This is a genomic window from Ruegeria sp. YTSC230 (assembly GCF_059609665.1).
This window is the reverse complement of sequence record NZ_JBXWMC010000005.1, coordinates 1-57436: the sequence shown is the minus strand read 5'-3', so window position 1 is coordinate 57436 and position 57436 is coordinate 1. Positions and strand designations below refer to the sequence as shown.

At 56.0% G+C, this 57436-nt stretch carries 52 protein-coding genes and 1 pseudogene (1 of these 53 cut by a window edge); 26 read left to right on the top strand and 27 right to left on the bottom strand.

The features are described 5' to 3' along the window. The 6 genes in view from AC2FD9_RS11340 to AC2FD9_RS11315 are tightly spaced (at most 33 nt apart) and all read right to left on the bottom strand, a layout consistent with a single transcriptional unit that may run on beyond the window. Nucleotides 1-1485, bottom strand: partial view of a DHA2 family efflux MFS transporter permease subunit gene (locus AC2FD9_RS11340; protein ID WP_496836921.1) — the 5' portion only. It extends 39 nt beyond the left edge of the window; only the first 1485 of its 1524 coding nucleotides appear in the window; it begins with the start codon at nucleotides 1483-1485; its stop codon lies off the left edge, out of view. Further along, nucleotides 1482-2462: an HlyD family secretion protein gene (locus tag AC2FD9_RS11335; RefSeq protein ID WP_282169456.1), complete on the bottom strand. Its 981-nt coding sequence runs from the start codon at nucleotides 2460-2462 to the stop codon at nucleotides 1482-1484. The genes AC2FD9_RS11340 and AC2FD9_RS11335 overlap by 4 nt, the downstream gene beginning before the upstream one ends. Nucleotides 2463-2495: 33 nt before the next feature. Continuing rightward, nucleotides 2496-2822, bottom strand: coding sequence for a cytochrome o ubiquinol oxidase subunit IV (locus tag AC2FD9_RS11330; protein WP_058277205.1), 327 nt, complete (start codon nucleotides 2820-2822; stop codon nucleotides 2496-2498). Further along, nucleotides 2815-3447, bottom strand: a complete 633-nt coding sequence (locus AC2FD9_RS11325) for a cytochrome c oxidase subunit 3 (RefSeq protein ID WP_282119480.1) — start codon at nucleotides 3445-3447, stop codon at nucleotides 2815-2817. Before AC2FD9_RS11325 ends, AC2FD9_RS11330 begins: the two co-directional genes overlap by 8 nt. Then, nucleotides 3444-5534, bottom strand: coding sequence for a cbb3-type cytochrome c oxidase subunit I (locus AC2FD9_RS11320; protein WP_496836920.1), 2091 nt, complete (start codon nucleotides 5532-5534; stop codon nucleotides 3444-3446). Before AC2FD9_RS11320 ends, AC2FD9_RS11325 begins: the two co-directional genes overlap by 4 nt. Next, complete coding sequence (locus tag AC2FD9_RS11315; RefSeq protein ID WP_496736051.1) at nucleotides 5531-6493, bottom strand: ubiquinol oxidase subunit II; 963 nt, start codon at nucleotides 6491-6493, stop codon at nucleotides 5531-5533. Before AC2FD9_RS11315 ends, AC2FD9_RS11320 begins: the two co-directional genes overlap by 4 nt. A 199-nt stretch (nucleotides 6494-6692) precedes the next feature. Here AC2FD9_RS11315 and AC2FD9_RS11310 point away from each other — a divergent pair, with 199 nt between their 5' ends. The 7 genes from AC2FD9_RS11310 (at nucleotide 6693) to AC2FD9_RS11280 (ending at nucleotide 16214) form a co-directional block, all read left to right on the top strand. Then, on the top strand, nucleotides 6693-7916 hold the full coding sequence (locus AC2FD9_RS11310; RefSeq protein WP_496836919.1) for a lytic murein transglycosylase: 1224 nt from the start codon (nucleotides 6693-6695) through the stop codon (nucleotides 7914-7916). A gap of 404 nt (nucleotides 7917-8320) precedes the next feature. Continuing rightward, entirely contained in the window at nucleotides 8321-9949 is a 1629-nt protein-coding gene (locus AC2FD9_RS11305; RefSeq protein ID WP_496836917.1) for a peptide ABC transporter substrate-binding protein, read from the top strand. A 65-nt stretch (nucleotides 9950-10014) separates the two neighbouring features. Further along, a complete protein-coding gene (gene oppB / locus AC2FD9_RS11300; protein WP_058277210.1) occupies nucleotides 10015-10938 on the top strand; it encodes an oligopeptide ABC transporter permease OppB in 924 nt (307 codons plus the stop codon). Nucleotides 10939-10948: 10 nt separating this feature from the next. Beyond that, the gene (locus tag AC2FD9_RS11295) at nucleotides 10949-11878 is read left to right on the top strand and encodes an ABC transporter permease subunit (protein ID WP_058274595.1); all 930 of its coding nucleotides are present in this window, start codon (nucleotides 10949-10951) and stop codon (nucleotides 11876-11878) included. 1 nt (nucleotide 11879) lies between these two features. After that, nucleotides 11880-13685: an ABC transporter ATP-binding protein gene (locus tag AC2FD9_RS11290; RefSeq protein ID WP_282119485.1), complete on the top strand. Its 1806-nt coding sequence runs from the start codon at nucleotides 11880-11882 to the stop codon at nucleotides 13683-13685. Nucleotides 13686-13996: 311 nt separating this feature from the next. Beyond that, nucleotides 13997-14890, top strand: a complete 894-nt coding sequence (galU, locus tag AC2FD9_RS11285; protein ID WP_282169450.1) for a UTP--glucose-1-phosphate uridylyltransferase GalU — start codon at nucleotides 13997-13999, stop codon at nucleotides 14888-14890. Nucleotides 14891-15137: 247 nt separating this feature from the next. After that, a complete protein-coding gene (locus AC2FD9_RS11280; protein ID WP_496836913.1) occupies nucleotides 15138-16214 on the top strand; it encodes a DUF2793 domain-containing protein in 1077 nt (358 codons plus the stop codon). A 33-nt stretch (nucleotides 16215-16247) separates the two neighbouring features. Here the strand turns inward: AC2FD9_RS11280 and fcl are convergent, their stop codons facing one another. The 5 genes from fcl to AC2FD9_RS11255 all read right to left on the bottom strand — a co-directional run bounded on the left by fcl (nucleotide 16248) and on the right by AC2FD9_RS11255 (nucleotide 21332). After that, entirely contained in the window at nucleotides 16248-17225 is a 978-nt protein-coding gene (gene fcl, locus AC2FD9_RS11275) for a GDP-L-fucose synthase (protein ID WP_496836911.1), read from the bottom strand. Between the two features lie 10 nt (nucleotides 17226-17235). Further along, nucleotides 17236-18360 carry a GDP-mannose 4,6-dehydratase gene (gmd, locus tag AC2FD9_RS11270; RefSeq protein ID WP_496836909.1) on the bottom strand — a complete coding sequence of 375 codons (1125 nt, stop codon included), beginning with the start codon at nucleotides 18358-18360 and terminating at the stop codon, nucleotides 17236-17238. A gap of 128 nt (nucleotides 18361-18488) precedes the next feature. Beyond that, complete coding sequence (locus tag AC2FD9_RS11265) at nucleotides 18489-19373, bottom strand: phytanoyl-CoA dioxygenase family protein (protein ID WP_496836908.1); 885 nt, start codon at nucleotides 19371-19373, stop codon at nucleotides 18489-18491. A gap of 256 nt (nucleotides 19374-19629) precedes the next feature. Next, nucleotides 19630-20499, bottom strand: coding sequence for a DUF5666 domain-containing protein (locus AC2FD9_RS11260; protein WP_496836906.1), 870 nt, complete (start codon nucleotides 20497-20499; stop codon nucleotides 19630-19632). A gap of 2 nt (nucleotides 20500-20501) precedes the next feature. Further along, a complete protein-coding gene (locus tag AC2FD9_RS11255) occupies nucleotides 20502-21332 on the bottom strand; it encodes a DUF6502 family protein (RefSeq protein ID WP_496836904.1) in 831 nt (276 codons plus the stop codon). A gap of 153 nt (nucleotides 21333-21485) precedes the next feature. Here AC2FD9_RS11255 and AC2FD9_RS11250 point away from each other — a divergent pair, with 153 nt between their 5' ends. The 3 genes from AC2FD9_RS11250 to AC2FD9_RS11240 are packed head-to-tail and all read left to right on the top strand — an operon-like array spanning nucleotide 21486 to nucleotide 25203. Next, nucleotides 21486-23111, top strand: coding sequence for an amino acid adenylation domain-containing protein (locus tag AC2FD9_RS11250; RefSeq protein WP_496836902.1), 1626 nt, complete (start codon nucleotides 21486-21488; stop codon nucleotides 23109-23111). Next, complete coding sequence (locus AC2FD9_RS11245) at nucleotides 23111-24424, top strand: ferredoxin reductase domain-containing protein (protein WP_496836900.1); 1314 nt, start codon at nucleotides 23111-23113, stop codon at nucleotides 24422-24424. The genes AC2FD9_RS11250 and AC2FD9_RS11245 overlap by 1 nt, the downstream gene beginning before the upstream one ends. A 2-nt stretch (nucleotides 24425-24426) precedes the next feature. After that, the gene (locus AC2FD9_RS11240) at nucleotides 24427-25203 is read left to right on the top strand and encodes an enoyl-CoA hydratase-related protein (RefSeq protein WP_496836898.1); all 777 of its coding nucleotides are present in this window, start codon (nucleotides 24427-24429) and stop codon (nucleotides 25201-25203) included. Nucleotides 25204-25266: 63 nt separating this feature from the next. Here AC2FD9_RS11240 and AC2FD9_RS11235 read toward each other — a convergent pair whose 3' ends face one another. The 4 genes from AC2FD9_RS11235 to AC2FD9_RS11220 all read right to left on the bottom strand — a co-directional run bounded on the left by AC2FD9_RS11235 (nucleotide 25267) and on the right by AC2FD9_RS11220 (nucleotide 29383). Further along, nucleotides 25267-26373 (bottom strand): lyase family protein, encoded by a 1107-nt coding sequence (locus tag AC2FD9_RS11235; protein ID WP_496836896.1) that lies wholly within the window; start codon nucleotides 26371-26373, stop codon nucleotides 25267-25269. After that, nucleotides 26366-27880 (bottom strand): tripartite tricarboxylate transporter permease, encoded by a 1515-nt coding sequence (locus tag AC2FD9_RS11230; protein WP_496836894.1) that lies wholly within the window; start codon nucleotides 27878-27880, stop codon nucleotides 26366-26368. The genes AC2FD9_RS11235 and AC2FD9_RS11230 overlap by 8 nt, the downstream gene beginning before the upstream one ends. A 6-nt stretch (nucleotides 27881-27886) precedes the next feature. Continuing rightward, entirely contained in the window at nucleotides 27887-28354 is a 468-nt protein-coding gene (locus tag AC2FD9_RS11225) for a tripartite tricarboxylate transporter TctB family protein (RefSeq protein ID WP_496756127.1), read from the bottom strand. Between the two features lie 69 nt (nucleotides 28355-28423). Beyond that, entirely contained in the window at nucleotides 28424-29383 is a 960-nt protein-coding gene (locus AC2FD9_RS11220) for a tripartite tricarboxylate transporter substrate binding protein (protein WP_472725086.1), read from the bottom strand. Nucleotides 29384-29483: 100 nt separating this feature from the next. Here AC2FD9_RS11220 and AC2FD9_RS11215 point away from each other — a divergent pair, with 100 nt between their 5' ends. The 3 genes from AC2FD9_RS11215 to AC2FD9_RS11205 all read left to right on the top strand — a co-directional run bounded on the left by AC2FD9_RS11215 (nucleotide 29484) and on the right by AC2FD9_RS11205 (nucleotide 32579). Continuing rightward, a complete protein-coding gene (locus AC2FD9_RS11215) occupies nucleotides 29484-30398 on the top strand; it encodes a LysR family transcriptional regulator (RefSeq protein ID WP_282169438.1) in 915 nt (304 codons plus the stop codon). Between the two features lie 74 nt (nucleotides 30399-30472). Beyond that, entirely contained in the window at nucleotides 30473-31312 is an 840-nt protein-coding gene (locus AC2FD9_RS11210; protein ID WP_282119496.1) for a hypothetical protein, read from the top strand. A gap of 268 nt (nucleotides 31313-31580) precedes the next feature. Then, a complete protein-coding gene (locus AC2FD9_RS11205) occupies nucleotides 31581-32579 on the top strand; it encodes a LacI family DNA-binding transcriptional regulator (protein ID WP_496836891.1) in 999 nt (332 codons plus the stop codon). On the opposite strand, the gene AC2FD9_RS11200 is transcribed toward AC2FD9_RS11205, so the two are convergent. Continuing rightward, a complete protein-coding gene (locus AC2FD9_RS11200) occupies nucleotides 32580-33713 on the bottom strand; it encodes a Gfo/Idh/MocA family protein (RefSeq protein ID WP_496836889.1) in 1134 nt (377 codons plus the stop codon). It abuts the gene before it with no gap. Between the two features lie 39 nt (nucleotides 33714-33752). Further along, nucleotides 33753-34856 carry a Gfo/Idh/MocA family protein gene (locus AC2FD9_RS11195; protein ID WP_496836887.1) on the bottom strand — a complete coding sequence of 368 codons (1104 nt, stop codon included), beginning with the start codon at nucleotides 34854-34856 and terminating at the stop codon, nucleotides 33753-33755. Nucleotides 34857-34971: 115 nt separating this feature from the next. Between AC2FD9_RS11195 and iolC the strand changes: the two genes are divergently transcribed. Genes iolC through AC2FD9_RS11180 form a run of 3 tightly spaced genes read left to right on the top strand, consistent with a single transcriptional unit; the run spans nucleotide 34972 to nucleotide 37634 of the window. After that, nucleotides 34972-35952, top strand: a complete 981-nt coding sequence (iolC, locus tag AC2FD9_RS11190; protein WP_496836886.1) for a 5-dehydro-2-deoxygluconokinase — start codon at nucleotides 34972-34974, stop codon at nucleotides 35950-35952. Between the two features lie 9 nt (nucleotides 35953-35961). Further along, nucleotides 35962-36798, top strand: coding sequence for a 5-deoxy-glucuronate isomerase (locus AC2FD9_RS11185; RefSeq protein WP_472725090.1), 837 nt, complete (start codon nucleotides 35962-35964; stop codon nucleotides 36796-36798). Continuing rightward, nucleotides 36795-37634 carry a class II fructose-bisphosphate aldolase gene (locus AC2FD9_RS11180; RefSeq protein ID WP_496836884.1) on the top strand — a complete coding sequence of 280 codons (840 nt, stop codon included), beginning with the start codon at nucleotides 36795-36797 and terminating at the stop codon, nucleotides 37632-37634. Before AC2FD9_RS11185 ends, AC2FD9_RS11180 begins: the two co-directional genes overlap by 4 nt. Nucleotides 37635-37643: 9 nt before the next feature. Here AC2FD9_RS11180 and iolB read toward each other — a convergent pair whose 3' ends face one another. The 9 genes from iolB to AC2FD9_RS11135 form a co-directional block, all read right to left on the bottom strand. Beyond that, complete coding sequence (gene iolB, locus AC2FD9_RS11175) at nucleotides 37644-38450, bottom strand: 5-deoxy-glucuronate isomerase (RefSeq protein ID WP_496836882.1); 807 nt, start codon at nucleotides 38448-38450, stop codon at nucleotides 37644-37646. Between the two features lie 48 nt (nucleotides 38451-38498). Next, nucleotides 38499-39680 (bottom strand): phytanoyl-CoA dioxygenase family protein, encoded by a 1182-nt coding sequence (locus tag AC2FD9_RS11170; protein ID WP_496836880.1) that lies wholly within the window; start codon nucleotides 39678-39680, stop codon nucleotides 38499-38501. Between the two features lie 48 nt (nucleotides 39681-39728). Continuing rightward, nucleotides 39729-40628, bottom strand: coding sequence for a myo-inosose-2 dehydratase (gene iolE / locus AC2FD9_RS11165; protein WP_496836879.1), 900 nt, complete (start codon nucleotides 40626-40628; stop codon nucleotides 39729-39731). Further along, the gene (gene iolD / locus AC2FD9_RS11160) at nucleotides 40625-42457 is read right to left on the bottom strand and encodes a 3D-(3,5/4)-trihydroxycyclohexane-1,2-dione acylhydrolase (decyclizing) (protein WP_496836878.1); all 1833 of its coding nucleotides are present in this window, start codon (nucleotides 42455-42457) and stop codon (nucleotides 40625-40627) included. Before iolD ends, iolE begins: the two co-directional genes overlap by 4 nt. A gap of 81 nt (nucleotides 42458-42538) precedes the next feature. Next, complete coding sequence (locus AC2FD9_RS11155) at nucleotides 42539-43357, bottom strand: ATP-binding cassette domain-containing protein (RefSeq protein ID WP_058274555.1); 819 nt, start codon at nucleotides 43355-43357, stop codon at nucleotides 42539-42541. 1 nt (nucleotide 43358) lies between these two features. Then, the gene (locus AC2FD9_RS11150) at nucleotides 43359-44483 is read right to left on the bottom strand and encodes an ABC transporter permease (RefSeq protein ID WP_058274556.1); all 1125 of its coding nucleotides are present in this window, start codon (nucleotides 44481-44483) and stop codon (nucleotides 43359-43361) included. An 81-nt stretch (nucleotides 44484-44564) separates the two neighbouring features. Continuing rightward, on the bottom strand, nucleotides 44565-45506 hold the full coding sequence (locus tag AC2FD9_RS11145) for a sugar ABC transporter substrate-binding protein (protein WP_058274571.1): 942 nt from the start codon (nucleotides 45504-45506) through the stop codon (nucleotides 44565-44567). Between the two features lie 136 nt (nucleotides 45507-45642). Continuing rightward, nucleotides 45643-46641, bottom strand: a complete 999-nt coding sequence (gene iolG / locus AC2FD9_RS11140) for an inositol 2-dehydrogenase (RefSeq protein ID WP_496836877.1) — start codon at nucleotides 46639-46641, stop codon at nucleotides 45643-45645. A 76-nt stretch (nucleotides 46642-46717) separates the two neighbouring features. After that, on the bottom strand, nucleotides 46718-47620 hold the full coding sequence (locus AC2FD9_RS11135) for a LysR substrate-binding domain-containing protein (RefSeq protein WP_496836876.1): 903 nt from the start codon (nucleotides 47618-47620) through the stop codon (nucleotides 46718-46720). A gap of 173 nt (nucleotides 47621-47793) precedes the next feature. On the opposite strand from AC2FD9_RS11135, the gene ugpB reads away from it, so the two are divergent. From ugpB to AC2FD9_RS11095, 8 genes are all read left to right on the top strand, one after another. Then, nucleotides 47794-49104, top strand: a complete 1311-nt coding sequence (gene ugpB, locus AC2FD9_RS11130) for a sn-glycerol-3-phosphate ABC transporter substrate-binding protein UgpB (RefSeq protein WP_058277255.1) — start codon at nucleotides 47794-47796, stop codon at nucleotides 49102-49104. Nucleotides 49105-49165: 61 nt separating this feature from the next. Further along, nucleotides 49166-50047 (top strand): sn-glycerol-3-phosphate ABC transporter permease UgpA, encoded by an 882-nt coding sequence (gene ugpA, locus AC2FD9_RS11125; RefSeq protein WP_058274560.1) that lies wholly within the window; start codon nucleotides 49166-49168, stop codon nucleotides 50045-50047. A gap of 20 nt (nucleotides 50048-50067) precedes the next feature. Continuing rightward, on the top strand, nucleotides 50068-50904 hold the full coding sequence (ugpE, locus tag AC2FD9_RS11120) for a sn-glycerol-3-phosphate ABC transporter permease UgpE (RefSeq protein ID WP_058274572.1): 837 nt from the start codon (nucleotides 50068-50070) through the stop codon (nucleotides 50902-50904). 3 nt (nucleotides 50905-50907) lie between these two features. Continuing rightward, entirely contained in the window at nucleotides 50908-51963 is a 1056-nt protein-coding gene (gene ugpC / locus AC2FD9_RS11115) for a sn-glycerol-3-phosphate ABC transporter ATP-binding protein UgpC (RefSeq protein WP_282169425.1), read from the top strand. Next, the gene (locus AC2FD9_RS11110) at nucleotides 51963-52907 is read left to right on the top strand and encodes a glycerophosphodiester phosphodiesterase family protein (protein WP_282169424.1); all 945 of its coding nucleotides are present in this window, start codon (nucleotides 51963-51965) and stop codon (nucleotides 52905-52907) included. Before ugpC ends, AC2FD9_RS11110 begins: the two co-directional genes overlap by 1 nt. A 190-nt stretch (nucleotides 52908-53097) precedes the next feature. Further along, on the top strand, nucleotides 53098-53517 hold the full coding sequence (locus AC2FD9_RS11105) for a hypothetical protein (RefSeq protein ID WP_496836874.1): 420 nt from the start codon (nucleotides 53098-53100) through the stop codon (nucleotides 53515-53517). Beyond that, nucleotides 53514-54044, top strand: a complete 531-nt coding sequence (locus AC2FD9_RS11100) for a cupredoxin domain-containing protein (RefSeq protein WP_496836872.1) — start codon at nucleotides 53514-53516, stop codon at nucleotides 54042-54044. Before AC2FD9_RS11105 ends, AC2FD9_RS11100 begins: the two co-directional genes overlap by 4 nt. Beyond that, on the top strand, nucleotides 54041-54742 hold the full coding sequence (locus AC2FD9_RS11095; protein WP_496836869.1) for an RNA polymerase sigma factor: 702 nt from the start codon (nucleotides 54041-54043) through the stop codon (nucleotides 54740-54742). Before AC2FD9_RS11100 ends, AC2FD9_RS11095 begins: the two co-directional genes overlap by 4 nt. Nucleotides 54743-54976: 234 nt before the next feature. Here the strand turns inward: AC2FD9_RS11095 and AC2FD9_RS11090 are convergent. After that, nucleotides 54977-56143, bottom strand: a pseudogene (locus tag AC2FD9_RS11090) (nucleotide sugar dehydrogenase). Between the two features lie 791 nt (nucleotides 56144-56934). Between AC2FD9_RS11090 and AC2FD9_RS11085 the strand changes: the two are divergent. Together AC2FD9_RS11085 and AC2FD9_RS11080 are read left to right on the top strand one after the other, a co-directional pair. After that, complete coding sequence (locus AC2FD9_RS11085; RefSeq protein ID WP_496836867.1) at nucleotides 56935-57258, top strand: sugar transferase; 324 nt, start codon at nucleotides 56935-56937, stop codon at nucleotides 57256-57258. Next, a partial coding sequence (locus AC2FD9_RS11080; RefSeq protein WP_496836865.1) for a sugar transferase occupies nucleotides 57212-57436 on the top strand: 225 nt, incomplete at its 3' end. The genes AC2FD9_RS11085 and AC2FD9_RS11080, both read left to right, overlap by 47 nt.

Genomic DNA, 57436 nt, shown 5'->3' with positions numbered 1-57436 from the left:
TGCTTTGCAAAAGAACAGCAGCGGAATGGTCGCCAAGGCCAAAAGCCCTAGATTGTTGAAGACGGTCAGATATGAAATCAGTTCAGCCTGCTGAACAATTTCCTGTCCCAGAATAGCTGCCCCCTGCGCACTGTCTGGCGTCAGGTTCAGTGGCGCAAGATAGGCTTGGGCGGCGGGGTTATAGGGCGTCACGTTTTGGCTGAGAACTGCCGTGTTTGTTTGAAGACCCCGAACAACCCAAGTTCCGACCAAGGAAATTCCGACTGATGATCCAAGCTGACGGGTCACATTGAACAGGCCGGATGCCTCGTCCTGCCGCGACTTGGAGATGCTTTCAAACGCCAATATCGACATTGGTACAAACACGAGGCCCATCCCCAAACCGCTTACCGCCCCTGGCCAGGCAAGCTCCCAAAATCCAGCATCCATGTTGAGCGCCCCCATCATGAAATTGCTGACAGCCGTCAAAAGCATACCCAGCCCGGCCAGAACACGCGGATCGAAACGCGTAACCAGAACAGCGCCGGTCAGGACCATCGACAGCCCGGCGGCGACCCCTCGCGGGATAAAAAGATGGCCCGATGTGATGACTGGATAGTCCAGCAAGTTCTGAACGAAAGTCGGCAGGATCGCGATACCTCCGAACAGGGAAATGGCAAATCCGGCGATAACCAGATTGCACAGCGCGAAATTGCGATCCGCGAAAAACCGCAAATCGACAACCGGCTTTTCCGTGGTCAGCACATGGATGATAAACCCAACCGCGCCCAAAACCGAAGCGATGAGGGCAACCTGAATGACCCGTGATGACAACCAGTCCTTGGTCTCTCCCTGATCCAGAACAAATTGCAGGCAGCCTATGCCAATGGCCAGAAGAGCAAGGCCTTTCCAATCGATGCGAACCTCTTCGGTTTCGTCATCCGGCAACTCTCCGGCCAACAAAAGCAACGCCATCGCGGCTACCGGCAGGTTCACGAAAAACACCATTCGCCAAGAGAAATACTCGGTCAGGATCGCCCCAACTGTGGGCCCCAACACCGGTGCTACGACGACTCCCAAACCGAAGACCGCCATCGCCTGCCCACGTTTTTCACGGGGATAGGCGTCGAAGAGAATGGATTGGGACAACGGGATCAGAAACGCCCCGAACATGCCTTGGGCCAGGCGAAAGGCTACAATGGTTTCAAGGCTCCAGGACAGGCCACACATGACCGACATCGTCGCGAACCCGGTCACAGCGGTCAGGATCAGACGTCGACGGCCGACACGGCGGGCGACAAAGCCCGTCAGTGGCATGACCACAACGGCCGACACAATATAACTGGTCAGTATCCACGTGGCCTGATCGGTTGTTGCCCCGAATGCCGCCTGAATATGGGGCAGCGCGACATTGACGATTGTACTGTCGAGCACCTCAAGAATAGCGCTGAGGACAACAGCAACCACAATCACCGGATTGATGTGGCCTGCTGCCGGGGATGTCATTTTTGGGCCTGCGGTGTGGTATCCACGGTCACCTTGCTACTGCCACCCACCCGCAATGGGGCATCCGTAGGATCAAGTTCAACCCGTACCGGAAAGCGCCGCGTAACCTTGACCCAATTCCCGCTGGCGTTCTCGGATGGCAACAGCGAGAACGTATCCCCCGACCCCCGTCCGATTGACGCAACTTTGCCCGTCAGAGTGACGCCCGGCATCATGTCGATCTTTACCGTGACCTGCTGACCCGGACGAATGCGCGGCAGTGATGTCTCTTTGAAATTGGCGTCCACCCACCAATCAGACGACTCAACGATCGAAAACTGCGGCGCGTTAGCTGAAACCGACGATCCAGGCCTGAGGGTCAGGTTGGCGATCCACCCATCTGCCGACGCAAAGATCTTGGTCCAATTTTGATTGGCCTGCGCAATTTCCACTTGGGCGCGCGATGACAGTATATCGTCCTGTTTGGCCGCCAAACCACTTTGCAAGGCCAACAGGGCGGATTGGCTTGTGGTAAGTTGCGCCGCGGCGCGCGCAAATTCCGAACTGGTCTGATCCAGGGACGCCTGCGCCAGATCACCGTCTGAAAACAGCGCCTTAGCACGTTCCAGATTACTCTGAGCCGTATTGTAGGCCGACTGCGTGCTGTCGACCACCGCTTGTGCGGCCGCGATCTGTGTACTGTAAGACTGCGCCTGCTGCACCGCGCTGTCGAGGTTGGCCTTGGCCTGATCGACCGAAGCTTTGAATTGCGTATCGTCGATCGTGAACAGCAAGTCCCCGGTTTTGACCGGCTGGTTCTCAATCACAAGCACTTCGGCAACCTGACCGGTGACCTGTGGCGCCACGTAGATGATGTTCGCCCCCACATAGGCGTCATCGGTCGAAGGGTATCGTTCCTGATGGCGCCAGTACAACAGCAGCCCGATGGCAATTGCGCCCAAGATGACCACCGCGCCAACGACCTTAAGAGATTTCATGAACCAGCCCCCTTCATTTGGCTTGGCCGAACGTCACATTGGAAACGTGTGCATCCGAACCGCCAGATTACCCATGATCCAAACAGTTCCAAGAATGATGATCAGCAGCACCATCGTGGAAAACAGGATAAGGTCCAGATCTTCGCGGCTGCTGCGACGTCGATCGATGTGCAGGAAATAAACCAGCTGTACGATCAGCTGAGCCAATCCGAGCAGGCTGATTGCAAGGTAAACGCCCTTTGTCTCAATGCCGAAACGGTAAGCGATTCCAAATACTGCAAAGGTCAACAATAACGACCCACCATAACCGATTACATAGCGACGACGCTCGCGGCGATGCATTTCGCTGCGCTTATCCATAGGTCAGCCCTCCGAAATAAACGATAGTGATGATGCCAATCCAGATCAGGTCCAGAAAGTGCCAGAACAGCGCCAGCCGTACCACGCGAGACATCAGCAAATCGGTAAGGCCAAAAATTCGTAGCTGAATACCCAGCACGATCAACCAAATGCACCCGGCCGTGACGTGCAAACCGTGCAAAGGCACCAACCCATAGTATGCTGACAAAAACCCACTGCGCTGTGGGATACCCCCCTTTTCGGCCATCGACATGAAGTCGCGCATTTCCAGAACCAAGAAACTGAGACCAAGAACCAGTGTCACGAAGAACCAGAATACGATCCGCCACCGCGGAAGGTTGTATTTGAGCGCAAGCATCGCCAGACCCACAGTAAGACTGCTGGTCAAAAGGATCAGCGTCTGGGCAAAGATGCTTTTCAGGTCGAACAATTCGTGCGGCCCGGGTCCGCCTGCCTGTGCGTCGATCATTGTGATGTAGATCGCGAACATCAGCCCGAAATAGACTAGGTCGCTCATCAAAAAGACCCAGAACCCGAAGGTAACGACTTCGCTTGCCTTGTCGGCACTTGCGTGCCGCCGTCCAAGGTTCAGGCCGGGATAGCTGTGGGTGGGCGCGCGTTTCATGTCACGGCCTCCAGATCAGGGCGGGCCAATCCGCGATTTTCCGGGGCAGTTTCGTGATCACGGTCAACGGGCGTAGAATTGTGAACCAGATCCAACCAGGCTTCGTGCTGCTTACGCACGTCGTCTGCCGGAATGACCCGCTCTGTTTCGGCCTTGAACGTCCATGCGATAAAGGTCGCGAGCATAAAGATTGTCATCAGCGCCGCCAGCCACCAGATCCACCAGACCAGCGCAAACATCCAAACCCCGCTGAGTACGCAGAGACTGAACCCAATTCCAGTGTTCAGCGGAACCGAGATATCCTCATAGGCATCAGGCAACGGATACGCGCTGCCGCGCTCTTTCGCGGCAGCGAAATCGTCGCGATCGGTCACATGGGGGATGATGGCAAAATTGTAGGAAGGCGGTGGGGCCGGGATCGACCATTCCAACGTATGCGCATCCCACGGATCACCGACCGGAACGCGTGCCTTTTCCCGATCACGGATACTAACCCACAGTTGCACGATCACCGTCAGCAAAGCCGCCAATATGATCAGCGCACCGACGACGGCGACGATCATGTACGGGTGGAAGCTCGGGTCCTCCCAACTGAATGACCTGCGTGGCATTCCCATCAGGCCGACGAAATACAGCGGCAGGAATGTCAGCATGAACCCGACGGTCCACAACGCAACCGAGACGCGGCCCCAGAATTCGTTCAGGCGGAACCCGAAAGCTTTGGGGAACCAATAGTTGTATCCGGCAAGCAGTCCGAACAGCACACCCGGCAACAGGACATTGTGGAAGTGGGCGACAAGAAATAGCGTGTTGTGGACCTGATAGTCCACTGTTGGGTTTGCGAGGATCACACCGGAAAGCCCGCCGATGACAAACAACATCAAGAAAGATAACCCGTAGAGCATCGGCACCGAAAACCGGATGCGCCCGCGGAACAGGGTAGCCATCCAGTCATAGACCTTCACGCCGGTCGGGATAGCGATCAGCATTGTCGCGATGCCAAAAACGGCATTGATCAGCGCGCTTTGACCCATGGTGAAGAAGTGGTGCAGCCAGACAGTGAATGACAACACCGCTATCGACATGGTGGCGATAACCAGCGAGTTGTAGCCATACAGGCGCTTGGCCGAGAATGTTGCGAAGACCTCAGAGTAGATACCGTAGGCCGGCAGAACCAGCAAATAGACTTCGGGATGACCAAACAGCCAGAACATATTGGCATAGTTCATCATGTTGCCGCCAAGGTCGTTGGTGAAAAAATGAAAGTCCAGATACCGGTCCGCTGCCAGCATCAGGGCGGCAACGCCCAGAGGCGGCATGGCAAAGACAATCAGGATCGAGCTACAGATAATTGTCCAGCAATACATCGGCAGCCGCATAAATTTCATGCCAGGCGCGCGCAACTTATAGATCGTGACAGCAAAATTGATGCCCGTCAGTGTTGTTCCGACACCAGAGACGACGATCGCCCAGATCCAGTAGTCCGGACCGACACCGGGGTTGAACGCCGCACCGGTGTATGGCGGATAGGCTGTCCATCCGCCGGTCGAAAACTCGCCCACCACAAGCGACACCATCAGCATCATCCCGGCTGAGACGGTCAGACCAAGGCTGATCTGGTTCATCACAGGAAAGGCCACATCGCGCGCACCGATCATCAGCGGTATCAAGAAATTCGCTAACCCAAACACAAACGGAACGGCGACAAAGAAGATCATGATCGTGCCATGGGTACTAAATAGCTCGGCGAAATGCTCGGCCTCAAGAAATCCATCGCCCGGACCGGCCGCCTGCTGCGCCCGCATTACCACGCCTTCCAAAACGCCGCGCGCAAGCATGACGATTGCAAAGACGATGTACATGATGCCGATCTTCTTGTGATCCGCACTGGTTAGCCAATCGCGCCACAATGGTCCCCAAAGGCGAAACCACGTTAATGATCCAACGACGACGATGACACCGACAATCACTATCGCAGCGGCAGTGTTGGCGACAATCTCGTTCGTGTTAGGATTCTGAATAAGCCCTGTAATCGGAAACGCGTCCCAATTCAGGCGGCCGAAGAAGCCAGAACCATTGGTGGTCATTGCTGCGCCTCCTGCCCGAATTCTACAGTCCCCGGCTGCTGGTCGGCGGTCAGAGCATTGTTGCCGTGATACCGATGCACAATTGAATGAAACAGGTTGCTGTCCTCCAGCGTGAAATACAACGCGTTATCTGGCATTTGCGCGGTTCCCAACGCGGCTTGCACCTCGTCCCGGTCCGTCCGCATGGCCAAAATGCGATAGGTCTCGTCATTCAGCGCAATGCCGTTACTGCGCACCTTGTCGACCCATTCGTTGAATTCCTCGACGGACATGGCAACGGTTTGGAACTTCTGTTTGGTGAACCCGCGCCCGTTATACTGGGTGTTTTCGCCCTGCATTGTTGCAGCCACATCCGACACAACATGCAATTCCGTAGTCATACCGGGCATTGCATAAATCTGGCCTGCCAAAGCAGGGATCATGAAGGACTGCATCACAGTATCGGTCGTCAGTGTCATTGCGACCTGCTGTTTGACGGGGATGCCAAGCTCTCCGACGCTGGCGATGCCAAGATCGGGGTAGATGAACAGCCATTTCCAATCCAATCCGACGACCTGAACGTTCAGCGCGGGCATTTCGCCAAAGCGATCCGAATATGGGTCCAATCGGTGGGTCGCCTTCCACAGATAGAAAGATAGCAGCACGACAATCAGAACCGGCACGCCCCACATAACGAACTCCAACGGACCGGAGAAATCCCACTTGGGCCGGTATATGGCTCCGCCTTCTTTGCGCCGCCGATACCGAAAGGCAATCAGCGGCACCAGAACAAGAACCGGAACAACCGCCAACAGGATCAGGACAGTTGCGCGGAAAAGATGCACTTTTTGGACAGCGGCAATCGGACCTTGTGGGTCCATGAAACTGTCACTTGCACCGGCAGCTTGCGCCGTAGCAGAGAGAGCCGCAGCGACAATCACAACCTGCATCGCCTTTGGTGACATTCGGAATAGGGCCACGCCTGATTGTCCTCCTAAAGCAATCTCTCGCGCCAACTATCGGCAGACAAATGAAATTTCTCAAGGCTTTTTCCCAAATAGGTCGGTGCTCGGCCGCCGACCCTGATCAACGGTGGGAATAGGCGCAGACAAAACCACGGGAAAACCGCTGTTGACTTGCGGCTTTGACCAAGCCAGACCTTAAGCGATGCGATGGATCATGTTCGTCCTGGGTCTTTGGTGCCTGTCCACAAGTGCAACCGCGCAAGATCGTGCTGCGGTTGAAAGACAATTCCAGTCTTGGCTGCAAGACACCATCTGGCCAAAGGCCAGAGCCAAGGGTGTTTCCAGGCGCACGATGCAACAGGCCTTTGACGGTGTGACGCTGAACTGGAAATTGCCGGATCTGGTGCCTCCGGGGCAACCGATCAAAACCCCGAAACGGCAAAAACAGGCTGAATTTGGCTCCCCGGGTCGATACTTCAACGCGGGCTCCGTTCAGGGCGCGACATCCGTCGGGCGGCAGATGGCCCGGCGACACGCCGCAACCTTGGCGCGCGTCGAGGCCGAAACAGGCGTGCCCGCCCGCATCATTCTGGCCATCTGGGGTCGTGAGAGCGGCTATGGGCAAGTTCCCATTCGACACAACACCTTCCAGGTGCTGGGCACCAAAGGGTTCATGAGTACCCGCGCTGACTATTTTACCAAAGAGCTGATCGCAGCGCTGCAAATCGCCGAAGCGGGCGATGCACCGCCGGGCACAATGAAAAGCAGCTGGGCGGGCGCTTTGGGCCAACCGCAATTCATGCCCTCCAATTTCCTGACCTATGCGGCCGACGGGAACGCGGACGGGAAAGCTGACATTTGGACCTCAGCCGAAGATACAATTGCCTCTATCGGGAACTATCTGGCGCAGCATAGCTGGAGGGCCGGGCGCGATTGGGGGTTCGAAGTCGTTGTTCCTGACACCATATCCTGCGCGCTGGAAGGTCCTGACCAAGGCAGACCCATTCGGGACTGGGCCGCAATGGGAATTGCGCGCGTGTCAGGCAAGCCGTTTCCAAAACATGAACTGGCCGGAGATGGGTATTTGATGATGCCCGCCGGGCGGAACGGCCCTGCCTTTGTCGTCACGCCGAACTTCTATGTCCTCAAGGAATACAACAAAAGCGATCTGTATGCCTTGTTCGTTGGACACGTCGGAGACCGCATTCAATATGGCGTTGGCAATTTTTCTGGTCGCTGGGGCAAGATCGACGCCATGTACCGATCCGATATCGCTGCCATGCAGCGCACACTGGAACAACAAGGGCACGACGTCGGAGGGGCGGATGGCCTACCCGGGTTCAAAACCCGTCGTTCGATCGGACGCTGGCAAGAATCGATCGGCCAAGCTCCTACCTGCTTTCCTGATGCGAGAATGAAGGCCAGCCTGAAACAGTAGCGATTCGCCCTGATCCAGATACCCCTCAGCTGTTTGACCCGACGGAAACAACCAAACGAAAATCGGCACCCTTCACAAAAATGTCACGAAGCCTCCGAGTTTCAACATAAAATTTCCACTGCACCCCCGTTTCCATTCACATTCCACCTCTGGTTGCCCAATTTTAAGGCAAAGGCTTTAACCTTTTTTGAAATAATGCCACGTTCGACATCAGTGAAAGGCGACTTTTGCAAACACGTTCCCGACTGCAAACCGAAAGACTGCGACGCGGTGTTCATTGCGATCTGAAAAAGCAAAATTCGAACCAGTCCCGGTCTCTTTCTGGGTCGGACAAACATGGTGGCCCTCAGCCATCCTGAAGGGATGCGCGTGGGTTGCTGAATAAAAAACGGGAGTTGAAAAACATGAACAAGTATATTTGTACATCTCTTGCGGGGCTGTTGACCTCGACCATGATCACCGGTGCTGCATTTGCCGCCGGAACCCATCCGACTACCGGCGAAGCGTTGGCGGATGACCAGACCTTTACCTATCGTATTCTGGACGAACACAGCTCGGTTGATCCTCAAGTTGTTGAAGATGTTTCCGGCGCCGAGATCGTGCGTGACCTGTTCGAAGGCCTGATGAACCAGGACGAAGACGGCAATCTGGTCCCCGGTGTAGCCACCGGTTACACCACCAACGACTCTAAAGACGTTTACACCTTTACCCTGCGCGACGATGCGAAGTGGTCGAATGGTGATCCGGTAACCGCCAGCGATTTTGTTTTCGCCTGGAAACGTGCCGTCGATCCCGCCCTTTCCTCGCCCTATGCATGGTTCATGGAACTGATGTCGATCGAGAACGCATCTGAAATCATCGCAGGTGACAAATCGGTTGACGACTTGGGCGTTAAAGCCATCGACGACCACACGCTTGAAGTGACGCTCAGCGCACCGCTGCCGTACTTCCCGCAAATGACCACACACTCGACCACTTTCCCTGCCCCGCAGAAAGTCATCGAAGAGTTTGGCGACGCCTGGACCAAGCCTGAAAACATCGTATCGAACGGTGCATACGTCCTGACCGAACATCTGCCACAGGAACGTTCGGTTCGTGAACGGAACGAAAACTACTGGGACAACGACAACACGATCATCGAAAAAGTCGTGGCACTGGTCATCAACGACGAAAACGTCGCGCTGACCCGTTACCTGGCAGGTGAGCTGGACCGCACAGAAGTTCCCGCAGGTCAGTTCCCACGCTTGCAAAAAGAGCACCCGGAAGAAGCAATCAGCTTCCCGCGCCTGTGTAACTATTATTACACGTTCAACTTGTCCGATGGTGGCCCCGAAGCCTTCAAGGACCCGAACGTCCGTCAGGCGCTGTCCCTGGCAGTTGATCGTAAGATCATCACCGAGAACATCATGGCAGGTGGGCAGCCGCAGGCTTATACCTTTGCCCCGGCAGCAACCGCTGGCTTTGACGTTCCAGACGTAGAAATGGCGTCCATGTCGCAGGCCGAGCGCGACGAACTGGCCAAGGAACTGCTAGCCGCAGCTGGTTATGGTCCCGACAACCCACTGAGCTTTGAGATGGTTTACAACACCTCGGAAGCGCACAAAAAAGTTGCCGTGGCCCTGAGCCAGATGTGGAAGCAAAAGCTGGGCGTAAGTGCCGAGCTGGCCAACATGGAATGGAAAATCTTCCTGGAAGAGCGTGGCAATCAGAACTTCGATATGGCACGCGGCGCATGGTGTGGCGACTATAACGAAGCCTCGACCTTCCTCGATCTGCTACAGTCGGATTCCGGCTATAACGACGGCAAGTACAACAACGCCCGCGTTGATGAACTGCTGTCCGAAGCCAAAACCTCTGACGATGCCGCTCCTCTCTACACTGAGGTCGAGCGTATCATCGCGCAAGAGACGCCTGTTATCCCTATCTATCACTATGCTGGCGTCTACATGATGGACAGCGATGTCGGTAACTGGCCGGTCAAAAACGTAGAGCAGAACTGGTATTCCAAGAACCTCTACAAAACCGCCGAATAATCTTCCTTAGACCAAGCTTTGCCCCGGAGTTCTTTCCGGGGCAAAGCCAATAATGGGGGCATGAAATGCTTGCCTATATCGTCCGGCGATTGCTGATCGCCGTCCCAACGATCCTTTTGCTGATCGTTGCAAGTTTCTTTCTGATGCACTTCGCACCAGGTGGACCATTCACCTCCGAACGGCCACTGCCACCCGCTGTGCTGGCCAATATCGAGGCGCGGTACGGTTTGGACCAACCGCTGTGGAAACAGCTGTGGGACTATCTGTACAACATCGTCGTGCATTTTGATTTCGGCCCGTCCTTTAAGTTCAAGGACCGGGACGTGAATGACATCATCGCGCAGGGTTTCCCGATCTCGCTGACCTACGGTTCGCTTTCCTTCCTGGTGGCAACAACCGTCGGAGTCGCGCTGGGGATTGCCGCGGCGATCAAGCACAACAGCTGGATCGACTATTTCGCTGTTGGCTTGGGTATCGCAGCGCAGGCGCTGCCGAACTTCATCATGGGTCCGATCCTGATCCTGACCTTCACCTTGTGGCTGGGATGGCTGCCGGGCGGTGGCTGGAATGGCGGCCAGTGGCCGTACCTGATCATGCCCGTTATCGCGCTTGCGACCTCATACATGGGGTCCATTGCGCGAATCACGCGGTCATCGATGCTTGAAGTTCTGAACTCGAACTTCATCCGCACGGCTCGCGCCAAGGGTCTGCCGACAAGAACCGTGATCTGGCGCCATGCCCTGAAACCAACCTTGCTGCCCGTCGTGTCTTATCTGGGTCCGGTTTTCGTCTACGTACTGACGGGTTCGGTCTTTGTGGACATCTATTTTTCGACCGGTGGGCTGGGGCAGGCCTATGTGGGGTCCGCGCTATCGCGTGATTACGCGGTGCTGTTGGGTGTCACGATCCTATATGGCGTCCTGACCGTACTCGTAAACCTGCTGACCGACCTGGCCTATGCCTGGTTCGATCCGAAAATCCGTTACTGAGGGGCTGGCAATGCTTGGTAAATCACAAAAAGCCGCCCACCTGGCCGAAGACATCACCGATTACACGGTCATTCAGGGGCGTTCACTGTGGCAGGACGCACGGATGCGTTTTGTTCGCAACAAGGCCGCCATGGCGAGTCTGTTCATTCTGGCGATGATCGTTTTGTTCACGATCATTGGCCCCTACTTTGCCGTTTGGAGCAACGAGGAAATCGACTGGAACGTCATGGGCGACGTACGCGGCATGGGAATGCCGTCCGCAGAGACTGGACATTTCTTCGGCGTCGACGATCTGGGGCGCGATCTATACAGCCGCATCATTCAGGCGACGACGACATCGCTGCTGGTGGGTCTGATCGGTGCCGCGACCGCCCTGATCGTCGGTACATGCTACGGTATTGCCGCAGGGTATATCGGTGGCCGTACCGACGGTGTGATGATGCGCTTCGTCGATATCCTGCTGGCCATTCCGGCAACTCTGGTCATCATCCTGCTGCTGGTTGTCGCGGGTCGATCATTCGTCATGCTGTTCATCGCACTTGGTGCGGTTGGTTGGCTGACGATGGCACGAATTGTACGGGGGCAAACCCTGACCCTGAAGAACCGAGAGTTTATCGAGGCCGCACGTGCAGCTGGGGTCAGCGAATTCACCATCATGTATCGCCATATCCTGCCCAACCTTCTTGGCGTGGTGATTGTGTATGCTTCGCTTCTGGTGCCTGAGATGATCCTGACCGAAAGTTTCATTTCGTTTCTCGGCCTTGGGATTTCCGAACCCTATACCTCTCTGGGTCGATTGATCGCCGAAGGGGCCGGGACGATGGGCTATGGCACACTGTGGCAGTTGTTGTTCCCACTGACATTCTACGTCGCAATCATCATCACCATGTTCTTCATAGGTGATGGCTTGCGCGACGCTCTGGACCCGAAGGATCGCTGATATGAGCCTGTTTTCCGTAAAAGACCTGAGCGTCCAGTTCAACACCGCCGACGGTGTTGTAGAGGCCGTCAAAGGCATCAGTTTTGACATCAATCCAGGCGAATGCCTGGGCATCGTGGGCGAAAGTGGGTCCGGCAAAAGCCAGACATTCATGGCCGCGATGGGCCTGCTGCCACCTGCCGGGCAGGCAACCGGTTCCGCCATGCTGAACGGTCAGGAAATTCTGAACCTGCCGGTCAACAAGCTGAACCAGATCCGTGGCGACGATGTCGGCATGATCTTTCAGGATCCCCTGACGGCCCTGACCCCGCACCTGCGGATCGGTCAGCAGATGCGCGAAGTTCTGCAGGTTCACGAGGGGCTGCAAGGATCGGCTGCTCGGGCGCGCTGTCTTGAATGGCTCGAACGTGTGCGCATCCCTGAGGCTAAACGGCGTCTGGATCAGTATCCACATGAGCTGTCGGGCGGCATGCGCCAGCGGGTCATGATTGCAATGTCCATGTTGTGTAATCCAAAGCTGTTGATCGCGGATGAACCGACAACGGCGCTGGATGTGACCGTTCAGGCAGACATTCTGGACCTGATGGTACGCCTGCAAAAGGACGAAGGCACCGCGATTGCGCTGATTACCCATGACATGGGTGTCGTGGCCCGAATGTGCGATCGCGTTCAGGTCATGCGGCTGGGTCAATTCGTTGAGGCCGGCGAGACGCGTGAAATCTTCCGGGCGCCCAAACACGACTACACCAAGACTTTGCTGGCCGCGATGCCCCGCATCGACGCCGGTGACGCACCCAAGGCGCTGGAAAAAGTCGATGAGCCGCTGCTGAAAGTCGACGACGTCAAAGTGCACTTCCCAATCCACGTCTCGGGCGGTTTGTTCGGGCACAAAGTACCTTTGAAAGCCGTCGATGGTGTCAGTTTTGACATCCGCAAGGGCGAAACATTGGGAGTCGTGGGCGAGTCTGGTTGCGGAAAGTCCACTCTGGCACGGGCCGTCCTGCAGTTGATCGAACCCAGTGCGGGAAATGTCAGTTGGCTGGGTCATCCCATTGTTGGACTTAGGAGGTCCGAGTTGAACAAGTACCGCAAGGACTTGCAAATCGTGTTCCAGGACCCGCTGGCCAGCCTCGATCCGCGGATGACCATCTCTGCCTCAATTGCGGAACCGCTGAAGACCTATCGCCCTGACCTGACTGAGCGGGAGCGCAAGAAGCTGGTCGCCGAAATGATGGAACGGGTCGGCCTGAAGGCCAACATGATCAACCGCTATCCGCACGAGCTTTCGGGCGGTCAGAACCAGCGCGTCGGCATTGCACGGGCGATGATCAACAAACCCAAGCTGATCATCTGCGACGAAGCAGTGTCCGCGCTGGACGTGTCAATTCAGGCGCAGATCGTGGAATTGCTGCGCGAGTTGCAGCAGGAGTTCGGTCTGTCGATGATCTTCATCAGTCACGACCTGTCGGTTGTACGAGCGGTATCTAACCGGATCATGGTGCTGTATCTGGGCCGGATCGTGGAACTGGGCGACGGAGAAGTGATCTGTTCTGATCCGATCCACCCCTACACCAAATCGCTGATCTCGGCCGTGCCAATTCCGGACCCGGACGTGGAGCGCAGCCGCACGCGCCTGAAACTGCCGGGCGAACTGCCCTCACCGATGGATCCGAAAGCCGCGTTGCGTTTCCTCCCAAGTCGTTTGGCGGCCGGTGAGAATGACTATGTTCCTCTGTTGAGTGAAGTGAAGCCTAATCATTTTGTGGCCGAGCACGACCCGCTCGAGGCGATCATGGCAAAGGCATAAACCCGCCTGCTCCGAAGCAATTCACAGCCTTCGGGGCAGGTTCGTTTTTTGGGTGTTTCAGCGACTCCGTTTGTCTCCACATTGCATCCAATATGCACATTTTTATCCATTTTAACCCTAAACTGGCAACCTCTAAGGCTATGTCATAGCCAGCATGTGCAGAGCATTTTGACTTCCGATTTCAACGGTGGCACGATCTCTCCAAGTTGACCGACTTTGCCTAATTGCGTTGATTGTTCTAATCGCGCGCAATATGAGGTGGCGTCGACAAAACACTTTCATACGGACAAGACTTTTTGCTGAGAGGTAGCATGGCACGTAAGGTCACAAAGGCGGTTTTTCCGGTTGCGGGTCTTGGTACTCGCTTTCTGCCCGCGACAAAATCGGTACCTAAGGAAATTATGACCCTGGTCGATCGCCCGCTGGTTCAATACGCAATCGACGAAGCTCGGGCGGCCGGGATTACCGAATTCATTTTTGTAACGTCCCGCGGAAAGTCAGCGCTTGAGGACTATTTTGACCACAACCAAATCCTTGAACAAACGCTTAAGGAAAAAGGCAAAGACGACCTGTTGGAAACGCTAAATGCGACCAACATGGAAAGCGGGGCTATCGCCTATATCCGGCAACACAAAGCTTTGGGTTTGGGTCACGCCGTGTGGTGCGCACGCCGCCTGATTGGAGACGAACCATTTGCGGTCATGCTGCCCGACGACGTCATCGCAGGGGAAAAGCCCTGCTTGCAGCAGATGATAGAAGCCTATGAGGAAACTGGCGGCAATATGGTTGCCACCATGGAAGTTCCCCCGGAAAAGACAAGCTCTTACGGCGTTTTGGATGTGGGCGATAACATCGGAACAGCGGTGCGCGCGCGCGGCATGGTCGAGAAACCGAAACCCGAGGAAGCACCGTCCAATCTGGCAGTAATCGGTCGTTACATTCTGCGCCCATCGGTTCTGTACAACCTTAATCAGAACAAGCTGGGCAGTGGCGGCGAGATTCAACTGACGGACGCAATCGCCGAAGACATCAGAAACGGTGTCCCGGTTTTCGGATACAAATTCGACGGCCAGCGGTTTGACTGCGGGTCCAAAGCGGGCTTCCTGCAGGCAACAGTCGCGTTTGCGCTGGCGCGCGATGACCTTCGAGAGGATTTGCAAAAATACCTGCACGACGTTGTCGCCACGGGTCAGGCAGCCCAGTAACCAGGGATTGTGGCCTCGAAAACGAGGTAAACGGTATCGAATTAAGGGCAAACTGCAGGCATTGCAGTTTGTTTTTTTCTTTCGGTGTGGATCAAAAGCCCTGGGGTGATTGGACAGCCCTTCGCTCAGGCAAAATATTGGCACGGCATTAACCGAGCGTTCGTATCGGTCAGGCGGGATTCATGTGAGGCGCGGCAGTCTGGCGCGCAACGCAATTGTCGATCCGACAACCAACGGAGAATCCCCTTTGTCCCAAAATTCGCCCAGATTGAACTTGCCATTCCTGCAACCGTCGCAAGCGCAAAAGCACGTCACGCATAACGAAGCCCTGAGACGCCTTGATCTGGTAGTCCAGCTTTGCATTGAGTCTACTAATGCCTCAACCCCGCCCGCAGTTCCGGCTCAGGGCGAGCTTTATGCCCTTGGGTCGACGCCCTCCGGCGATTGGTCGGATCATGCGGGAGAACTTGCAGCTTGGTTAGACAATGGCTGGCATTTCATAACGCCCAAATCGGGCTGGCGCGCGTGGGACCAAGAGAATAGTCGTCTGACAATTTGGGACGGGTCGGCATGGGTCGGACCCCCGACCACGACGCAGAACCTGCCAGGCGTCGGAATTGCCACCGGGCACGACACGACCAATCGTCTGTCAGTGCGCGCGCCGGCAACCTTGCTAAGCCACGAAGGTGCCGGGCATCAACTGAAGATCAACAAGGCAAATGCCGGTGAAACCGCTTCCCTGTTGTTTCAATCCAATTGGACCGGTCATGCCGAAATGGGCCTGTCCGGTAGCACGGGCTTTTCCATCAAGGTCTCGCCGGATGGGAACAATTGGTTTGAGGCGCTGAGCTTTGATCCAGCGTCCGGGATTGCCTCGGGCTTGGCCGTGCAAAGCAGCGCTGAAGACACAACGGCGGGTCGTCTGATGCGGGCTGACTATGGGTATGGGCCCGGCAACTTAGTGGGGACAGTCACGCAAAGTGGCGGAACCCCGACCGGCGCTGTGATTGAACGAGGAGCCACACCGAGTGGTGATTTCGTCCGGTTTGCTGATGGTACCCAGATTTGCACCGCTTCACTGGATACAACGACCTGCACAAACACCGAAGGTGCACTGTATGCGAGCTCGTCTGCAACATGGGTTTTCCCGGCTGCCTTTGCTACTGGCACCAACACGGCAATCAGCGGCAGTGGGGGCGCGATCACCAGGTTCATGGGCTTTGATGAACCGTCCGAAACTCAGGTCGTGTACAAAGTTCTTTCGTCTGTTTCTGACGCGACGGCTTTACCTCCAATGGCCATAGCAATTGGCCGCTGGTTCTGATCCGCCAGACTGCCCGGATCTGTGTCCGGGCGGTCACTTCGCGCGAAGTTCTGCCTCGGGTTGCTCTAGAAACCAGGCATAGGTTTCGCGAATACCGTCTTCGATCCTGATAGTCGCGCGCCATCCCATGTCGGCCAGCCGGGAAACGTCCATCAGCTTTCGCATGGTACCGTCCGGCTTGCTGACGTCTTGCGTAATCCGCCCGGTGAACCCGGTGATCTTTGCAATCATCGCTGCCAGTTCCGCGATAGAGATATCTTCACCACATCCCACATTGATATGGCTCAGCATGGGTTGGGTATTTGCCTCATATGCAGCACTCGGTAGGTCCATTACGAACAAAGACGCCTCAGCCATGTCGTCAACATGCAGAAACTCGCGCCGGGGCTTACCTGTGCCCCAGATGATAACTTCTTCCAGCCCATTCCGCTGTGCCTCGTGAAATCGGCGGATCAGGGCGGGTAGGACGTGACTGTTTTCAGGGTGAAAATTATCGCCAGGTCCGTACAGGTTTGTCGGCATCACGGAACGATAGTCCACGCCGTGCTGCCGATTGTAGCTTTCACACAGCTTGATTCCGGCAATCTTTGCCACGGCATAGGGTTCGTTTGTCGGCTCTAGCACACCTGTCAGCAGGGCATCTTCGCGCATTGGTTGCGGCACAGCGCGCGGATAGATGCAGGAACTACCCAATTGCAGCAGGTTTTTGACCCCCGCGGCAAACGCCTGATGGATCACGTTGCACTCGATCATCAGGTTTTTGTAAATGAAATCCGCCGGGTAGGTGTTGTTGGCATGGATTCCGCCGACTTTAGCCGCCGCCAGAATGACAACGTCTGGGCACTCGGCCTGCATGAAATCGGCGACAGCGGCCTGATTGGTCAGATCAAGTTCCGCATGGGTCCGTGTTACAAGTTCCAGCGCCTCACCTGATGCCTGACGGTCTTGCAAGCGACGCAGGATTGCGCCGCCGACCATGCCGCGATGCCCGGCGACGTAGATCTTGCGCATGCCCCCCGCCTCAGCCATTTTCCAGAGTGACCGGCAATTCATAACCATGCTGTTTCAGCAAGGCATGCCGTTTGGCTGTCTTCAGGTCCTCGGTGATCATTTCAACGCACATTTGCTGAACGGTCAGTTCCGGCTCCCATCCCAGTTTGTTTTTGGCGTTCGAAGGATCCCCAAGCAATGTTTCCACTTCGGCCGGTCGGAAATATTGCGGATCGATGCGCATGATGACATCGCCGGGCTTCAACGCAGGTGCACTATCGCCCTCGACGGATTTGACCGTAGCGATTTCATCGACGCCTGTACCTGAGAATTCAAGCGTCACGCCCAGTTCAGCGGCAGACCATTCGATGAATTGCCGCACTGAATACTGCACACCCGTTGCGATAACAAAATCCTCGGGGGCGTCCTGTTGCAGCATCAACCATTGCATCCGGACGTAATCCTTGGCGTGCCCCCAGTCGCGCAGGCTGTCGATGTTGCCCATGTAAAGGCAGCTTTCCAGACCTTGTGCAATGTTGGAGAGACCACGGGTGATCTTGCGCGTCACAAAGGTTTCGCCCCGGCGTGGGCTTTCATGATTGAACAGGATGCCGTTGCAGGCATACATGCCATACGCTTCGCGGTAGTTCACTGTAATCCAATAGGAATACAGCTTGGCCACCGCATAAGGGGAACGCGGATAAAACGGTGTTGTTTCGCGTTGCGGTGTTTCTTGGACCATTCCGTACAGTTCGGACGTGGACGCCTGATAAAAGCGTGTCTTTTTCTCAAGACCCAGAAAGCGGATCGCCTCGAGAAGGCGCAACGTACCGATCGCGTCGACATCAGCGGTATACTCCGGCGATTCAAAACTGACCGCCACGTGGGACTGAGCGCCAAGGTTATACACCTCGTCCGGCTGAACCTCTTGAATGATGCGCGTCAGGTTCGATGTATCGCTTAGGTCACCGTAATGCAGGTGCAGGCGCGGATTGGGCACATGCGGGTCCTGATAAATGTGGTCAATGCGCTGTGTGTTGAACGAAGATGCACGGCGCTTGATCCCATGGACTTCATACCCTTTTTCCAGCAATAGCTCAGCAAGATAAGATCCGTCCTGCCCTGTAATACCAGTCACCAATGCTGTTTTTGTCATAGCCGCGATCCGAGAATATCTGATTTGCTTTTCGCCGCCTCAGAAACAGCAATATACCCCTGAATGCAACCCTGCGCCACGATCGGGCTTTGAATCAACTGCAGTTGACCATCGTTTGCGCAAGCGCTTCAGAAAGACGCATATAACGGTACTGAGCCTTTTGCACCTTCTGCCAGCGCTGCGCTTTGATCGCTGCGAACCCTGTCGTACAGCGCAAGCGCATCAGCAGAAAACAACTCGGTTGGTGGCTCGACATGAACAAAATTGCTTTGGCCGTCCTGACCGCGCGCCAGCATGGCATAGTCTCGCTCGGCAACCAGTTGCTTGGCATTCGGGTTAAGATAGCGGATCGCAAGACCAATACGCCGGTCACCCGATTGATTGGGCCCCGAACCGTGGATTGTCAGCCCATGATGCAGAGACATCTGCCCTGGTGCCAATTCGATGTGGGTCTTGTCTTTCTCGGCGACATCCACAGCAACCTCTTGTCCGCGCGACAGAAGATTGGTGCCTGAATACGTGTCCTTATGGGGAAGGATCGGGTTCTTGTGGCTGCCGCGCACAAAATCCATACACCCACTTTCAACCGTTGCCGGCGACAACGCAATCCAGGCGGTGACCTGATCCGGGGTTTCACCCATACCCCAGTAGGTCAAATCCTGGTGCATCCCGACGGTATGGGCTGTGTGCGGCTCTTTAATGAAGAATTCAGCTGACCAGACCATGATATCCGGCCCCAATACACCCTCAACCACATCCAATACGCGGGGATCCGTCGCGACACGCGCCGCAAGCGGCATCACCAGATGTGCGTTGACCCGTTTATAGGTGTTCAACGGCAAGGGCAGATCCGCGTCAAGCCACTCCCGCTCAATCCGCTCAAGCTCAGCGCGGGTTTCGGCAGCCTCCTTTTCGGAAAAGATGGTCAGCGGAAAAAGAAACCCATCCCCCCAATATTTGTCGGATTGCGCCTGGCTAAGTACGACGTCACGCGTTGGGGTGCTTTCAGACATCTGGCATACCTTCTTGAAAACTTGCTTTCCCAGAGTTTTACCCTGCGCTGCCCGCAGGGTGCTTATCCTACGTGCGACGATAAGTTCAGCTTTGCCTTTGGGGCAAGTCACCTCGCGTTTCATTTCTGAAACGCTTTCGTGCTTTCAAAACTCCGGCCGGATCCACACGGATCAGACCTTATGATTAGATTGAGGGCACGACTAAACCCTCCCGGATCAAACGTGTCGCCGGAAAGCCAAAACCAGAGTTCACGTTTCAGCATCCCAGCTGAGCGAAAGCACCTATGCTGCCTGCATTCACCAACCCGCTGCCGTCGCCGCAGCGGATAACAAGGGTGTTCGGGTCTATCATCTCGGGCTGATCGCTATAGGCGATCAAGCCACTTCCCAGCACCGTATACAACCCACTGGGCTGGGGTTCCGAGTAATAGCCCTGAACCTGAACAACGCCGACCGCACCGGCGAACAGCCCGGCTTCTAGACGCTCGGCCATAATCCCGTCGCGTGTTGGCTGCCCGACAACTCGAACAAGATCACCCGGCGACAGATGTTGCGGCTCAAGCCCACTGACGACGCTTGCCCCGATCACTGTTTGGGCCTGAGGGTCAGACCCAAGATATGTGCCGGACAACCGCGCCCGATGCCCAACGCTTGTCAGTTTTTCGATGTGTGAAGCGCGCACTGACTGACCTTGCCACAATCCGCTTATAGCGACCCAATCGCCGACTTGAATGTCTGCCTGCCGTTCAAACGCAACTTCGGTTCCAAGAACCGATATCTGGCCGTCCTGCACGCTGGACACTGGTCCGACCAGAGGCAGGACCTGACGGATTTGTTTTGCGTGCCACCCGCCATTTTCCTGCGCTACAATAACCGCAACAGTATGACCCGGTTTCAAATCACCCGCAGAGATCAGTGGAACCGAGTCGGCCACCGGCATCTGGTCATCGAACAGAATATGCTGCCCATTTACATGGATGCTGCCCAGATCGGTGATTGTGCCCACGATACCGGTGCCGATAATGCCACCTTCACGATCAGTTTCACCTTTGTCTTCGGCCTGAATCGGAGCAGGCAGCCAAGACACCATGAAAAACGCGGCGAGCACACGAAGAAACACACCCATACTTACTCATCCTCTATCGGGTTTTTACTGCGCGCATTTTGCGGCGAGGGCAGGACAAAAGCGCCCGCTGCAAATCGACCACTGTGATCGCCATTACTGTCTTTATCCTGCAGCTCGCGGGCCAAGGAATTGATCTCTTGCAGCAGCCTTTGCGCTCTGTCTGACGAGAATAGACGCAACTCTTCAATCGATTCTGACGACAGATGAGAATACCGCACCGCACGGTCAAAATTGCGTAGGGCATCCGGTTCTGCCAGCAGGTTCTGTGTTGCCACTGCCAAATGCGCAGACAGCGTCGCCTCGTAGGCCGCCACTTGTTCAGTGCTTCCAGCAGAAGGAAGAAAGGCTTGGGACAACAGGCGAAGCTCGCCTTTTCCGACCTGTTCCACATTCTTTTGAACGACCAAGGTTTCCAGAACGGTACCTGGGGCCATGTCCACACGCGCGCGCCGCACCAGATCATCAAATCCCGGCCCAGTTTCGTCGCCTTTACGGCTTAGAATCCGAGGCGCGCCCAAGTCGTCCAGAAATTCGGGCGTCGTCGACCAATAGCTGATGACCAGTGCCGCCGCATTACAACTGCGCTTCAACGGGGCATCATCGTCGATGTGGCGTAGCCTTTTAACATCCTTGCGATGCAGACCCGTCAACAGACTGGCGCGACTGTCGCTTAGCTTTCCGTCTGTGCTTTGCTCAGCTGCCGTCAGCAAGGCCAGTTTTAGAGCTTCGGTCGCGGAGCCAAGCGTGACCCCATGCGCAACCATTGCCTGTGCCAGTGGGACCAGCAACGCAGACAGCGCGGTTTCAAGAGGAGGTTTGGGATCATTCGACATTTGGGAACTCGTCACGGATTGGTAGTTGATAACATTTTCCTAGAATTAACGAATTCAACGCTTTCGTGTTCAAAATGTGATCGAATGTGACCTTTAATGGGAATTTTTCCCATTATCACTAAGGTGTGACCCCTTCTTGAACTGGAGAATGCCATGCACCTCATCGCACCCGATCCCCAGACAAACTACCCCCCCCTATCTCAGACAGATCTAACCCGCACAAAAAAACCAGGTGCGCTGGACGCGCTCAGCCCCGAAGATCAAGAACTGTTTCTATCCTTTGGCTGGGGGCCGCAGGTTCCGCCACACCATGCCACTATCGCCGACGCGCTGCGCCAGTCGTTGCGAGACCAACCCGATGCCAACGCGGTGGAATGCGCGGACCATAACCTTAGCTACCGGGCGCTGGACGTAGCCTCGAACCGATTGGCAAATGTCATGCGCGCCCATGGCGTGAAACGCGGCGACGCGGTGTGCCTGTTCCTTCATCGTTCGGTCGAGATGGTCGTAGGTATCGTCGCCGCCATAAAGCTTGGGGCCGCCTATATTCCGCACCATGTTGGTGTCGCGCCAACGGAAACCTTGCGCCACGTTGCGAATGTAACTGGTGCAAAAATCATACTCGGCCTGAGCGAACTGGCAGACCAAATCCCCGTTGGATTGGATCAGACCCTGATCACCATTGATACGACGATGTTTGACCCGATGCTGGACGCACCGGCCCCCGGCCCTGCCTATCGGGCCAGCCCCGACGATTTGGCGATGATATTGTTCACGTCCGGCACAACCGGCGTTCCAAACGGCGTACAAGTTAGCCATCGGAACCTGGCCAATATCTTGCTGACCGCCCCCGGGGATCTGGGGATGCGACCGGGCTTGCGGGTCGGACAGATCCTGTCGATCTCATTTGACATGGCAGCATGGGAGATCCTTGGCGCTTTGTCGAATGGCGCAACTTTGGTGATCCGTGGCAAGTCGATTCAGGAAACGGCCGAGAAGGTGGATGTTCTGATCGCCACGCCGTCGATCCTGAACGCACTGGACGACACCCGTTGCGCGCAGGTCAAAACAGCTGCCGTGGCAGGTGAGCCCTGTCCGCGCCCGCTGGCCGATCGCTGGTCTTCCTTTTGCACCTTCTACAATTCCTGTGGTCCGACCGAGACCACCATCATCAATACGGCCGAACCGCATCACCCCGACAAACCGGTTCTGTCGATCGGGCGCCCGACACCGAACAACACGGTCTATGTTCTGGACGACAACCTGCGCCCTTTGCCCATCGGCGAAAAGGGCGAGATGTGGGCTGGCGGCGATTGCGTCACAGCCGGTTACCTCGCCAACCCCAAACTGACGGCCGAGCGTTACCGACCCGACCCATTTCGACCGGGACATATGATGTTCCGCACCCGTGATCTGGGACGCTGGACGAAGACCGGTGAGTTAGAACATTTCGGGCGCGTTGACGACCTAGTCAAAGTACGGGGCTTTCGGGTTGAGCTGGACGGCGTTACATCTGCGCTTGAGGCCTCGCCCTGCTGTCAGCAGGCGGTGACGTTGCAATATGACAGCCGCAATCTGGTCAGCTTTATCTCACCGTCGTCGGCCTGCCCTAAGCAGGCGGCCCAATCCGTCTCAGATCGCTTGCCATATTACTGCAGCCCCGCCGTTGTGGTCCCGGTGGACACGTTGCCCCGCACTCCGCGCGGCAAGCTGGACAAGCGTCTTTTGCTGGATCTGGCGCGCAACCATATCGCGACAACTGGTGCGGAGTTGAACTGATGACGACGCAGACGACAAATCTAGACACAGGCGGCCTGAATTGGCGGCGGGTGACCCGCCACCCGGCCCTGATGGAATACCGCCGCCTGGTGATGCTGGTTGCATTGGTGAATCTGGCCGTCTTTGTGGTTGGATTGCGCGATGGGACTTGGTTCGCTGAGAATGCATTCACGCTCGGCCCGATTGCGGATATGGCGCTGATCAATCTCAGCCTTGGCATCCTGATCCGACAACAGCGGGTGGTCAACGCCCTGTTCTGGCTGGCCACCCGCATTCCCACATCATGGCCACTTTGGATCCGTTGGGGGGCCGGCAAGGTTTTCCACTTTGGCGGGTTGCATTCCGGCGGCACCGTCACTGGGACCATCTGGTTCGGCTTTCTTCTGTTTGCGATGATTTGGAACCGCTCCAGCGGCGCCGCCGTGCCCACAGACCTGACACTGGGCCTGAGCGCCACAATGGTCGTCTTGATGACATTGATGGTGATATCGGCCCTCGGCCCGATCCGCGCGCGGTTCCACAATGCGTTCGAGAAAACGCACCGCTTTGTCGGCTGGACGGTTTTAGGATTGTTTTGGGCGCAGACGATCTCGATCACAAATGACATGGGGGGCATGTTGTTGCACAGCCCGGCCTTCTGGATGCTCTGCCTGATCACCTTGTCGATCCTGTCGCCATGGCTGACACTGAAACGGGTCAATATCAGGATTGAAAAGCCGTCAAACCATGCGGTAATTGCGCATTTCGACTATGGGGATACGCCATTCCCCGGCAGCTCGAACGCGATCAGCCACACCCCGTTTGGTGAGTATCACTCATTCGCCAATATCCCGTCCCCGAACCAGCCGGGTTACCGTTTGGCCATCAGCCGTGCGGGCGACTGGACCGGGCGTTTTATCGACAATCCGCCCAAGAAGGTTTGGGTCAAGGGCATCACCACATCCGGTGTCGCGCGGATCGAAGTGTTGTTCAAAAAGGTGGTGTATGTGGGCACCGGTTCGGGCATTGGGCCGATCCTGCCGCATTTGTTGGCCAAAGAGGTGCCGAACCGCCTGATCTGGTCCACCCGAAGCCCGCGCAAAACCTATGGTGACGCGCTGGTGGATGAGATTGAGGCCAACACCGAGCAGCCCTTGATCTGGGACACGGACAAAGACGGCAAACCCAATCTGTCGGCCCTAGCCATGCAAGCCGTTCGCGACAGTGGGGCTGAGGCGGTCATTGTGATCTCGAACCAAAAGCTGACCCGCAAGGTTGTGCATGACTTGGAAAGCCTGGGCATTCCTGCCTATGGCGCAATTTGGGATAGCTGAGCATGTTTGAGACAATCGAAACCGAAACACGGGGGCGGGTCGCAACGATCCGCTTCAACCGTCCCAATCAGCTAAACGCGCTGAACACGCGGCTCATGCACGAAGTCCTGACCGCCGCCACCGAATTCGATAAGGACTCCGGCATCGGCTGCCTGATCCTAACAGGTAGTGACCGGGCCTTTGCTGCCGGAGCAGATATTGGCGAGCTTGCGGTGCAAAACTACGCGACAATGCAGGCAAGTGACTACTTTGCCGAATGGGATAGGTTTGCGGCGCTTCGCCTGCCCAAGGTGGCAGCGGTCAGTGGCTATGCCCTGGGCGGCGGGTGTGAAGTTGCGCTGATGTGTGACGTCATTCTGGCCTCGGACACTGCCAAATTCGGCCAGCCCGAAATCAAAATCGGGTGCATTCCCGGCATTGGCGGCACGCAGCGGCTTACGCGGCTGATCGGCCGTGCCAGAGCTATGGATATGATCCTGACCGGACGCATGATCAATGCGTCAGAGGCCCTGCAGATGGGCCTGGTCAGTCGGGTTGTCACGCAGAATACCCTTTTGGAAACCGCGCAAGAGGTGGCCGAAACCATTGCAGATTACGCTGATGATATCGTCAGTATGGCGCGTACTTGCGTAAACATGGCCGACCAGAGCACACTTGAATCGGGTGTGCGGTTCGAGCGGCAGATGTATCACGCGCTTTATGGATTGCCGGCCCAACAAGAAGGCATGAATGCCTTTCTGGAAAAGCGAAAGCCCCAATTCAGGCGCAGGACCCAGTGATCATATCCCGCATCGTCAATCACCGCTCGAGAAACGAGCGGTGATATGACCAGTCTTATCGCTTCAGTGCGATTTCCCAGCCGTGCTATACTCAAAGTCGTTAACCTTGCGGGCCATGGATTCAGAATCCACAACCAGGTTCGCAAAGATCGTTTCGACCCATGACAATGCGCCCGAAGTCAGCAAGAACGTCTCGGGAATAACGATCCATTCGCCAATCCACATACCACCCGAACGTTCGTGTTGATGGGTGGTGAATTCGCCGATCTGTTCAGCCCGCTGTCGTCCAAGCCGGGCGACGGCCTCTCCGAATTCTGACGCGCGCTGGTTCTGTTTGTGCGCCATGGCCGAAGACGCACCTTTACCGGCTTCATGCACCTCGGACCATTCGGAAATATCCGATGAGGACAACAGATTGACGTTGTGCGAGATCTTGCACAGCGTCGCACACAACCCACCCAGCGCAGTTACAACATCGGCAAGCCCGTCACGGGCGTTTTGCCAATGGGGTTCCACCATGTTCAGACCCAAGGTGGCTGCAACGCCTTCCTTGATGCGATGTCCGGTCCCGTTTTCGTAACCGCGCAGATCGCCAACAGGGCCACCAATCTGGACATTCAGTCCGCGAACGCCTGCTTCTTCCAACGCTTGTGCACGCCGCTGTAGTTCTACTTTCCAGACGGTCAGTTTAGTTTCGGCCCGAATGGGCAAGGCATGCTGTCCATTCGTGCGACCGATCATGATAGTGTCGCCAAGCTGATCGATGTGTTGCTCAATAGCGCTGGTCAGTCTTTGCAGTCCGGTCTGGATATGCTCCAGACCGATCTTCATTTGCAGGGCCAGAGCAGTGTCCATAATGTCCTGCGTTGTCGCCCTGTAGTGGACTTTTGTCGCGTGCTTACCGACCTGCCTTCGCAATTGTTCGACCAGACCAACGATTGGGCGCCCGACAAGCATCATGTCTTCGTGCAACCGCTCGGTATCCAGATTGCAGACTGACACCGCATCCAACGCATCTGCAGCCTCTTGCGGGATCAGGTTTTCCAGCGCCTGGTGACGGGCCAGCGTCTGTTCAACCTTCAACCAGCCCGAGATCGTGGCGTGTTCCGACCAGACGGACCGCATATCGGCGCTGGAAAAGCAGTCGCGATAGAGGGAGTGCTCAAGCATCTTCCAACGCTCCCTTCGCGATCTTGCGCTCTTTCATGATCCCGCGGACGCGGAAGGCAATTGCCCCTGCGCCGATGACCAGAAAGGCCAGAGCGATCGGACGTTCAACGAAGATCAAGGCGCCACCTTCCGACATTAGCAACGACTGACGGAATGTCTCTTCCGCACCTTTGGCCAGCACGAACGAAATGACAAATGCCGCTACGTTGAAGTCGTATTTCCGCATCAGCCAGCCAGCAAAGCCCGCACAGGTCATGACCGTGACGTCAAACATTGATCCACGTGCAGAATAAGCTGCTACAAACGCGGTCAGGAAGATCAGCGGGTACAGGACATTGGTCGGGATCTTCAGGATAATTCGTGCAACCTGAGTGGCACCGAAGTAACCGATCAGACCATAGGCCACGATACCCAGCATCCCGCAGGCGAACAGTTTGTAGACCAGCTCTTTGTCAGTCAGGAACAGGGTTGGTCCTACCTGGATGCCGTGGATCAGGAAAACACCCAAAAGGATTGCACCAATCGTCGAACCCGGAATGCCCAGCGTCAGCAGCGGGGCCATCGACGGACCCGACACCGCGTTGTTTGCGGCTTCGGGTGCTGCGACACCTTCCAGCGCGCCCTTGCCCCACTTCTCGGGGTTTTTGGCGCGGCGTTTGCCTTCACCGTACGAAATGAAGGCCGCAATAGCCGAACCCAAACCTGGGAGCACACCGATACCTGCACCGATGAAGCCTCCACGGAACGCATGAGGCAAGCAAGGTTTATACTCTTCCCATGTCAGGCTGTTGCCGTCTTCCGTGCTTTCATTTTCTTTGGTTTCACCGGTTGCCTTGCGGCGCGTTTCCAACTGGGCAAAGACCTCGCCCAAAACGAATACACCGATCATCAGGGGCACAAGACCAATCCCGTTGGACAAGTCAAACGAGCCAAAGGTATAGCGTTCTTCGCTTGAGATAGGGTCCAATCCGACCATAGCGATTAAGATGCCCATCAACGCCGAGGCCAACCCTTTGACGATTGAGTTGCCGATGACCGAGCCGATGACCACGAAGGCCGCGAAATAGATCGCAAAGGTTTCTGGCGGGCCAAGCTTTAGGGCAATAGCCGCAATGAAACCAACGCCGACGACCAGCAGGATATCCCCCATGAGGTCACCGATGACTGATGATATGGTCGCGACCTTCATGGCCTTTCCGGCCTGCCCGGCGCGTGCAAGGGGATAACCGTCAATCTGTGTCGCGGCACTGGCTGCAGTGCCCGGCGTGTTGAACAGAATTGCCGCGATCGATCCGCCATAGCGACCGGACTTACCGATCACATACAGGAAGGCGAGCGCGAATAGTGGCGACATGTAAAAGGTGATGGGCAGCAGCATGGCAATCGCTGCCGATGCGGTCAGACCGGGCGTGGCCCCAACGACCATGCCCACAGCTGCGGCCAGCACGATGGCAAACAGCAAACTGGGGTCGGTTATGACCGAAAGAAGTGCGGGAAAAATTTCCATGACGATTTACCCCTGTATCCAGCTGAGCAGGTCAAAGACCTCGCCATAAGGCGGGTACACACCAAGCAGCACAAAAAAGATGAGGTGGAAGATCAACGGGCACAGAACGACGGAAACCGCCAGACCGATCCAGCTGCGAACTCCGAAGAAGTACAAAACGACCGGCGCAGCGATCGCTGTTGGCAAAAGATAGCCAAACCAGCGGAATGACTGCTGATAGATCAGGGCGATGATGAACAGACCAATGATCTGCAGGGTTGCGCCGTTTTCCTGTTCCTGACCGGCATCGCCAGCCGGTTGACGGACGGCGCTTAACAGTAACAGGCCGGAAAGAAACAGCAGTGCGATGGATGCTGAAAATGGTACGATGCCAGCCCAGGTATCCCCCGGCGAAGCTGCTGGCACTTGCCAGGCGCCCCAAATGGCAACGATGGAAATAAGGGCAAGCACAAGGCCTTCTGCATAGGCGCGCATATCGTTCCTCCCTGATTGCGTTAGATACAAAAAGGCCGGGGGAAGAATATCCACCCGGCCCCGAGGACTTTAGTTGGTCAGACTTTCGACCAGGGGAGCGGCGTCCTCTTTCATGGCGGACAGCGTTGCTTTGGCGTCCGCACCATTCTGATAGACCGGGCCTGTTCCGCGCGAGGCCAGCAATTCGGCAAATTCGGGTTTCGCGGCGATCTGCTCCAGCGCGGTTTCCATCGCGGCAACGACCTCGGCCGGTGTGCCCTTCGGAGCGAAAACGATTACCGGCGAAGATACAGCGGCAAACGGGATGCCCAGCTCGCCAAATGCAGGCACGTCTTTCATGATGCCATCGCGTTCCTGGCTGTTGACGGCCAAGGCGCGAAGCTGCTCTTCAAACCCTGCCAGCTGCTGAACACCCAGGAAACCAAAGTCGGCCTGTTCACCGATCAGTGCAGCACGGGTTGGTCCGCCACCTTTGAACGGTACGTCCTGTGCTTCGATGTCATTGCTGGCCAGGAAGCCCATGCCACCAACGTGGTGGAAGCCTCCGCGACCCGAATGGGCCCAACGCAATTGACCGGGGTTGGCTTTGGCCGCGTCGATCACGTCCTGAACGGACTCGAACGGGCTGTTCAGCGGCACCATCAGCGACGTTTGCAGCTGACCGACCTGAGCAACAAACTCAAAGCTGTCCAGTGCATCGATATCGGTGTCACGTGTCATGGTCGACAACAGGAACGAACCGCCCGAAGTCATCATCAATGTATAGCCGTCAGGGCGTGCACCCACGACCGAGTTCGCACCATTCAGACCGCCCGAGCCGGGTTTGTTCACGACGACAACTGGAACATCCAGAATGCCTTCGGCTGCTGCCGAAATAGCGCGAGCATAAGCGTCTGTACCACCGCCGGCTTTGTAAGGAACAACCAGGTTGATCGGACGTTTCGGCCAGTCGGCTGCGAAACTTGCCGTTGCCGTTGCAGTCACGGTTACTGCCGCAAGAACAGCAGTGAGAATTGTTCTACGCTTCATAGCATCCTCCCTAAGATGCGATCAAAATTAGCTTAAATTCAGTGTTAATAAAAATGCAAAGATGTTATCTTATCTTGCAAATTAGTAAAGAGTCCGCCTGATGAATATCAAAGCCCTTCGCGCCTTTCGTGCCACCCTTTCCGAAGGAACGCTGGTTGCTGCATCTGAAATTCTGCACCTGAGTCAGCCTGCAATCAGCCGACTGATTTCCGGGCTTGAGGCAGAATTGGGCCTGACCCTGTTTGACCGCAGCGGCCGCAACTTGACTCCGACACGCGAAGGGTTGGCATTCTACCGCGAAGCCGGGCGTATCCTGGACAACCTTGATGAAGTGCCCCGCATCGCTGCAGAGATTAAAGCCGGACGTACGGAAACACTGCGCGTGGTCACGATGCCGCGTATCGCACGGGCAATTTCGGCGCCTGCACTTGCGATGTTTTTGCAAGCCCACCCTGATACAAACGTAACTCTGGACATCCGGGCACGACGTGAGGCCAGCAAATGGCTTGCCGGACGTGAATATGACATCGGCATCGGAGCATTGCCGGTCGAGCATCCGGGCGTCAGGACAAAACCCCTGCTGCGGGTGCGGGCGCAGGCCGTTTTGCCGGTTGCGCATGCATTGTCTGATCGCAAGTCGGTTACGGCGACAGATCTTGCCCGCGAGCCGGTCATTCGGCTGATGAACGGGCTTCTATTGCGCGAACAGCTTGATGACATCTTCCGGTCAGCGGGCGTTAATCCCAGACATACCTGCGAAGTCGCGGCGTCCCAGCTTGCCTGTTCGCTTGTCGCGGAAGGCGCCGGTATAACCATTGCTGACGAGTTGGTCGCAGCACAGGAAACAAAAGAACGTTTGGCCCTGGTTCCGATCGCACCAGAGCGTTGGATGACCTTTGGTTTGTTGTACCCCGCAACGCAGGAGAAATCTCAGGCGCTTCAGGATTTTGAGGACGTTCTGTTTTGGCAGGCGTCCAAGCTATGTAAGAACAGCCCAACTTTGTCTCTTGCCTGACAATTGTTGTCGGGCGGATTCAGGTCCATGTCCCATGCCCCGCGTAGGCCAAAGCAACGATTGCAACAGAGCCGATGCTCAAGCATCTTGAAACCCCCGATCCACGATCATTCATCGGCTGCGCGAATTGCGTGGCGCAGCTGACGGACACCAAAATGAAAAAGTTGAGCGCAATCGTCGCAGACTGCCGGGTCATCAATTTACCCGATAACAATAGCAGACGGCTTCATATGACCAACTTGATGAACAAGCACGGCATCAGTTTTTCATTTTCAGAAGGCAGCGCCGGACAAAGCCGTGCCTTAAACTGCGCCCGCGCCCACCTTGCAGCGCTTGAGTCACTCAAAACGCTCCCGGCATTGGTTCTGGAGGATGATGTCTCCGCGTTGACCGAAGACCTGACCATTCCTGAAATTCCAAAAGATGCGGACGTCGTTTATTTGGGCGTTTCGCCCTTCGGCTGCTTTCCCTGGATACGTCGCTATGTTCAACGTTTCGGCCACCGCGCGCATTACAACCTTGCACTCGCTTCGACTGAGAACAGCGATTGGCTGAGGCTGCATTCTATGGCCGGTGCGATAGCTATTCTCTATGTGTCACCAGCAGGTCTGGATGCGTGGCGGCATTCCACGCGGGCGGCCATAAAACGGAGTAAGCCGTTTGATGTGTTCACCGCCTACAAGATGACGTCCCTGAACGTTTATGCGCCGCACTGCCCCGTTTTTTACGAAGAACCCAGTCTGCAGCGCCCACTTAAGCATGTTACCATGGAACAAAGACTGCGATGGACGACAACACCCTTGACGCCGGTCAAAGAAGGCACAATTGTCGCTGCGCCCACCAAAGGCGGGGCAATGCGTGTTCGGGCTGAAGTGTGCGGAGATAACCGTCTTGAATGGTCATTGCTTCAATGAGGTCGGAAAAGGGGCATTCTCAAGTTGCAGGCCACATAATGTCAGGGTCGTCAGGAGCGATGTGCCTGCCTAAACCCCCTTCGATACAGCGTCTGAATCCATAGATTGCATCCAAGTCGGAGGGCTTGAGATTTTCGATGCTTCTTTGCAAGGAACCCAACGTCTTTTCAGCACACCCTTGCAACCGATTGCAAACCCGACGCAATAGGGCGTAGTATTTTCCCATGAATTTGACTGAAAGCCATCCCCGAACCCATCGGTGCCAGCTATGAGTGTGACCCTCAAAGAAGTGGCCGCACTGGCCGGTGTATCTCGCTCTGCCGTATCGCGGACCTTTACCGAAGGCGCGTCCGTATCACCAAAGACACGTAGCAAGGTGGAGAAGGCTGCAGCCGAACTGGGGTACAGCCCAAACGCGTTGGCTTCTTCGCTGACAACCGGACGCACCAAGTTGATCGGTTTGATTTCTAACAACTTCCACAACCCCATTTTTCTTGAGGTCTTTGACCAGTTCACCCGCGCTTTGCAGGAACGCGGCCTGCGTCCGCTGATCGTGAACCTGACCGACGAAACCGAGCCGACAAATTCGGTCCGAATGCTGCGGCAGTATTCTGTGGATGCTGCCATCGTCGCCTCATCTACCTTGCCCCCCAGCTTTGCCAAGGCGTTCCACGATGCAGGTGTTCCGGTAGTGCACACTTTCGGTCGATCTGCGACGTCACCTGAGGTGCATGTTGTAGGCATAGACAACGTTGAATGCGGACGCATGGCCGCGCGCGAGCTGTCGTCGCGGGGGTATCGCTGTATCGGCTATCTGGGCGGCCCGAGAGATGCGACATCGGCGATGGATCGGTATCGCGGCTTTATGGAAGAAGTTGAAAAGCACCCGGAACTCGAAGTGACGCATTGCTTCGCAGGCGCCTATTCATTTGAAGCCGGGCGAGAAGAAATGCTTCAGCAACTGGCGGAAGGCCCTGCAGAAGGGTACTTTTGCGGCGACGATATTCTGTCCATAGGTGCCCTGTCCGCATTGTCCGATCACGGGCTGAAACCGGGCAAAGACATCGGCATCATCGGCCTGAACGACATGGAAATGTCGCGCTGGGAAAGCGTGGACCTGACGACGATTCATCAGCCGATCAAACAAATCATTACCGCATCCGTAGATCTGGTCGAAGAGATGCTGAAAGACCCCGAGCGTTACCCCGAGGCCCGTATTTTCCCCTGCCGTGTGATCGAGCGGGGCACATTGCGGCCCCGACCCTGATCAGCGAAACATCGGTGGGCGCGCGTCCGTCCATGCCCCGTCATTTTTCGCCGACGCCACTGCGGCATGCACGGCTGCGATCGACCGCACCCCGTCGGCAGGAGTCGGCAGTCCATCACGCGCCTCTCCGCGAATAGCGTCGGCAAGATCGCAATAGATGTTGGCAACGGCCAACGGGAACCCTTCGGGATGGGCAATCGCCACACGGGACAATCGTTGCGCATCGTCGTGAAGACCGCCCTCGCCCTTTTCGATGATCTGCGTGCGGCCACCGACAGGCGTATAAATCAATTGATTGGGTTGCTCCGACGTCCAGCGAAGACCTCCGGTTTCGCCAAACACCTGAATATCAAACCCGTGCTGACGCCCAATTGCCACCGAAGAGGTCCACAACCGCCCGACAGCACCGCCTTCGGTCCGGAAGTTGACCATGGCATCGTCCTCAAGTTCGCGGCTTGAAATCGTAGACGCCATATCTGCAGACAAGGTTTTGACTTCATCGTCACTGATGAAACTGGCCATGTGCAGCGCATGGATACCGCAATCGGCGAATTGGCCAGACACACCCGCCATCGCTGGATCATAGCGCCAGCGTACGCGCGGGTTATCGGCGTCAGTCGCGTCGCCATGGTGGCCATGGCTGAAATTCGTCACAACCAGTCGCACCTTGCCAATATCCCCGGCGCGAACCATCGCGCGCGCCTGGCGCACCATCGGATAAGCGGAATAGCAATAGTTCACGGCACAAATCTTGCCCGAGGCCTCTGCAACGCGAACGATCTCTTGGCCCTCTTCCACGGTCATTGTCATTGGCTTTTCGCAAAGCACATTGAACCCGGCTTCAAGGAACGCTTTGGCAATTTCAAAATGGGTGGAGTTCGGAGTGGCGATGGTCACCAGATCAACCCGGTCGGGACGGTTCTTTTCCCCGGCCAGCATTTCCTGCCAGTCGCCATAGGCACGATCCGATACCACTCCAAGTCGTCGCGCATATTCCCGCCCGACTTCGGGTCGGTGATCCAAAGCACCCGCAGCGAATTCGAACATCCCGTCCGCCAACGCTCCTAACCGGTGTGCGGGTCCGATCTGACTGCCTTCACCACCACCAATCATGCCCCATTTCAGCTTTGCCATGGTTCTCGTCTCTCTTAGATGATCTCTTAGTTTTTGTGTTCAGACGGTACTGACATCCTGCCACTGCCGCTGCTCTGACGATTTCAACGCGGCGGCCAGAACGCAGTTGACCTCATGCCCATCACGGAATGTGGGCCAAATCGTTTTGCCCGTGTGAATGGCCTCAAGAAAATCTTTGGCCTCGATGATGATCTGGTCCTGATAACCTGTTCCATGACCGGGGCCCTGACAGAAAGGCTCGTAGTCGGGGTGCGCCGGACCCGTCAGGATCTTAGTGAAGCCCCTTTCTTCCTCTGGTCCTTCGCGCCGATAGAGCCACAGGGCGTTCTGATCTTCCTGATCAAACCGGATTGCGCCTTTGGTGCCTGTAATTTCATAGGCATAGCCCATCTTTCGACCTGTCGCGATGCGGCTGACATAGATATTGCCCATCGCGCCACTGGCAAACCGGCACATGATTTGCGCGTGGTCATCATTGGTGACGGTGCCGCCTGGGCGCTCAGTATGAACCGTTTCGACTTCGGCCATAACCTCGACAATCGGACCGATCAGGGCCAAAGCACCGTTGACCATATGTGGGGCAAGATCTCCGATCGTGCCGTTGGCCATTCCGGACGTCCGCCATGTGGCCGGGGCGTCAGGGTCGGCATAGAAGTCCTCAGTATGCTCGCCGCGAAACCAGGTTATGTCCCCCAATTCACCGTTGGCTATCAACTGACGGGCAAACTGTGTTGCGGGCGTTCTGACGTAGTTGAACCCGACCATATTGGTGACGCCCGTGGCCTCGGCCGCGGCAACCATTGCGCGCCCATCATCCAAAGAAGATCCGAGGGGTTTTTCGCACAACACAGGCTTGCCCAAGGCTAACGCGGCCTCTGCAATCTGTCTGTGCGTTGTTTGAGGCGAGGCAATCACGACAGCATCCACTGCCGGGTCATTGACCAGCACTGACCAATCCGACGTCGCGCGACGAAAGCCGTAAGCCGCGCGGTATCGCTCGGCGCTTTCGGGTGTGGAGGCGCAGATCATCTCAAGTCGTGGGCGCAAAGCTGTGTTGAACACTGCGCCTACGGCTGACATCGCGACTGAATGAGCTTTGCCCATATAGCCACCGCCGATTATTCCAATTCCGATTTCAGGCATCTGCAACGGCTCCGAACAATGTATTTGCAACCGGTTGCAAAATCAGTATCGTGTGAATCGATTCAACGCAAGGACCAACGATCCTCGCCAGCCCATTTTTGCCGGAGGACATGACGTGAGCGCTTTGATAGACGGTATCAAAGGAAACCGGTTCGCGGTCTTTGGACGCGCGGGCATGGACCTGTATGCCGATCCCGTTGGTGTAAAAAGCGAAGACGCCGACACGTTTCACGCCGATCTGGGCGGTTCATCGGCAAATATCTGCGCGGGGCTGGTCAAACTGGGCAGCCAGGCATCCTTGATCACTTCGGTCTCAGATGATGCGGTTGGCCGCTTCTGCCTGAATAAACTTGCTCACTACGGTGTAGACACATCCTATATCCGCGTCGTCGGTGGTGAATACCGCATGTCTCTAGCCGTTTACGAAAGCCGGATCGAAGAATTTCAGAATGTCATCTACCGCAACGGCGCAGTCGACTTTCAGGTGACCCAGGATGACATGAACAAGGTCGACTACGGCAAATTTTCAGCTGTGATATCTGCCGGAACGGTGTTTGCCGCTGAACCCTCGCGCAGCGCCACGTTTCGCGCGTTCGAAAACGCCCGCAAGGCGGGTTTGCCGATAATTTTTGACATAGACTACCGTCCCTACAGTTGGCCATCACCTGAGGTCGCCTCCGAAGTCCTGTCGCGCGCGGGCGAAGCAAGCGATCTAATCGTCGGCAATGACGAAGAATTTGGTTTCATGGCAGGAGGCATCGACAAAGGCTTCGCCAAAGCCAAGGAGTTGGCGGCGAAACCGGGCCGGATCGTGATCTACAAGATGGGCGAAAAAGGCGCGGTAACTCTGGTGGATGGGCAGGAAATCGAAACCGGCATCTATCCCGTCACCGCAGTCAAACCCAACGGTGCTGGCGACAGTTTCATGGCCGGCCTGCTGGCCTCGATCGCCGCTGGAAGCGAGCCTAAAGAAGCGGTTATGCGCGGTTCAGCCTGTGCCTCGATCGTCGTGTCCAAGCCCGGCTGCGCTCCGGCCATGCCAACAACTCCGGAACTGGACGCATTTCTTGCGGCCAATCCCGGCCCAACGACATAGGAACCCCTCATGCACATCGCTCCCTATGACAATCAGAACAAACCGATCGTCGACGCCGATGATCCAACGGTTCCGCTGAACTACTTCAACATCGTCAAACTGAAAAAGGGCGAAGCGTTTGAATATCAGGTGCCCGGTTATGAGACGTGTATCGTGCCCGCCACGGGCAGTGTCGATGTCGACGTAGAAGGCGAGCAGTTCGCCAAGCTGGGCAAGCGGGGCGAAGACGTCTGGGATGGGGATCCGGAAGGCGTTTATGTGCCGGTCGGCGCTAAGGTCCAACTGGTCTGCGTGTCGGATGAAACCGAAATCTTCATAGCGGGCGCCAAGTACGACAAGGTACTGGATCCGTTCGATGTGCGTGAACACGACCTTGTGCAATACGGCAGCGACGACACTAAAACGCATCGCAAAATCAAACACATCCTCGGCCAGAAACAGCACGACAAAGTGGGTCGCCTGCTGATCAGTGAGCTGTTCACCGTGGGACAGGGCGGCTGGTCAGGCTTCCCCAGCCACAAGCATGACACGAACCGTCTGCCCAACGAGACGCGGCACGACGAGACCTACAATTTCCGTTTCAAACCCAACTGGGGATCGGGCCTTCAGATGTTGCAGCGTGAGGACAACGAACCGGGCGACGCGTACCACATCGTCGACGGCTCAACGATCTGCATCGACAAGGGCTATCACCCCTGCTGTGTTCTGCCGGGATACGAGATGTACTATTTCACCATCCTTGGCGGTCTGACCCAGCGTTCGCTGGTTCAGTTTTTCCAACCAACCCATGCCTATCAGGTCGAGACCATTCCAGGCATCAAAGACATGATTGCCAAATTCAAATGACCCTCGCCACACTCAAAGACGTCCTCGCCCCCGCATACGAAAACGGCTACGCTGTTGGCGGGCTTGTTACACTGGGATGGGAGGATATGCGCGCCTATGTAGCCGCAGCCGAGGCGGAAAATGCGCCGGTGATCCTTCAGGCTGGTCCAAGCTGCCGCGAACACACGCCCCTGCCTGTTCTGGGCAAGATGTTTCGCTTCCTGGCCGAGAATGCCTCGGTTCCTGTCGTGGCCCATCTGGATCACGGTTATACATTCGAGGACTGCAAGATCGCATTGGACAGCGGGTTCACATCGCTCATGTTCGACGGGTCACGCAAGCCGCTGCAGCGAAACATCGACGAAACTGCTGCCATTGCCGAAATGGCCCATGCGGCAGGTATTTCCTGCGAAGGTGAGATCGGCTTTGTCGGCTATTCCGGCGGCGAAGGATCGAACGGGACAGACCCAAACGAGGCCGCGCAGTTCGCTCGTGAAAGCGGCGTGGACGCAATGGCCATCTCAGTCGGAAACGTTCATCTGCAACAAAACAAAGAAGGCGGATTGGACGAGTTTCGCATCGCCGAAATCGACGCTGCGACAAGTGTTCCGTTGGTCATTCATGGCGGCTCTGGCGTGCCTGTGGAACAACGCAGCCGGTTGGCGCGGGAAACGTCGATCTGCAAGTTCAATATCGGTACCGAACTGCGCATGGCATTTGGTAACGCGCTGCGCGAGGCAGTCAACCGAGACCCTGACAGATTTGACCGCGTGGCAATCCTGAAAGAGACCCACGACCCGGTTGAGGCGGCAGCCCGCATGGTCATTCGGGCCTTTGGTGCGCCCGCGCAAAGGTAGGCGTGGGCGTTACGCGTCGCGCTCCATGATCCATTCAACTTCGGGGGCCGGAACAAAGCGCCATTTGCGCAGCGGTCCGGCCATAACGTTCAGATAATACATCTCGAACCCATAAGGTGCGCCGCATGGGTGATGACCGCGGGGCACGCAAACAACATCGCCATCGGATACAGCCATAGTCTCATCCAATTGCCCGTCATCGGTATAGACACGCTGGATCCCGAACCCGTTTGCCGGGTTCAGGCGGTGGTAGTAGGTCTCTTCCAGATAGGTGATCCGCGGAAAATCATCTTCATCATGTCGATGGCTGGGATACGATGACCAATGCCCGCTTGGCGTAAACACTTCGGTCACCAGCAAGCTATCGGCATAGTCCTCATTCTCCATCGCTATATTGTTGATATAGCGCGTATTTACGCCCTTTCCGCGCTCGGTCAGAGTAATGCCTTCGGGGCCGATGCGTCGCGCAGAGTGGCCACTCTTGCCCGGGGCTGTACACACCGCAATCACGCAATCCGTTTCGGCTGTGGCCGTCCATTCTGTGCCGTTCGGCAGATAAAGACAGTGCGGCGGAGTCTTCTCAAAAACGTTCATCCGATCGCCCAGAACACCCCAGTCCCGCTCAGCTCCGGCGATGCGGGCCTTGCCCTCGACCATGACCAGAATGACCTCGCGATCACCCGTTGCCTCGGCCACTGTATCGCCTGCCCGAAGGTGGTAAAGCCCAAACCCCACATAGCGCCACCCGGCACTGGTCGGAGTGATTTCATGCACTTTACCTCTGGTCCCAAAGGGCTTTTTGAGCAGGTCGGCCATGTGTTTTTCTCCGTGTGGGGCGGGCTTGGAATGCCCGCCCGTATTCCTTCAGGCAGCTTGCCTTGTTTGCAGCGCCGAGAATGTCTCGGCCAATTGTTGTTCGGTCCATCCTTCAGACACAGCACGACGCAAAATGTCGGCCTGACTTTCCGGGGCGTTGCCACCGACCGGAGGATCCGTATCCAGATTGGTCGGGAACGGGTATCCCTCTGCCGTGGCGGCGATGACTGCATCCAGTTCGGCCCCGATAAGCTCACCACGTTGTTTCAACGCAACAAGCGACGGAAATACCACCTCGGACATAGACCGTCGGTCAACAGCTTCCATTGCGCGGCCAAATGCAGATGAGATTTGCAACAAGTTCGCCATCCGGTCGATATCCGCACTGCGATTTTCACCAGCCGCATGGAACAGTGCCGGGTTGAAGAACACAGCATCCCCCTTGTCCAGCGCCAGCTGGATATAGCAGTCTTCGAAATGCGCGCGGTGGCCCTCGTCATGAAACGCCAGGTAGCCCGGCGGATAAATCTGCGAGAACGGCAGCAGCTTCGTTGGCCCGCTTTCGACTGGCATGTCGCAATGGGCGACCGCCCCCTGCAACGTCAGTGATGCCGTGACCAGATGTGCATGTGCGGGGTAGCGCGCAGCACTTTCTGCGCTCTGAAATCCAAGGTGGTAATCCCTGTGCGCCAGCTGCGCTTTACCGCCTGGACGCACTTGATTGATCTGTGCCGTGACCTGATAGTTTGGCCCCAACCACGCCTCGCAGGCTGCAGAAACAGCCGTGTTCCCGAAATAGAGGGCAAAACCCTCGGGGTCGCGCAGACATTGCTTTTGCAGGGCGTTCCAGATCCGATCATTGGCCCCGGACGCCGCAAAGTGGTCACCCTCTCCCGCGCCGCTTTGTCTTTCGTCAACTATGATCTGGCGAAAGACATCGGTTGCACGGTCAATTACGGACGTATCAGCGAACGCACGTTTCAGAACGATTACGCCTGACGATTTGTCCAACACATGGCCCCACTCGGCCAGCAGAGCCTTGCGCTTACCTACGTTTTCCAGCGCAGGGCGCAGTTCGTCCATGTCATAGACTGGAACGTTCTTTTCGATCGTGGCGGCGTACGGGACGACATCGGCTGTAAGGTTCTGCGAGGTCAACACCTTGAATTCATCCAGATCACAGGATTCCCGGTCGAAATAGCCGACAAAACCTAGCTGCTGATTTACCATGATCTTCTCCTTTTCATGGCTTCGGTGTTAACCCCGTAGGGAGAGTTGTTACGCCTGGACCTCCAATCCTGCCTGTCCACAGACGTCGAGAATGTGCTCGTAGCCTTTCTTGGAATATTCGTATGGCGGAGCCTTGGCCGGGTCCTGTTCGGCCTCCACAACGATCCATCCGTTGTAGTCCAAGGATTTGAGCGCATTCGCCACGGCCTGAAAGTCGATACACCCGTCACCTGGTACGGTGAATGCTCCGGCGACGACCGCATCGAGAAAGCTGCGATCATTCTCCTTTACGTCCTGCACCACAGCCGGGCGGATATCTTTGAAATGCACGTGATGCACACGATCGCCCCAGCGTTTGAGGGTCGCCATCACATCGCCGCCGCCAAACAACAAGTGTCCAGTGTCAAAGCACAGGTTCACCTCCTGGCCGGAACCTTCCATCAACCAGTTCACGTCATCTTCGGTCTCGATGACGGTACCCATGTGATGGTGATAGGCCATCGGCATCCCCTGATCGCCCATCCATTTGGCCAGCTCGGTGATCTTGGCTGCATAGGCCAATACTTCGTCTTTGGTCAGCCTGGGCCGGTTGTTCACCGGCGTACCCGCTTGGCCCTGAACGGTGTTTGAGCATTCGGCATAGACGATGCACGGGCTGTTCAGGGCGACAAACTGCTCAACCTGTTCCCGCACAGCCTCACGTTCCGCCTCGAAATCGTTGACCAGCGAGGCACCCGAGCACCACCCGCCGCAGAGCGCGATATCATTGCCTTCCAGATAAGCACGCAACCCTTCGGTATCACTGGGCATCCGCTGACCACGCTCCACACCGGTGTATCCGATCTCACGCGCCTCTTTCAGCGCCTGTTCCATCGTATACGCCGCGGTCAGGTCCGGCAGGTCATCATTCTGCCAGGCGATCGGAGAAATCCCGATTTTCACGCTCATTTCGTGTTTCTTTCCTTGATCGCCAGCTCATAGGCCGCACGTTTTTCGTTCACTTCGGGGCGGATGCTGACTTCCGGAACCGCCACTTCCCACCACGTCCCGCCGTATTCGGTCGAGGGGTACGGATCGGTGTCGATGACCACCACATAAGGCCCTTTGATATCGCCACGCTTGGCAAGCGCGTTTTCCAGTTCCGCAATCGAGCTGACCTTGACCGAGGTCGCGCCCATTGCCGCGGCGTGGGCCGCGAAATCGATGGCCGAGGGGTTCTCGTGCACAGCATGATCCAGCAGATTGTTAAACTCGGCTCCACCTGTGCCCATCTGCAGACGGTTGATACAGCCAAAGCCGCGATTATCGGTAATGACCACGGTAAACGAGATGCCCATCATCGCAGCCGAAGCCATTTCCGAGTTCGCCATCATATAGGTGCCATCGCCGGTAAAGCAGATCACATCGCGATCCGGTTGCGCCATCTTGATGCCCATCGCACCAGCAATCTCATACCCCATGCAACTGAAGCCATATTCCATGTGATAGGCACCCGGACGCGGGGCCTTCCACAGCTTGTGCAGTTCTCCGGGCATGGTGCCCGCCGCGCACATGACGACAGTATCGTTGTTCGAGGCTCGCTGAACCGCACCAACCACCTGCATATCGGTCGGCAGCGCATTGCCGTCGCCAGGGGCATCGGTCAGTTTGTCGACCTTGCCGTACCAATCCGCCTTAAGCGTATCTGCCACAGGATCGGCACGGTATCCTTGCAAAGCCGAACCCAGCTCCTCAAGCCCAACGCGCGCATCTGACTGCAGGGGCATCGCGCCGTGCTTTTCAGCATCATAGGCAGCGGTATTCAGGCAAATCATTTCGCGCTGTGGGTTCGAAAACAAACCCCATGAGCCGGTCGTGAAATCCTGCAGGCGAGAGCCAACGGCCAATACCAGATCAGCCTCAGCGCAGACCGAGTTTGCCGGTTCGCCACCGGTCACGCCCACGGGTCCAAGGTTCAGTGGATGATCCCATGCCAGGGCGGATTTGCCTGCCTGTGTCTCGGTGATCGGGATATTGTGCGTTTCCACGAAACTCTGCAACGCGTCCGTCGCGCCCGAATAGTGGACTCCGCCCCCGGCCACGATGACCGGGCGCTTTGCCGCTTTGATGGCAGCGACGGCGCGGGCCAGTTCGCCTTCGTCGGGGCGAATGCGACGCTGATACCAGACGCGGGGCTCAAAGAAGCTTGCAGGATAGTCGTAGGCCTCGGCCTGAACATCCTGACAGAAGGCCAGTGTTGCCGGTCCGCAGTCGGCCGGGTCCGTCATCGTGCGGAAAGCCCTTGGCAGTGCGGTTAGCAGATGCTCCGGCCTTGAGATGCGGTCGAAGTAACGGCTGACAGGTTTGAAACAGTCGTTCGCGCTGACCGTTCCGTCCCCAAAGCTCTCGATCTGCTGCAATACAGGGTCGGGACCACGCGTTGCGAAGATGTCCCCGGGGATGATCAGAACCGGCAACCGGTTCACATGTGCCAAGGCGGCGGCTGTCACCATGTTGGTCGCGCCCGGTCCGATGGACGACGTCACCGTCATCGCGCGCGTGCGCCGCATCTGCTTCGCATACGCGATAGCACAATGCGCCATCGTCTGTTCGTTGTGGCCGCGATAGGTCGGCAGGCTGTCTTTTACAGCATGCAGCGCCTCACCCAGGCCAGCCACGTTGCCGTGGCCGAAAATAGCCCAGACACCTGCGATAAACGGCTCTCCGGCCTCGTTCATCTGCGCGCCCAAGTAGCGGACCAGAGCTTGCGCTGCGGTCAGTCTGATAGTTTTGCCCATATTGATCCCTTTCAACTCAAGGCCACCCGGCCAGTCCGTTGAATACCAGTTTTTCGAAAGCTGGGTCTGCGCGGGACCGCGTCAGACCGTTCCGCCCAAAGACCCTTCCAGCTGGGCCAGTTCCTGCCCACCTGCCATCAGGTCCTGTAGTTCTTCGGGCGAAATCTCACCCCGTTTGGCAGTGCCCAGAGTTTTACCCCGGTTCAACACTGTAAACCGATCGCCGACCGCCAGCGCGTGCCGAACATTGTGGCTGATAAACACCACACCCACACCCTGACTGCGCACTTTGTCGATGGTCGCCAAAACGTTCGAAGTCTGGCGCACGCCAAGAGCCGATGTCGGTTCGTCCAAAATCAAGATTTTAGCGCCAAAATGCACGGCCCGTGCAATCGCAACCGTCTGACGCTCACCACCTGACAACGTACCCACAGCCTGATCGGGACCACGCAAGTTGATACCCATTTTGCGCATTTCTTCCATGGTGATTTCGTCGGCCAACTTCTTGTCGAAAAAGCTGATCCCGGCGACTTTGCGCGTGGGTTCATTGCCCATGAAGAAGTTGCGGCTGACGCTCATCAGCGGGATCATAGCCAGATGCTGGTGTACTGTTGCGATCCCGGCTTCGATGGCATCACGCGGGTCCTCAAAATGCATGGGTTTGTCTTCAAAGATGATCTCGCCAGCTGTCGGCTTATGGACCCCGGACATCGTCTTGATGAAGGTCGATTTACCTGCACCATTGTCACCCAGAAGGCAGTGACACTCACCCGGCTTCAGATCAAAGCTGACCCCGGCTAGAGCAATCACAGAGCCAAAGTGCTTTTCAATGTCGATCATCCGGATAATCGGATCCTGACCCTGCACATCACCGTGATGGAAATTGGTATCTTCGGTCATCTCAGCGTTCTCCTGTGATGATGCGACGGATGTAAGTGTTCAGGATCACGGCACCCAAAAGGATCACGCCCAGGAACACCCGGAACAAAGAGCTTTCGACCCCGGCAAAAAACAGCCCCTGCTGCACCACGCCAAAGATCAATGCCCCAAGCGCCGCCCCAAGGACCGAGCCATAACCGCCGGTCAGCAGCGCACCGCCGATCACCACGGCGATGATTGCCTCGAATTCCTTCAGCAACCCGCGATCTGCACCGGCGGAACCGAATTCCATAACCTGACAGGTCGCAAAAACCGTCGCGCAGAAGGCGGTGAACATGAACATCAGAACTTTGACTCTGTTCACCGGAACACCCGAGTTTCGCGCAGCCTCAGCGTCACCCCCCGAGGCGAAGATCCAGTTGCCAAACTTTGTTTTGGTCAGAAGAACATGGCCGAAGATGATAAGCGCGATGGCCCAAATAATCAGCATGGGGATACCGTCAACCACCGGCTGACCCTCGCGCGTGCCGCGTTCAAAAGTTCCGATTAGGTCATTATCACCCAACCAGACGAAAAAGCCCTGCCCTATCTTGCCGCCAAACACCGATGCCAGCCAATCGCCCTCGGCTACATCCCGAATGCCGCCAATGATTGTTTTCCGCTCGATTGTTTGCGGCAGAAAAATGGTAAAACCACGCAGAATAAACAGGAAGGCCAGTGTCACGATAAAGCTGGGCAATCCGGTGCGCACGACGATAAAGCCGTTCAGCGCCCCAATTGAGACGCAAAGTACAAAGGTCACCATGATGGCAATCCAGACCGGCCAGCTAAGAGTAACCGAGAAAATCGCGATCATCATGCCTGCGAACCCGATCATGGAGCCGACGGAAAGGTCAAACTCCCCCGCGATCATAAGCAAACAGGCACCAACTGCGATAATCATGAACTGCGCGGAAACCACGGACCAGTTCATCACGCCCTGGCTGGTGAACATGCCGCTGTCAAAAGCGAACAGCAGGAAAAACGTGAATACCGCGACTGTGCCAACCATTCCGCCCAATTCGGGGCGTATCAGGGCCTGGCGTAGAGGTGATATCTCTTTTACCCGCTCGTCACCACCGACTGCGGATTGCGCTGACTCAGCCATTGTTGCCTCCTTGGCGCGTTCGTCTGAATGCTTGCATCAGGTGGTGCGGACACACGTCATGCGTCCGCACCGTCTTGAAGATCAGCGGTATTCGCCCGCGAACTCTTCGATCTTTTCCAACCCGTCAGCGGTCACGAAACCGGGGCCTGAGTTGATGTTGTTGCCCGGCAGAACGCCGTAGCGGTGGTAGTTCGTCATCACGACGACTGGCAGGTAGGCCTGCAGGAAGGGCTGCTGGTCGATGCCCCACTGGATCACACCACTTTTGATGCCTTTGACGATTTCACCACCCAGATCGAAGGTGCCGAAGTAAATGTCACCGGCCATGCCATTTTCTTCCAGCGCCAGAATGGTTGGGTCAGCCGATGTCGGGCCAAGTGTCAAAACGGCTTCCGTTTCGGGGTTTGCCGACAAGTAGGCCAGAACTCGGTTCTTGATCTCGGCCGGGTCTTGACCCGCGTCGATCATCTGCTCACCCAGTTCAATGCCCAGACCGTCTGCAAAGCCCTGGCAGCGTTCTTGGCTGGATGGCTGCACGATATAGTGGTTCACGCACAGGAACGAGCCGATGCCATCGTCTTTGGCGCGCTGGCCAGCGGCCAATCCAGCGTCATATTCCGGCTGGCCGACATACATCAGCGCACCAACTTCGCGCGCCTTTTCCGGCGTGCCAGTGTTCATGATGATGACGTCGATACCGGAATCCACGGCGGCTTTGATCGGACCTTCCAAAATGTCCGGGTCGGCCAGCGTAGTGATGATACCATTGGGTCCCGAAGCTGCGGCTTGATCGATGATCCGCGCCATGTCGGCAAGGTCACCGGTAGGCGGGTTGCGATATTCGACCTCAACACCCATCTGATCGCCCGCCAGGGCAATACCGTTTTTGATGGTGTTCCACCAGCTGTCACTGTCCGGAGCATGGCTGACCAGAATATACTTCTCGCCTTCTGCCGCAACGCCTGTGGCGCCGGCAAATGCGACTGCGCTGGCCATCAGCACACCTTTAACGATTTTTTTCATTTCCATTCCTCCCAATAGAAAATTCAATCTTGGTGCCGGGTCTGCCCGGCCATTCGGCTAAACCGAATCTCGTCTGCTCCGATCGGTGACCGGGCTTCCTTCAGTTTCCGGAAATCCGATCATTTTGCAACCGGTTTCAAAAAACTTCCTCCATCGCCACGGGCCTTCCGGACTTCGCCGAGCGCGTTGCGGCTTCGGCCATTGCCAACGCCGCGACACCATCCTCAAGTGTTACCGGCACGTCCGAGCCGGACTGAATGGCGCACGTAAACGCATCCCATTCGGCGCGGTAAGCGGCCATGTAGCGTTCAAGAAAGAAGTATGTTGGCTTCGCTCCGGTCACGCCATCGGCCGTTGATTTAACAATTGAATTCTCAAGAACATTATGCGCCTGCAAAAGGCCTCTTGAGCCTAGCAGTTCGACCCGTTGATCATATCCGTATGCTGCCCGCCGCGAGTTCTTGATAACAGCGAGGCTACCATCCGCGTAAGCCATTGTTACCACAGCCGTATCCACGTCACCGGCCTGCCCTATTTCCGGATCGACGACCGAGGTTCCCACGGCTGAAATGGTGACAGGAATTTGCCCCGTCAGGTAGTTGGCCATATCAAAATCATGAATCATCATGTCCCGGAACAAACCGCCCGATACCTTGACATAACTTACCGGAGGCGGCGCCGGATCAAACGACGTAATGGACAAGAGTTCAGCTTTACCGACCTCGCCCGCATCATAGGCGGCTTTGAGCGCCTGGAAATTTGGGTCGAAGCGACGGTTGAAGCCAAGCATGACCGGTTGACCAGTCGCGCCCGCGGCTTTTTGACAAATATTTGCTCGCTCAAGGTCCAGATCGACGGGTTTTTCGCACAGGACCGCTTTGCCGGCCTGCGTTGCCGCTTCGATCAGGTCGGAATGCGTATCTGTCGGCGTTGCGATCAGAACCGCATCAATCGTAGAATCACCGATAATCTCGTCAGAGCTTTGCACCCTGGCCCCGTACTCAGCAGCCAATCCGACAGCGGCATCATTCACCGCATCTGAAATAGCTGTCAATTCGGTTTTGGGGTGTGCCGAAATCGCTTCCGCATGCACGCGACCAATACGTCCGGCCCCCAGCAATCCGATCTTCAACATACGGTCCCCCGAATCAATTCTCAGGTGACACAATCAATATTTTTGCAACCGGTTGCAACATTTAATTTCGACCGCCCTATTCTGCCTTGAAAGGCTCAAGGCTGTCTCGGAACTGTTCGATGAATTCCAGAGTCACCAGTGAAGGTTGCTTCAAAATTGGTCGAACAAGAGAAAGAGTATGCGGCAGAAATGGCTTGAACGGTCGATAGCTTAACCCGTGGGCTGCGTATTGGACGGCGTCCAGTTCGCTCACGACGGAAACGCCAACGCCTTTCACGGCCAATTCACATGCCGCCGTGAACTGCCTGACTTCAATATGGGAATTCAATTCCACATTGGCACTTTGAAACGCTTTTGAGAGCCGCCCGAAAAAGTCGCTGTCGCGTCGCGTGTGGATAATTTTGCTGTTTACGAGGTCCGTCGGAGTAACCTCGGTGAGGTTTTCCAATTCACTTCCGGTGGGGAACACACAAACCGTCCGGACCTCGATATCCCAGCTTTCGACGGCGGGGTGACCGTTAAAGCTGTCTGTGATCCCGAAATCATACTGCTCGCCGATCATCCATTCGAGAATGCGCTCGGGTCTGTCAGGTTCGATCGTCAGGGTTACGCCGGGCCGATCTTTCAAGAATCTGGCGACAACGTCGGGCAAATGGCTGGTGGCAAATCCGGGCAAGCATGCAACACGGATGTGCCCTGCTTTACGCTGTGTGATGTCCTGGCTGACGTCAGAAATTTGCCTCATCAGTTCTAGAACGCGCTCGACGCTGGGCAAAAGATACCGCACTTCCTGCGTCGGCACCAACCGGCCTTCGCGGCGATCGAAAAGCTGAAACCCAAGTGACTTTTCAAGATCCGAAAGCAACCTGCTGACGGCTGGCTGGCTCACCCCCAGGTCAGCCGCTGCCGCCGTGACAGAGCCGTTGGTGGTGACAGCCATAAGGGCTTCTAACTGCCGAACCCTAAGAATTTGACTCATTACCGATCCCAATCTGCCGCCCTCGCCTCATAACACTATGTTATTTTTTTATCCAGTAAATTGGGCTTGAATTATATTTCTGTAACGTTAACGTCGTGAAATCGTCATGTGTGCCGTTTACCCGTTGCGGTCGGTATTCAACGAAGCATCGAACCTGATGCATGGGAGGAATCATGAAAAAGAATTTTCTCGGCGCTCTCGCCGTAACAACTGCATTGTCTCCAGTGGCGGCAATGGCACAAACCGAGGTCCAGTTCTGGCACGCCTTTACCGGCCGCCTTGGAGAGCTTGTCAAAGCCCAAGTGGAAGAATTCAACGCCAGTCAGGACGAGTATGTTGTGGTTGAAAGCCACAAGGGCAACTACTCGGAAACCCTGAACGCGGGGATCGCTGCCTTCCGCGCCGGTGAGCAGCCGCAAATCCTGATGGTATTCGAGGTCGGCACGGCAACGATGATGTCAGCCGAAGGTGCGATCCGGCCCGTCTACGAAGTGATGGCTGAAAGTGGCGCGTCTTTTGATCCCGACGCGTATATCGGTGCCGTCAAAGGATACTATACAACCACTGACGGGGACATGCTTTCGCTGCCCTTCAACTCATCCACGCCAGTTCTTTGGGTCAACCGAGACGCGTTCGAAGCGGCAGGCGTTGATCCAGACACGGATCTGTCCACTTGGGAAAAAGTTGGTGACGTGCTTGAGCAGTTGAAAGCTGGCGGCGAAGACTGCCCGCTGGTCACAGCATGGCAAAGCTGGATCCATCTTGAAAACATGTCGGCCTATCACGACGTTCCATTCGCGTCTCAGGACAACGGTTTTGCCGGTCTGGATACCGAACTGATGCTGAACGGTCCGGCGCAGGTGGCACACCTGACCGCGATGGGTGACTGGGCCAAGGATGGCAAGTTCATCTACACCGGTCGCAGAAACGAAGGTGGCGCGAACTTCCGGTCAGGCGAATGCGCATTGTTCACTGAAAGCTCAGCCGGTTACGCGGGCATCAAGGCAGAGGCCGAATTCGATTTTGACGTCCGTCCGCTGCCCTACTGGGAAGCCGTCACGAGTGAGCCGCAGAACACCATAATCGGTGGCGCATCCCTTTGGGTAATGGAAGGTCATGACCCTGAAGAGTACAAGGGCGTCGGAGAATTCCTGAGCTTCCTGTCATCGTCCGACGTGCAATCGGCCTGGCATCAGAACACCGGCTACCTTCCGATCACGGCCGAAGCGGGTGATGCGACACGTGCGGCAGGTTTTTATGACGAAAACCCCGGCACCGACATCGCTGTGATCCAGATGACCGCGAAAGAGCCGACCGCGAATTCCAAAGGTCTGCGTCTGGGGTCATTCGACCAGATCCGTGGTATCATCGACGAAGAACTTGAGGCCGTCTGGGCCGGTGAGAAAACTGCTCAGGAAGCGATGGATAGCGCGAAGGAACGTGGTGACGCGCTGCTGCGCCGCTTCGAATCCGCCAATCAATAAGTCATAACTTCATGCGGGTCCTTTTCGGGCCCGCATTATCTTTCTTCGGTGGAAATTCAGGATGGAAAAACGCGTCACCTTTCGCGGCTGGCTATTGCCATTGGCGCTGATCGCCCCTCAGGTCATCATTTCCGCCGTCTTCTTCTTCTATCCTGCCGGTCAGGCGGTGTGGCAGTCCCTGTTCATTCCCGACCCGTTCGGTCTGTCGTCGCAGTTTGTGGGGCTCGGCAACTTTGAGTTCCTGCTGAGCGACAAGTATTATCGCGCATCTTTCGTCACAACCGCCGTGTTTTCGACGCTTGTGACGCTCTGTTCAATGATTCCGGCGCTATTTCTGGCAGTTATCGCAGATAGGCTCATTAAAGGTTCGGGTGTTTATCGCACATTGCTGATCTGGCCTTATGCTGTGGCCCCCGCCGTGGCTGGTGTGCTGTGGCTGTTCATGTTCAATACACGCGTCGGTGTGGTGGCGTGGTATCTCAGCCAGCTCGGCTATGACTGGAACCATGTCCTGAACGACACCGAAGCTATGGGGTTGGTTGTTGTCGCCTCGGCCTGGGGCCGCATCAGTTATAACTTCCTGTTCTTCTTTGCAGCGCTGCAATCCGTTCCCCGCTCGGTCATCGAAGCGGCGGCGATTGACGGCGCGCATTTCTGGCGCCGGTTTTTCACGATTGTGCTGCCGCTGCTGTCTCCGACTGCATTCTTCCTGCTGGTGGTGAATGTTGTCTATGCCTTCTTTGAGACCTTCGGAGTGATCCACACGATCACTGGCGGAGGCCCACAACAGGCGACGACGATCCTAGTCTACAAGGTCTTCTCAGATGGGTTTGTTGGTCAGGATCTAGGGTCATCATCGGCACAATCTGTCATCCTGTTGATTGTTGTCGGCCTGCTGACCGTCATTCAGTTCAAATACGTGGAAAAGAGGGTGCATTACTGATGGCAGCCCAACAACACGGAATGGTCGAAAAACGCGGCGTAGGCATCTGGTTCACCCACGCCTTCATGATCCTAGGCGTTTTGATCATCTTTTTCCCGATCTGGCTGGCCTTTGTAGCCTCGACCGTGACCCAGGCAGACATCGTCTCGCCACCAATGCCCGTGGTACCGGGTGATCAGTTCTGGGTGAACTACAAAGCGGCGCTGTTCTCAGGTGTAAACGTGCCCGTTGCGACGATGCTGTTCAACAGCCTGGTGATGGCAATTGGCATCGCGGTGGGCAAAATCATCATCTCGCTGCTGTCCGCTTTTGCGATTGTCTACTTCAAGTTTCCAGGCCGTACGACGTTTTTCTGGCTGATCTTCCTGACCCTGATGCTGCCGGTCGAGGTGCGCATCGTCCCAACCTTCGAGGTTGTGGCCGGGTTTGGCATGCTCAACAGTTATTACGGTCTGATCTTTCCCCTGATCGCTTCGGCAACGGCGACCTTCCTGTTCCGTCAGTTCTTCCTGACGATCCCTGATGAACTGGCCGAAGCTGCCCGCGTGGATGGCGCCCGCCCGATGCGGTTCTTCATCGACATCGTTGTGCCCATGAGCCGGACCAATATCGCGGCGCTGTTTGTGATCTTGTTCATCTACGGCTGGAACCAATACCTGTGGCCGCTGCTGATAACTACAGATCCTGAAATGAACACCATCGTGATGGGCATCAAGCAGATGTTCCCGTCGGGTGATGATTTTGCGCATTGGCCCACAATCATGGCGACCTCAATTCTGGCAATGATCCCACCGGTCATCGTTGTGGTGTCGATGCAAAAGCTCTTTGTCCGCGGCCTTGTCGATAGCGAGAAATAAGAAATGGCAACAGTAACCCTAGAGAACGTCAAAAAGAGTTTTGGCCCGACGGATGTGATCCACGGTATTGATGTCGATATCGCAGACGGAGAGTTCATCGTGATCGTCGGCCCCTCGGGCTGCGGTAAATCCACGCTACTGCGAATGGTGGCAGGGCTGGAAACGGTTACGTCCGGGGAAATCCGGATCGGCGAGGAACGGGCCAACGACAAAGAGCCTATGGATCGGGACATCGCGATGGTGTTCCAGAACTATGCGCTCTACCCGCACATGTCCGTGCGTCAGAATATGGGTTACGGCCTGAAGATTGCCGGACTTCCCAAAGATCAGATCGATCAAAAGGTGACAGACGCGGCCAAGCTATTGCAGTTGGAACCTTTGCTGGATCGTAAGCCCAGACAGCTGTCGGGCGGTCAACGCCAAAGGGTGGCCATGGGCCGTGCCATTGTTCGCGAACCAGCAGTCTTCCTGTTTGATGAGCCGCTCTCGAACCTCGATGCCAAACTGCGTGTTCAGATGCGCCTGGAAATCCGTGAGCTCCAGGAAAAGCTTGGAGTCACCTCCCTGTACGTTACGCACGACCAGGTCGAGGCCATGACGATGGCCGACAGAATGATCGTGATGAATGGCGGTATCGCCGAGCAGATTGGAACGCCACTGGAAGTTTACGAAACACCCAGAACTCTGTTCGCGGCGCAGTTTATTGGCAGCCCTGCGATGAACGTGTTTGATGCCCGCCGTGAAAACGGGACGGTCAAGATCGGAGAAATTGAGGTTGGCGCATCTCAGGGGCCTGATATCGCAGTAAAGTTGGGGATACGACCAGAGCATCTGTTGTTGGATGAAAACGGTCCGCTGGAAGCTACGATTCAGATTGCGGAACCGTTGGGGGCAAACACACTATTGCACGGTCAGCTCAAAGGCTCTGGCAACGCGATTACGATAAGCCTTCCAGGTGTCCACCCAATCGAAGGCCAGCATCCGAACATGCGGTTTTCGATCGCCTCAGAGAATATGCACCTGTTTGACCATTCAACCGGTGAAAGGCTGCAAAGCTGATGACGTTTCCACAGGTTGAAGCCTTTCGTGGCGGTGAAAACCTGATCCGGGTTGTGGGGCATCGGGGCGCACGCGGCGTTTTACCCGAAAACAGCATGATTGGCTTTGACTTTTCGCTGTCCATCGGCGTCCCGCTCCTGGAATTTGATGTCGTTCTGACCGCAGATAGCGTTCCGGTCATAACCCATAACCACCGACTACACGCACCGACATTTCGAGACGCCGATGGTCGATTTTTGGTGGGAGAAGAACCAAAGGTTTCCTCGTTGACCGTCGAACAGATGCAGCAATTCGACATCGGACGGTTGGATGGGCATTCGGCCTATGGTCGTCGTTTTCCAGACCAGGCCCAAATGGACGGTGTTCGTGTTCCAACGCTGATGAACCTGCTGGAACTGGTCGATGACCCAAAATACCGCGATGCCTGTCTGATGCTCGAACTAAAGTCAGATCCTGATTTGGCACATGATGCGGTTTACAGACAGAGCTTCGTCGGCCGGGTTCTTCAAGACGTTCGCGCCAAGGGTTTGTCGTCGCGTGCGGTTCTGCACAGCTTTGACTGGAATCTCTTGGAAGAATGTCAGCGACAGGCCCCCGATATGCCGTCTTCGTACCTGACGCAACTTCCCGATAACGCGGACGATGTGGGCGAGGATTCATCAAAAGCAGTTTGTCCGGACTTTCGCGGCCGTCGCGATGAAATTCCAAAGTTGGTCAAAGAAGCGGGCGGTGCGCTTTGGTGTCCGTATTTTGCGGATGTGACCGTTGAAAACGTGGTTCTTGCCAAGAAGCTGGGCCTGTGCGTCGCAGTGTGGACTGTCAATGAACACGAAGACATCGACAAGATGATTGATCTGGGCGTGGACGCAATCGTGTCTGACTATCCCGGACGGGTTCAAAGGCATCTGTCGGATTTGGGCATAAGGTGGAGTGCCATCCACTAGCAAAGCTAGTCTAGGCATGAACGTCGCAAACACATTCCTGATCACTCGGAAACCCCGCGCAGCTGCCCACAATACGGTTGGCCATCAAAAACCATCGAAGAAACTTGGGAACCTTTTCGCGCGCTGCGCATCCAATAACACAGGTGCCAATTGTGACGCACCGGATGTGAACTATGGAAAGGACAAGCCCATGACTAAAATCTCTGTGTCTGCAATCGGACTGTTGTTCGCCACCACAACGCTTGCCGCTGCGCATGACGAAAAGCCTCTTATGAATGCGCCCGCCGGTGATCCTTATGTGCAAGTGAGCGACGTGCTTCCTTTGCCGGAATTTATCCCGGGCCTTGGCACGCTGTTTGTAGACCCGGCCACCCTGCCCGCTGGTCCGTTCCTGGCTTATGATCGCGATGGGCAGTTGTCGGCAACGGTCTATATGACCCCGCTTGACGATCTGCAGAACGGAGTTTCATTCGACGGGCTGGGTCTGGGGTCGCACACTGTCAGTTCGACAGATGTTTACTTCAACGCCGGTCACCCCGGGGTGGAAAAGCCCCACGCACATGTCGTGCTGTTCCATGATGAGGGGGCAAAAGAACGGCTGGCCAAATGATCTGCACGCGACGCCATGCGCTGTGGCTCGCAGGTGGCGCGATCGCTACCTGCGCAGTCACACGATCATCAGGTGCACAAACAGTTATCAATGTTGAAATGCGCGGCAGCGCGCGTGGCGAGAGGGTCTGGTTTGATCCCTTGGGCCTGTCAGTGGCACCGGGCTCCACCATCCGTTTCACCAACCGAGACCCGGGAAACAGCCATACGGTGACCGCCTATCACCCCAAGTTTTATGACCGAATGCGTCGCATTCCTGCGGCGGCGGACCCCTGGGACAGCGACTTTCTGCTGCCCGATGCATTTTTCGAGGTCACTCTGACAGCTCCCGGGTTGTACGATTACTATTGCCTGCCCCACGAAATGGCGGCGATGGTCGGCCGCATTGTGGTGGGGACCCCCGCCGATGCGGGTTGGGAAGGAGCCTCGGAAGATCAAAGCGATGTATCCGATCAGGTTTTGGAGGCATTGCCATTGGCACAGGAAATAATCGCGAAAGGTAACATCAAGCGAAAGGACGGATCATGACGGTCGGGACAAGTCACGCGAAGGAAGCCCTATATGGAACAGCTAAATCCGAAGCAGAGCTTGTGGCCGGCGCCCGGAGCGGAAACGAAACGGCCGTCCGTGAACTTGTCCGTCGTCTGAACCCGCGTCTGTTCCGCGTTGCCCGAGGCATTGTTGATACAGAGGCCGAGGCCGAAGACGCGCTGCAAGAGGCCTATATGTCGGCTTTCAGCAAACTGGACAGTTTTCAGGAACGGGCAAGCTTTTCGACTTGGATAACCCGGATCGTCATCAATACCGCTCGCATGCAACGCAGACGTTTTCGGCCAGAGGAAGAGTACGACACTGTTGAGGAAACCCACCTGTCTCGGGTCCTGACATTTCCCGGTCAAAATTCGGAACTTCCCGATGCCGCCATAGGTCGGGCACAACTCCGCGGATTATTGGAAACCGCGGTTTCCGAACTGCCACCCGATATGCGCCTTCCGTTTTTGTTGCGGGAATCCGAAGATATGAGCGTTATGGCCATCGCCCGTGAGCTTCAGATCAATCCGGTCACCGTAAAAACGCGCCTATTCCGCGCCCGTCGCCGACTGCGCTCAGCGCTTGAACGACAGGTTCGTGGTGGATTCGAAGCGATCTTTCCATTCGGAGGCAAGCGATGCGCAAATATGGCAAGCCGCGTGATCGTGCACCTGCGGGCTAACGGCCAACTCTGAGTGTCAACTAACCGGGGATCACGGAACCAACCAAAGCGGAAGATCTGATCTATCATCAATCTGGGCACGATGAACCGCCACACAAGATCAAAAGCAGACGGTCAATTGATCCATCGGCTGTTAGCCAGTGATATCCTGCACTTTCATGACAAGCTCACACCAATTGCGGTGGTTTTCGATGTCATACTGCCGGCCCTGTTCGTCAGCTATCGTGAAACACTTGATCTCGGGCGTTCAGTCAGCCCCAAAAAGATCGCGGGTGAAAACCTTAGCAGACACATCTGCGATCTCATCTGTCAGCCGGTTGGTCACGATCAGGTCCGCTTCGGCCTTAAAGGCTTCAAGGTCAGAGACTACCGGACTTCTGAAAAAATCATCGTCCTCTAGAACCGGTTCATAGACGATGACCTTGATACCCTTGGCTTTCAACCGCTTCATGATCCCCTGGATCGAAGACTGTCGGTAATTGTCCGACCCCGCCTTCATCACAAGACGATAGATGCCGACCACTTTGGGACCTTTCATCAGAATCTGGTCGGACAGGAAATCCTTGCGGGTGCGGTTTGCGTCCACGATGGCGCGGATCAAGTTTTGCGGGACGTGGTTGTAGTTGGCCAGCAGCTGCTTGGTGTCTTTGGGCAAGCAATAACCGCCATAGCCAAAGGAAGGGTTGTTGTAATGCGCACCAATGCGCGGATCGAGACTGATGCCTTGGATGATCTGACGAGTATCCATACCACCCGCCATTGCATAACTATCAAGTTCATTAAAGAACGCTACGCGCATCGCGAGGTAAGTATTGGCAAAAAGCTTGATCGCCTCAGCCTCATTCAGATTGGTAAACAGGATTTCGACATCATTCTTCCTTGCCCCTTCAAGGAGCAAATCCGCAAATACACGCGCCCGTTCAGAACGTTCGCCAACGATGATACGGGACGGGTACAGATTGTCGTAAAGCGCGCGCCCCTCACGAAGGAACTCGGGCGAAAAGATCACCTGTTCGGTCTCCATCCGGGCGCGCTAGTCGCGCACGAAACCTACCGGAATAGTGGATTTGATAACGATCGTGGCGGTGAGATTCACCTGCAGAACTTCGGCCACAACGGCTTCGACACTGGACGTATCAAAGGAATTGGTCTTCGGATCATAGTTCGTGGGCGTCGCAACGACAACGTAATCCGCATCTTCATAAGCTGCGTTGCCATTTGTAGTGGCCCTGAGACTCAGCTCGCGGGTGGCAAGAAGCTCTTCTAGGTCGGGATCTACAATCGGGCACTGGCCGTCGTTTACCATCTGCACGCGCGCCTCAGAAATGTCGACCGCCGTAACCTCATTATGCTGCGCCAAAAGCACCGCATTGGACAGCCCCACATAACCGAGGCCAGCAACTACAATTTTCATGGGATTCATCCGAAGAAGACAGGAAGGCAAAAATACGCTGATCTTTTGTCGACTGGGTCTTGGGGACGATTGTCGACAAAACCACAGAGGATAACAGGAGCAATGAGCATCGCGCACAATCTCGAACAGTAAGAACTAACAGTGAAGTCTGCTTATAGATGCCTTTTGACCGAGACAACCCGGGACCTAATTTCGATACTAAAAAGCCTTCGGGTGTAGCCTTTGTCAGGCTTTGGGCAGACTGACATTGTCACATACCTTTCTTGTACAAATTAGGGGCTTTATCCGAGATAAGATTTGTCGAAGGTAGCGCCTCTGGGCCGGATCTTCGGGGCTTACCGGTCAAAGCGCTTGGCCATGAAGTTCTGACTGATGTACCTCACACCGAGCATCTTATTTTGACGCGGTTCCGGCCGTCGTTGGCTTGGGCTGCGTGGCATTCTTACGCGGCGGGATGACCTAAAGCGGATAGGATCGACGCAAACCATTATCCAATCAAAACAGATCGGCGACGACCCTCCCCTTTTTTACTGAGCTGTACGACGGTCTATTTGCGGCCTTGCGTTTTGCGGTGGAATAATACCTCACCACTTCCAGCTATCAGGATGGGTTCAGGTGGGGAATTCGTACCTACCCTTTTATGCAACATAGCAGGTGAAATGCATCGACATATGGGCCGAATCCGATTGACAACTATTGACAACCTCACGAAGAGCTTACTAAGCGATTAACGAAAACTCATCCCTCTTTGCGTGTGTAATAAAAGATTATGATCAGGTTCTATTGTAGAGATGTTTGATTCCAGTTTTTCTGAGGATGATAGCTCTGGTTCGATTGGTAAGCGTCGTTTTTCCAGCCCTTTTCGTAGTTTTGTGTTTCAGATTGTTAAGCGGGCGTTTGATCTTTTGATCAGTGCGCTTTTCCTGCTACCTTTGATGTCGTTATGCGGTGTACTTTTGTTGATATTGAACCCGTTCTGGAACAAGGGACCGCTTTTTTTTGCGCAAGAGCGCATGGGCCAAAACTGCAAACCTTTCACGGCGTATCACGGCGTACAAGTTTCGCTCGATGCGCCCGGCTCGGAAGATCGAGCGCAGCGCGGATTGCCCGCTTGAGGAAGACAGGATCACGCCGCTGGGCCGGTTCCTGCGTCGCAGCCGTCTGGATGAGTTACCACAAATCATCAATGTTTTCAAAGGTGATATGAGCCTGGTCGGACCTCGTCCGGATTACATTGAGCATGCGCGTATGTACTTGTTGCAGGTGCCTGGATACCAGGAACGTCACGACGTT

What these genes read in the sequence shown, in the direction of transcription:
- AC2FD9_RS11335 (WP_282169456.1), bottom strand. Translation starts at nt 2,462, where the DNA reads ATGAAATCTCTTAAGGTCGTTGGCGCGGTGGTCATCTTGGGCGCAATT.
- AC2FD9_RS11330 (WP_058277205.1), bottom strand. Translation starts at nt 2,822, where the DNA reads ATGGATAAGCGCAGCGAAATGCATCGCCGCGAGCGTCGTCGCTATGTA.
- AC2FD9_RS11325 (WP_282119480.1), bottom strand. Translation starts at nt 3,447, where the DNA reads ATGAAACGCGCGCCCACCCACAGCTATCCCGGCCTGAACCTTGGACGG.
- AC2FD9_RS11320 (WP_496836920.1), bottom strand. Translation starts at nt 5,534, where the DNA reads ATGACCACCAATGGTTCTGGCTTCTTCGGCCGCCTGAATTGGGACGCG.
- AC2FD9_RS11310 (WP_496836919.1), top strand. Translation starts at nt 6,693, where the DNA reads ATGTTCGTCCTGGGTCTTTGGTGCCTGTCCACAAGTGCAACCGCGCAA.
- AC2FD9_RS11305 (WP_496836917.1), top strand. Translation starts at nt 8,321, where the DNA reads ATGAACAAGTATATTTGTACATCTCTTGCGGGGCTGTTGACCTCGACC.
- oppB (WP_058277210.1), top strand. Translation starts at nt 10,015, where the DNA reads ATGCTTGCCTATATCGTCCGGCGATTGCTGATCGCCGTCCCAACGATC.
- AC2FD9_RS11295 (WP_058274595.1), top strand. Translation starts at nt 10,949, where the DNA reads ATGCTTGGTAAATCACAAAAAGCCGCCCACCTGGCCGAAGACATCACC.
- AC2FD9_RS11290 (WP_282119485.1), top strand. Translation starts at nt 11,880, where the DNA reads ATGAGCCTGTTTTCCGTAAAAGACCTGAGCGTCCAGTTCAACACCGCC.
- galU (WP_282169450.1), top strand. Translation starts at nt 13,997, where the DNA reads ATGGCACGTAAGGTCACAAAGGCGGTTTTTCCGGTTGCGGGTCTTGGT.
- fcl (WP_496836911.1), bottom strand. Translation starts at nt 17,225, where the DNA reads ATGCGCAAGATCTACGTCGCCGGGCATCGCGGCATGGTCGGCGGCGCA.
- gmd (WP_496836909.1), bottom strand. Translation starts at nt 18,360, where the DNA reads ATGACAAAAACAGCATTGGTGACTGGTATTACAGGGCAGGACGGATCT.
- AC2FD9_RS11265 (WP_496836908.1), bottom strand. Translation starts at nt 19,373, where the DNA reads ATGTCTGAAAGCACCCCAACGCGTGACGTCGTACTTAGCCAGGCGCAA.
- AC2FD9_RS11260 (WP_496836906.1), bottom strand. Translation starts at nt 20,499, where the DNA reads ATGGGTGTGTTTCTTCGTGTGCTCGCCGCGTTTTTCATGGTGTCTTGG.
- AC2FD9_RS11255 (WP_496836904.1), bottom strand. Translation starts at nt 21,332, where the DNA reads ATGTCGAATGATCCCAAACCTCCTCTTGAAACCGCGCTGTCTGCGTTG.
- AC2FD9_RS11250 (WP_496836902.1), top strand. Translation starts at nt 21,486, where the DNA reads ATGCACCTCATCGCACCCGATCCCCAGACAAACTACCCCCCCCTATCT.
- AC2FD9_RS11245 (WP_496836900.1), top strand. Translation starts at nt 23,111, where the DNA reads ATGACGACGCAGACGACAAATCTAGACACAGGCGGCCTGAATTGGCGG.
- AC2FD9_RS11240 (WP_496836898.1), top strand. Translation starts at nt 24,427, where the DNA reads ATGTTTGAGACAATCGAAACCGAAACACGGGGGCGGGTCGCAACGATC.
- AC2FD9_RS11235 (WP_496836896.1), bottom strand. Translation starts at nt 26,373, where the DNA reads ATGCTTGAGCACTCCCTCTATCGCGACTGCTTTTCCAGCGCCGATATG.
- AC2FD9_RS11230 (WP_496836894.1), bottom strand. Translation starts at nt 27,880, where the DNA reads ATGGAAATTTTTCCCGCACTTCTTTCGGTCATAACCGACCCCAGTTTG.
- AC2FD9_RS11225 (WP_496756127.1), bottom strand. Translation starts at nt 28,354, where the DNA reads ATGCGCGCCTATGCAGAAGGCCTTGTGCTTGCCCTTATTTCCATCGTT.
- AC2FD9_RS11220 (WP_472725086.1), bottom strand. Translation starts at nt 29,383, where the DNA reads ATGAAGCGTAGAACAATTCTCACTGCTGTTCTTGCGGCAGTAACCGTG.
- AC2FD9_RS11215 (WP_282169438.1), top strand. Translation starts at nt 29,484, where the DNA reads ATGAATATCAAAGCCCTTCGCGCCTTTCGTGCCACCCTTTCCGAAGGA.
- AC2FD9_RS11210 (WP_282119496.1), top strand. Translation starts at nt 30,473, where the DNA reads ATGCTCAAGCATCTTGAAACCCCCGATCCACGATCATTCATCGGCTGC.
- AC2FD9_RS11205 (WP_496836891.1), top strand. Translation starts at nt 31,581, where the DNA reads ATGAGTGTGACCCTCAAAGAAGTGGCCGCACTGGCCGGTGTATCTCGC.
- AC2FD9_RS11200 (WP_496836889.1), bottom strand. Translation starts at nt 33,713, where the DNA reads ATGGCAAAGCTGAAATGGGGCATGATTGGTGGTGGTGAAGGCAGTCAG.
- AC2FD9_RS11195 (WP_496836887.1), bottom strand. Translation starts at nt 34,856, where the DNA reads ATGCCTGAAATCGGAATTGGAATAATCGGCGGTGGCTATATGGGCAAA.
- AC2FD9_RS11185 (WP_472725090.1), top strand. Translation starts at nt 35,962, where the DNA reads ATGCACATCGCTCCCTATGACAATCAGAACAAACCGATCGTCGACGCC.
- AC2FD9_RS11180 (WP_496836884.1), top strand. Translation starts at nt 36,795, where the DNA reads ATGACCCTCGCCACACTCAAAGACGTCCTCGCCCCCGCATACGAAAAC.
- iolB (WP_496836882.1), bottom strand. Translation starts at nt 38,450, where the DNA reads ATGGCCGACCTGCTCAAAAAGCCCTTTGGGACCAGAGGTAAAGTGCAT.
- AC2FD9_RS11170 (WP_496836880.1), bottom strand. Translation starts at nt 39,680, where the DNA reads ATGGTAAATCAGCAGCTAGGTTTTGTCGGCTATTTCGACCGGGAATCC.
- iolE (WP_496836879.1), bottom strand. Translation starts at nt 40,628, where the DNA reads ATGAGCGTGAAAATCGGGATTTCTCCGATCGCCTGGCAGAATGATGAC.
- iolD (WP_496836878.1), bottom strand. Translation starts at nt 42,457, where the DNA reads ATGGGCAAAACTATCAGACTGACCGCAGCGCAAGCTCTGGTCCGCTAC.
- AC2FD9_RS11155 (WP_058274555.1), bottom strand. Translation starts at nt 43,357, where the DNA reads ATGACCGAAGATACCAATTTCCATCACGGTGATGTGCAGGGTCAGGAT.
- AC2FD9_RS11150 (WP_058274556.1), bottom strand. Translation starts at nt 44,483, where the DNA reads ATGGCTGAGTCAGCGCAATCCGCAGTCGGTGGTGACGAGCGGGTAAAA.
- AC2FD9_RS11145 (WP_058274571.1), bottom strand. Translation starts at nt 45,506, where the DNA reads ATGAAAAAAATCGTTAAAGGTGTGCTGATGGCCAGCGCAGTCGCATTT.
- iolG (WP_496836877.1), bottom strand. Translation starts at nt 46,641, where the DNA reads ATGTTGAAGATCGGATTGCTGGGGGCCGGACGTATTGGTCGCGTGCAT.
- AC2FD9_RS11135 (WP_496836876.1), bottom strand. Translation starts at nt 47,620, where the DNA reads ATGAGTCAAATTCTTAGGGTTCGGCAGTTAGAAGCCCTTATGGCTGTC.
- ugpB (WP_058277255.1), top strand. Translation starts at nt 47,794, where the DNA reads ATGAAAAAGAATTTTCTCGGCGCTCTCGCCGTAACAACTGCATTGTCT.
- ugpA (WP_058274560.1), top strand. Translation starts at nt 49,166, where the DNA reads ATGGAAAAACGCGTCACCTTTCGCGGCTGGCTATTGCCATTGGCGCTG.
- ugpE (WP_058274572.1), top strand. Translation starts at nt 50,068, where the DNA reads ATGGTCGAAAAACGCGGCGTAGGCATCTGGTTCACCCACGCCTTCATG.
- ugpC (WP_282169425.1), top strand. Translation starts at nt 50,908, where the DNA reads ATGGCAACAGTAACCCTAGAGAACGTCAAAAAGAGTTTTGGCCCGACG.
- AC2FD9_RS11110 (WP_282169424.1), top strand. Translation starts at nt 51,963, where the DNA reads ATGACGTTTCCACAGGTTGAAGCCTTTCGTGGCGGTGAAAACCTGATC.
- AC2FD9_RS11105 (WP_496836874.1), top strand. Translation starts at nt 53,098, where the DNA reads ATGACTAAAATCTCTGTGTCTGCAATCGGACTGTTGTTCGCCACCACA.
- AC2FD9_RS11100 (WP_496836872.1), top strand. Translation starts at nt 53,514, where the DNA reads ATGATCTGCACGCGACGCCATGCGCTGTGGCTCGCAGGTGGCGCGATC.
- AC2FD9_RS11095 (WP_496836869.1), top strand. Translation starts at nt 54,041, where the DNA reads ATGACGGTCGGGACAAGTCACGCGAAGGAAGCCCTATATGGAACAGCT.
- AC2FD9_RS11085 (WP_496836867.1), top strand. Translation starts at nt 56,935, where the DNA reads ATGTTTGATTCCAGTTTTTCTGAGGATGATAGCTCTGGTTCGATTGGT.